Genomic DNA, 57,671 nt, shown 5'->3' on the forward strand with positions numbered 1-57,671 from the left:
TATCAGAATAAAACTCCATAATTCCAGCGTATCCCTCCGAAAAAATTGTCCGATCAAAATGGACAATTGCACCTAACGTTGCTTGTATGTTGCGTTTGCTTCCCGAAGGGAGCATATGCAATATACAACCTGTTATGTCTTTTTTATTTTATTCAAATAGTTGTTTCATCTCTTCATTCGCTGAGTTTTCAGCAAGCTTTTCGCCCAAACTCCGTATTTCATTTTCCCAATTTTTCCATTGTTCACTATTAGGGTTGTTAACGGAAATTTGAGTCTCAATATTTCTTGCAATCACATTATATTCATAAGATACTCCGTCAAGAGCTATTCCGTTATTTGCAGTAAACAATTCTAGGTCATTAACCTTCCAAACAGGATCATTAATTCCGTTAATTTGCTCCTCAAAATGAAGCTCTCTCACCTTTCCTTTTGAGTTATAAAGAAAGATACCCTGAATTAGTTTTTCAGGATTTTTAATGCCTCGGAACTCACTTTCGTTAAATTTTATGGTAATTAAACCTCCAAAACCTACAAATGACCTACTTATTTTGGCAATCCAAATGTAATCAACTTCTATTTCGTTATCTCTCCAACCTTTATCATTTCTTATTGTATGCCCTCCGCTATAAAGTCCGTTTAATCCAAATTTAAGAGCAAGAGATTTTTTTACAGTTTGGTTAAATTGAAAAGTATTTAACTCATAAGATTGTTTTGTTTCTTCTCTACTCATTTTTTGTAATTAGACATAACGTTTAATATATGTGTCGTAGCAGGGCAAAATGTTACCCAATTATCGACAAAAACTGCGCATTGGTTGCTAACTTTTACATTCTGCAAGCATTGCGCTTTACCAAAAATACAAGAACCATTCGATTGATCACTTAGCTGCTATGACCACATATATATTGTTGTAACCAGTTTTATATTACTGATTTTCTTGATATGTTCGATAGACTTGTATTTCCTTGCTTTATTAGTCTCTTAGCAACTTCTTTTCTTCCTTTTCCGTCATGTTCATCTACATATTTTGATTCTTCTATGGTCAATAGTTTTACATTCACAAATAATATTTCTTCAAGGCTCAACTTTAACCTATTTGGAACGTATTCAGATGGCAGTCCTAACAATAATCCAATTTTTTCCTTTTCTTCATTCATTTCATCTGGAAAAGGAACATTAAAGGCATCTGTAGAAATATAGGTATGGTCTTTTATTGAATAAAGAACGTTAGGATTATTTGCACAAATTTGGCTGGCTTTGTATAGCAATGAAAATTGCCATGAATTTTTAGCCTCATCTATATTATTCCATTTTTCATTGCATTCTACAAATAACTCAAGACCAAGACCATTATATTCGAAATGGTCAGGATTATTATCTCTGTCAGAATAGGGGTCACTTAATCCATCACTTGCAAATATGGTTCCACTTTCAGTTTTTATCATTAAGAATGATTGTCTCAAACCTGGCCACTGAGGACCACCTAAAAAAGCAGGATTTATAACATGCGATATCACATCCGAATTGACATCTCCAAGTTCTGACCAAAATTTTTCTCTTTCATTTAAAGATTTTTCAAAGTGTTCTTCAGTAGTCATATTTATAAATTGGTTACAACGTTTAATATATGTGTCGTAGCAGGGCAAAATGTTACCTTGTTTTTTGATATTTCTGCGCATTGGTTGCTAACTTTTCCATTCTGCAAGCATTGCGCCTTACCAAAAATACAAGAATCATTCGATTCAGCACTTAGTTGCTATGGCACATATATCGTGTTATCAGCTTTTCTTTTTTTAAGATTTGTTAGTCTTCACTTCTAAAACAGGTTATTAGTATATTTTCTTTATTAATAAACACTGTACTTATATCAAAAGTATTTTCCGTTAATGGGTTCCAACTTGATCCATTCTCATTTGACCTCCATTGATTGTTAAACCAATTTGAATAACAAAAAGAGTCATTATTAAATTTATTAAGCAGTTCCGTATGAAATTTTTTAGCTATCTCGGTTGGAGTTATTCTAGAAGAAGAATATGCAATGTCAAATTCTATTGAATCTAAAAGCAATTCAGAACATTTTAAGAATTCAATTGAGTTCCATTTTTCTCCCAGTTCATTCCAGCCTTCAATTTTGCAAATTTCGTCAAGTTTTGATATTTGATTTTTTTCGATAGATAAATCTATATCAGATATAGAGTATAGATATGCATTTCCCCAAATATATTCACTCATATTTAATTCTTCGAATATATCTTTTTTATCCATATACTTTTAATTGCTGATAACGTTTCTTGTATGTTGCGTTTGCCTGCCGAAGGCGACATATGCAATATACAAATTGTTGTACTTAGTGATTTTTTAATTTCAGCACGATTTTATTATTTCCAAGTAAAAAATAGTCAGTTTTATTATCTCGCACAAATTCGGTCAGTATTAATTCCTCGTTTTCAAATTTCCAATTGAATTGTTTACGTTCTTTACTCATGGAGTTTACCAGTGTCACAACATCCATATTTTTATGAGGATGGCTTGTACCAAAATAATTCCTCACTTCGTACTTGTCGAAGTCTTTAAAGTTTTTCAATTTTCCATTTTTTTCGAATATCACATTCGTACTACTTTTTAGGTTAGCGTATGTTCCCGCAATTAGATTTTCATTAAAGTAATTTGTTATGCTTGAACTTATTTTATGTACTCTATCTTGGTTTTCAAGAAGACTTTTTAAATCATTCCTTTTACCGAAAACATATTTTGTTGAATCAATTCTTTCCTGATTGGGGAACTGAGTTAATAATAGTTTATCTTTTTCTTTAAATAATGCATACTTTCCTCCAAAGGAATTAAATACAGCTAGAGTATCAGAGTTGTAATTCAGTTTGTAATTCAATTCTATAATAGAACCATAACTTTTTAATGAATCGTTTTTTATTTCCAAAAGAATCGCAAACCAAGTTGGTGGTTGCAATCTATATTTAGCAATTTGTTTATCAGCAAGTATATTGTCAAAATAATTGTTTAGCCCCCAAACACCATTTAATTCGGAAACATTCGATTTGGGTGTTTGTAATTCAACCCTTTCTTTTTTTTGTTTTGAATTACAGTTCAAACAAAGGAAAATTATTAATATGTAAATTGCGTTTCTCATTAAGTACAACGCCAAATATATGAATCGGAGCAAGGCAAGCAAGCCTGAACCAATCGATCTATCTGCGCATTTTTATTTCTTGATTAATTTATAAAAATCTAGCGCCATTGCAAAAAGGAAATGACCATTCGATCTAACACTAAACTTTGCTCTGATTTTATATATAATGTTGTAGGGAGTTTATTTTTTCAGGAGATTTTCAAATTTACGTGGACTATTACTTTCAAATTCCCAATCAATAATTGGTTTTGGAAATTCTATATACCAATTATCTTTTATTAATTTATGGTTTATAATCCAATCATATTTATGATCTCCAATCATTTCAAATTCCGCATGAATAGTTACGTCAAACCAAAACAATTTTGTTAAAAGTTCTTCAAATTTTTCAATCCACAAATGCCATTCATATTCCAGAGTTCTGTAACTCGCTCCAAATGTTATTATCTGATCTCTAAAAATTCCTTGTTCGTTTGGTACTGAAAACATACTTCGATTTATCCAAGGAAATTCCGAATCATTTTCCGGTAAACTATTTATTATCTCAATATTCATTCTATGCAACTTATAATAGTCTTCAGTTTTCCATGTCGCTCCGTTTATTCTTCCGTATATTATAGTATGATGTGCCATTTTGTTTAATTACCTACAACGCCAAATATATGAATCGGAGCAAGGCAAGTAAGCCAGAACCAATCGATTTATCTGCGCATTTTTGTTTCTTGTTTAATTTATAAAAATCTAGCGCCATTGCAAAAAGAAAATTACCTTTCGATCTAGCATTAAATTGCTCTGATTTCATATATAATGTTAGCAATTTTTTATTTAAGACGCCACTATTCAGTCACTTTCATTTTTAAGAGTCTTATAGTTTGACTAAATTCGGAATTCTGTTTAGGTGAAGTCTTATATGTCCAATTTCCTCGGTTTTTTAGTATTATTTTCAGAACCCAAGGGTCATTCTTAGAAAATATTTGAGCAGTTAGAGAGGTTAACATATAAAGTTTTGTCCACCAATTGTTATTTGGATCATAATGCTCTATATCTTTAATGTTTGAATATTTGAAAGTTCTAAATTCCGAATAATCAATTGCTTTAATCTCAACATGATCAGTCCAAATTTTTATTAGAGGGTATCCTTTTTCATCTAATACAAGTGCTTCATTTTCCATTAGCAATGTTTTATTCCTTTAATTCGTGCCAACCGGATTTCGCATTCATTCCATATCTTTTCAAGGTGATTTCTTTTCTTTTGAATCTCAATTCAACTAATGCTGCGATATTTTCTTTTCCATTCATCCATACCAATTCATTATCTACTAATTCCTTAATTAGTTCAATTTTTAATTCATCTGAACTAAGTTTCGTGTTGTTTTCATAACTCAAAAGACAGGATGTTCCATCCATATAAACAATGATTTGAAGTTTAAGTTTACCTCTTAGTTTTTGTTGGGCATCATTTGTTATATGTTTAGTTAGCAGCTTTATTAATTCATTTTTATCTTTTTTTGCGGTTTCAATTTCACTCTCTAAAGCAAACCTCTTGGTGTTACAACCTTCAAATTTTTCTTCATAAATATTTTGAGAGTATGAGTATAAAGAAACCAAAATAGAGAAGAGTAATAGGTTTTTTTTAATCATAATATTGAATTATTGCTAACGCCAAATATATGAATCGGAGCAAGGCAAACGAGCCAGGACCAATTGATCTATCTGCGCATTTTTATTTCTTGTTTAATTTATAAAAATCTAGCGCCATCACAAAAAGGAAATAACCTTTCGATCTAGCACTGAACTTTTGCTCTGATTTCATATATAATGTTACAGGTAGGCATTTTTTAACAAGATGTCCAATAACTGAATTTTATTAATTTTCCATTATTGATTTCAAGCACTATTCCGTCGTCTCTCTTTTCGTGATGAACACTAAATGAGCCATTTAATTGACCTTTATCTATCCGATCTTTGATTTGTTTTCCAAATATTTCCGCAAGCGTATTCAATTCCGTTTCACAATTCAATTTATGTTTTCCATAAACTAGTTCAACAGAGTTATCATTCTCAAAATCAATCTTTTCAATTAGATATTTTTCTTTTTCATTTCCGGTAAATTTCACCTTTTCATAATCAAGAGTAAAGTATTTGACTCCTTGCCATTCAGAAGATAGCCCTCCGCAATCATAGTTCGGTTCAAATTCTCGGTTTGGATTCCCAAATTTTTCGACAATTTTTGATTTCGAAGAAAAGAATTTGAGTTCATTGAATTCAAACTTATCAAAATCCAAGTTCTGTCCGAAACCTATTTGAGTTGATATTAATAATATTAAGGTATGATATATTTTCATTATTTATTCTGCTTACCTGTAACGTCTCTTGTATGTTGCGTTTGCCTGCCGAAGGCGGCATATGCAATATACAAATTGTTACCACCTTTTTTATATTTCGTTTTCAAGTAGGTAAAAATAGTTTTTGAGTCCATAAGAATATTTACTCTGATCAGAACCTAAAGTTTTGAATTCCTTTTTCAATACCTCTATTAAATCAGATTTTATATTTTTTCCTTCAATTTTTGCGCAGTTTAGTTTTACCCAATGAATTTTTGAAGAATTAGGAAAGTCTATCAATGCTTTTTCCAAATCAGGGTTATCATATTTGTTTTTATCTGCTAATCCGATAAAATAGCTTATCGCGAATTTCTCACTTTGGTATTCGTTCCATCCTTTTTTGTCTGTTTGTTCAGAAACGTGTCCAGTTGCAACTGATTCTAGGTATGCATAAATATTTAAAAGCTCTTCATCTTTATATTTGTCAGCTAAATCAATCATTTCTTGTCCTCTCTTTTCAAAGAATTCTTTTTCATCTAATAATCTATTTATAAATGAAATTCTTAGTAAATCAGAAGCTACTTTTCCATTAACGGGCATTTGGTTATTATCAAGAATCAATTTCGAATTTAGTAATGCTGTTTTAATAGAATCTTTAGGACTTGATTTTTTAGAGAGGTGTTTGATTTTGTTATATGCAGATAGTTGTAAGTATTCTTTACTGTCAGAACCAAAAGTACTTTTAATTGTATTTATATCTTTTTCTAAAAAGTATTCTTGGATATTATTATTCCACCAATCTAATTCCCAATTCATATCTAGGAAAATCAACTCGTATGCACTTTTAGAATCCTTAGATTTAGTTTTTACTATTAAATCTGACCGTTTTTTAATTTGATCGACTTGACCGTGAATGATATAAATAGCTTTGTCAATTCCAGTATGATTTTTGGGATGATTTGCTTTTTTCCAATGTTCAATTGCTTTTAAATAATTATCTATATTTAAATAGCATTCACTTAACCAAACATCAACTCTATAATCCGTGTCTTTTGTCTGTTTATAAATTTCATAATGTTTAATAGCCGTTTTATAATCTCCAATTCGATGACTTTCTATTGCATATTCTAAATTGAAATTTAATTCATTTGGATATTTCTCATAAGCAGATTTATGTAAATCATAAGAGACTTTTGAATCAATATTGTATAATGCTCCACCAATCAGATATTTTTGGTATTCATTTGTGGCTTTAGAAACTAATTCATTTATACACTCGTCACAGTCTTTATTTACTAAACAATTTGAAAAGTACTTTAAAGCAGGAGTTATTTCAGTTTGAGCTTTTTTTATTTTTTCTGCATTGTTTTCAGTATCAACTTGAGCATTACAGTTAAAGAACAAAATATTAAGGAATATGAATAATAATTTTTTTCTCATTTTTGGTAATTGGTGGTAACGCCAAATATATGAATCGGAGCAAGGCAAGTAAGCCAGAACCAATCGATTTATCTGCGCATTTTTGTTTCTTGTTTAATTTATAAAAATCTAGCGCCATTGCAAAAAGAAAATTACCTTTCGATCTAGCATTAAATTGCTCTGATTTCATATATAATGTTAGCAATTTTTTATTTAAGACGCCACTATTCAGTCACTTTCATTTTTAAGAGTCTTATAGTTTGACTAAATTCGGAATTCTGTTTAGGTGAAGTCTTATATGTCCAATTTCCTCGGTTTTTTAGTATTATTTTCAGAACCCAAGGGTCATTCTTAGAAAATATTTGAGCAGTTAGAGAGGTTAACATATAAAGTTTTGTCCACCAATTGTTATTTGGATCATAATGCTCTATATCTTTAATGTTTGAATATTTGAAAGTTCTAAATTCCGAATAATCAATTGCTTTAATCTCAACATGATCAGTCCAAATTTTTATTAGAGGGTATCCTTTTTCATCTAATACAAGTGCTTCATTTTCCATTAGCAATGTTTTATTCCTTTAATTCGTGCCAACCGGATTTCGCATTCATTCCATATCTTTTCAAGGTGATTTCTTTTCTTTTGAATCTCAATTCAACTAATGCTGCGATATTTTCTTTTCCATTCATCCATACCAATTCATTATCTACTAATTCCTTAATTAGTTCAATTTTTAATTCATCTGAACTAAGTTTCGTGTTGTTTTCATAACTCAAAAGACAGGATGTTCCATCCATATAAACAATGATTTGAAGTTTAAGTTTACCTCTTAGTTTTTGTTGGGCATCATTTGTTATATGTTTAGTTAGCAGCTTTATTAATTCATTTTTATCTTTTTTTGCGGTTTCAATTTCACTCTCTAAAGCAAACCTCTTGGTGTTACAACCTTCAAATTTTTCTTCATAAATATTTTGAGAGTATGAGTATAAAGAAACCAAAATAGAGAAGAGTAATAGGTTTTTTTTAATCATAATATTGAATTATTGCTAACAATTGTATATAGTTACAAAAGGTAACTATATATCTATTTTGTGAGGAGGCTAATTTAGTAAATCTTTTATGCCTTTGTAGGATTTTATTGCTACATGAGTATATATTTCTGTAGTTTTAGTTGATTTATGACCTAATAATGCTTGGATATATCTCAGGTCAGTGCCCTCCTCCAAAAGATGTGTAGCAAAACTGTGCCTTAGCATATGAGGAGATACTTTTTTTATAATAGATACTTTCAGAGCAGCTTCTTTTACCACCTTTAAGATACTCGAAGGACTATATGGACTCCCAGTATTTGCCCCTTCAAATAAATATACTTTCGGCTTATAGGCTTTGTAATAACTTCTTAAAAGAAGCAGTACACTCTTGTTAAGTATCGTGTATCTGTCATGATTTCCTTTAGCCTGTTTTACTTTGATTAATAATCGTTTACTATCAATATCCTCTGGTTTTAAATGTAATATCTCACTTCTGCGAAGCCCTGAAGAATATAAAAGACTAATAATACATTTATGTTTCAGATTAGTAGTGGCTTCAATCATTTTTATAATATCACCTTTTGCAAGTATATCAGGCAGTTGAATAGATTTTCTTGGTCGTTCAATACTATAAAATCGATTTGGCATTCCCATAACTACTTCATAATAAAACTTAATACTATTAATAGCCTGATTTATATAACTGTCAGATTTGTTTCTATGAACCAAAGATTGTAGATAGTTCCGTACCTCGTCTTCAGATAGCTCGATGATTTCTTTATCCGGATACGTGTTTATGAATTTTTCGAATTGAGAAATATAAGTTTTACAAGTACTTACCGAGTATCGTTTAAGCTCTAGTTTTAATAAATATGCTTCTGGAACATACTTAAAAGAATTTGTCTTAGAACGATTCCGATACCAATTAATATCCGGCAATGCATTTTCTCTAATCACCTTTTCCTTGAAAAAGAAGTTACAGTTGATGCGGGCTATCCCCCTAAATTTGTTGAAAATCAAATCTAAATTTTTCTTGGTATTCATAATATATACCATTCCGTATTGATTGCTCCACTTGGGATTAGGTAATTCTTTGATTAAAGCCTGAATTACTTTATCAGGATAGAATTGTAAACCTATCATTTTCTGTTGCTTAATCAATAAGTGCTTAAGAGTAATATGCTTATTAATAGGATTCATGTGTGTCAAAGATGTATCAATACATAATCAATTGCAATCAAAGCCGTAGAATTAAACGTTTAATAAACGTTTAATTCTACAGGTAACATTTATCATATAATAGACACATAACTATAAGATGAAGTAAAATGATAAAATGTTTGTACTGTAAGTCAATAATAACTGGAAGAAAAGATAAAAGATTTTGTAACTCTTATTGCAAATCTGCTTATCACAATATTCAGAATCGCGAAAAAGAAGACACATTTTTTAAAAAAGTAGATAAACAACTAAAAAAGAATAGAAAAATATTAAAAGGTTTTAATAAAGCTGGTTTAGTAACTGTGCGTAAAGAGAAATTAGTAAAGGAAGGTTTTGATCCAAAGTATTTTACACATTACTGGAAAAATAACAAAGGACAAGTATATCTTTTCTGCTATGAATATGGCTTTCTGGAGTTAAAAGAAAACACCAAAAAGAAATACCTTTTAGTCATTTGGCAATCATACATGGATACTACTTAGATTTTAACATATACTGTTAATAAAAGAGTGTTTTACTACTCAGATTCTTTAAAACCCACTACCATAAGTGGGGGAGGGGTACTTATACAAGTGGGGGCATACGTGTCAGAATACGGTTAGGGGTACTTGTACTAGTGGGTGTATGAGTGTTAGAACACAGTTAGGGGCACTTCTATAAGTGGGTACTCCTACCCAAAAGGTTGTCTAGGGGTACTTCAAACAGAGGCATGCCTATACCTAGACACAAGTGGCACCTGTGTTAGAGCTAAGCGTTACTTCTATTTGAAGTACCCAGTGGGTACTGTAGAGGTGGGTAGGGGGTACTTATGAAGTACCCTAAACAAATTGACAACTGTTAATTTTTTAACTAATATAGTTCCAGATATTTTTGTGTTTAGCAAGTTGTTGATAGGTAAACAACAATATCTTATTTTTCTCTAGCGCTAGAGAAGGGTCTTCTTTTAGAATTTTCATGGCGTAGTATCGGGCAGTTTTCAGGATGTCATTATCTCGTACGATATCTGCTATTTTTAGATTTAAAACACCACTTTGTTGAGTACCCATAATATCTCCTGGTCCACGTAATTTTAAGTCTACTTCTGCAATTTCGAAGCCATCATTGGTTCGAACCATAGTTTCTAGCCGAGTTTTACTATCAGATGATAGTTTATGACTAGTCATTAGGATACAGAAACTCTGTTCTGCTCCACGACCCACGCGACCTCGTAACTGGTGTAACTGCGAGAGCCCGAAACGTTCTGCACTCTCTATGATCATCACACTGGCATTGGGCACATTAACACCCACTTCTATCACCGTTGTGGCTACCATAATATTGGTTTCTCCTTTTACAAAACGCTCCATCTCATAATCCTTATCTGCTGGTTTCATTTTGCCATGTACTATGGATATTTGATAATCCGGAGTAGGGAAGGAGCGGGCAATACTTTCATATCCATCCATCAAATCTTTATAATCTAATGCTTCGGATTCCTGGATTAGAGGATATACAATATAGATTTGTCTTCCTTTTTGGATTTCATCAGCAATAAATTTAAAAACCTTTAGACGATTGCTATCATATCGATGTACCGTTTTAATAGATTTTCTTCCTGGTGGTAATTCATCAATCACTGAAATATCCAGATCTCCATACAGACTCATGGCTAATGTTCTAGGTATTGGCGTTGCTGTCATGACAAGAATATGGGGTGGATACGTGTTCTTATGCCAGAGTTTAGAGCGTTGTGCTACACCAAATCGATGTTGTTCATCTATAATTGCTAGGCCTAGATTTTTAAACTTCACTTTATCTTCTAATACAGCGTGTGTACCAATAAGAATATGTAATGTACCTTCTTCTAATTCCTGATGGATTATACGGCGTTCTTTGGTCTTAGAACTACCCATCAATAGTTTTACATTGATGTCTAGGTCTTTGGTTAATTCTACAATTCCTTGATAATGTTGATTGGCCAAAATAGCAGTTGGCGCCATCAAACATGCCTGGAAACCATTATCTAGAGCTAATAACATGGTCATTAATCCTACAATTGTTTTCCCAGATCCTACATCTCCCTGCAGCAGTCTATTCATTTGCGCACTGCTACCAATATCCTTTCGAATTTCTTTGATTACTCGTTTCTGAGCATTGGTTAACTCAAATGGTAAGTGATGATTGTAGAAATTGGTAAAATATTCTCCAACCTCGGTAAAAGGAAATCCTTTGATCTTTTGTTTACGAATTAGTTTTTTAGTAATTAATTGTAGTTGAATATAGAAAAGCTCCTCAAACTTTAATCGATATTGCGCCTTGGCTAGTAATTCTTGATTTTTTGGGAAGTGAATATTAAGAATTGCTTCACTTTTATGAATAAGTTTTAATTCATTACGTATTTCTTCAGAAAGGGTGTCATAAAACCGTGCTTTGGTATCTAGAAATAATTGCATCATCATTTTGCTAAGTACCCGATTGGTAATGCCTTTATTCGATAATTTTTCTGTGGAAGGATATACGGGTTGCATCATCACCTTTAGGTTCTTTTCATGTTCCGTAAGCAATTCCATCTCTGGATGTGGCATACTAAACCCATTATAGTATTTAGTCTTACCAAAAATTACATAAGGGGTGTTTAGTTTTATATTTTCCTTAATCCATTTATGACCTCTAAACCATACCAATTCCATTTCTCCGGTATCATCCATAAATTTGGCGACTAAACGTTTTCCACGTTTTTGTTCAACCATTTTAAGGTTTACAATTTTGCCAACCATTTGTACCTCTGCAGAAGTACGTTGCAATTCATTGATTTTATAGTAATTGGTCTTGTCGATATACCGATTCGGAAACAAATTCACCAAATCCTGATAGGTATGAATACCTAATTCTGTGCGTAATAGATCCGCACGAGAAGGCCCAACACCTTTTAGATAATCAATAGGAGTTTGTAAGATATTTGCATTCATTAGAGCGAAGATACTATTAATCAGAAAAATGTTCAAAGCAAAACGTGTCACATTACCAGACTAAAATCGTTATTTTGGCAGAACATTTGATTATTGATACATATGCGATTTATTTTATATCTAATTATACTTTCTATTTCCTTTGGTGGTGTAGCACAGCAAACTAAAGAGGTGGATTTTTTGACAGGAAAAGTGAATGTTTTTTTGGAGGCTAGTTTCAAAAAAATAGAAGGAAAAGTAACATATACTTTTAAAATTCTTCAACCAACATCATCTATTACTATTGATGCACAGAAGATGCAAATTATGGGTGTTTCATTAGATGGAACAGCAACAGATGTAGTATATGATGATAAAAAAATACAAGTTACTTCGGATTTTAAAGTGGGAGCTGAGCATACTATAGAAATTCAGTATATCGCTGTTCCTAAAAAAGCACTGTATTTCCTAAAGGACTATCAAGGGAATGACCAGATCTGGACACAAGGACAAGGAAAATATACTTCTAACTGGTTGCCGAGTTTTGATGATATGAATGAAAAGGTAGTTTTTGATATGGTTATCAATTATGATGCGGATTATGAAGTAATAACCAATGGAAAGTTAGTTGATAAACAAGCTGTAAATGATTCTATCCAGCGATGGGAGTATGATATGCAGCAACCAATGAGTAGCTATTTACTGGCATTGGCAATAGGGAAATACGACAAAGTGGTTGAAACTTCAGAAAGTGGTATTCCACTAGAAATGTACTATTATCCAGAGGATAAGGACAAGTTCGAATCAACCTATAAGCATAGCAAAAAAATGTTTGATTTCCTTGAAAAGGAGATTGGATATGCTTTTCCTTGGCAAAATTATAAACAGATTCCTGTAAAAGATTTTCTATATGCCGGGATGGAAAATACCGGAACTACTATTTTTTCTGATGCCTTTGTAGTAGATAACATAGGATTTAATGATCGTAATTATATCAATGTAAATGCTCACGAATTGGCACATCAATGGTTTGGTGACTTGGTAACAGAAACAGAAGGAAAACATCATTGGTTACAAGAAGGTTTTGCTACCTATTACGCATTGCTGGCAGAGAAAGAAATTTTTGGAGAAGAATATTTTCAGTATAAGTTGTATGAAAGTGCTGAGCAACTCACAGAACAGGCTAAGGCAACTGATGCCACTTCTTTGCTGAATCCTAAAGCAAGTTCTCTTACTTTTTATCAACGTGGAGCTTGGGCATTGCACGCACTAAAAAAAATAATCGGAGATGCTAATTTTAAGATTACTGTCAATAACTACTTAGAGAAGCATAAATTTGGTAACGTAACTACTTCTGATTTTATTACTGTAGCAGAAGAGGTAAGTGGTCAGGATTTAACCGAGTATCAGAAAATATGGTTAGAAGCCATTGAGTTTCCATCTCAGGAAGCATTGGATATATTAACAACCTCTTCGTTTATTAAGAAATATTTAAGCCTGGCAGGTGAGCGCACTCAACCCATAGCCGGAAAATGGGGGACATTAGCTACGGCTTTAGACTTTCCGATCAATGAGTATTTAGGTCAAGAAGTGATCTACCAATTAGAAGGAGATACATCAAAAGAAGCGATTGCATTGTTTACTAAAGCTTTTGAGACCAATAATATATATGTACGTCAGGCAATTGCCAATACCATGAGTAGCATACCCAAAGAGCTAAAAAAACAATATGAGTCTTTGTTAGAAGATGAATCCTATGCTACTATAGAGCCAGCATTATATCATTTATGGGCTAATTTTCCTTCAGAAAGAACTCGATATCTGGATCAAACTAAGGATGTCATTGGTTTTCATGATAAAAATGTAAGAATACTTTGGTTAGTTTTAGCACTTAGTACACAAGAATACCAGAAAGAAAAACATCAGCAGTTTTATACGGAGTTATCAGGATATTCTTCTTCAATACATCATTTTAGTACGCGAGAGAATGCTTTTACTTATTTAGAGAGTCTTAACGCTTTTTCGGATCAATCTCTTGTAGATTTGGTGGATGGAGCAGTACATTATAATTGGCGATTTAGGAACTTTTGCAGGAAAGTTTTAGATAACCTTCTGAAGAAGCCTAAATTTCAAAAGAAATATGTAGATTTAAAGGGTGATTTGCCAAAGAGGCAACAAGATTTTTTAGAAAAGAAATTAACCCCATAAATGAGAGTATGCGTGCATTAGTAATTTCCGGAGGAGGCAGTAAAGGAGCTTTTGCAGGAGGAGTTGCACAATATTTAATTCAGGATTTAGGTAGACATTATGATATGTTTATAGGCACCTCTACAGGAAGTCTTTTGGTATCTCATCTAGCATTATCTAAAATAGAAGAAATAAAAAGCTTTTATACTTCGGTTAATCAATCTTCAATATTCAGGAATTGTCCCTTTATAATAAAAAAAAAGAGAGGCTATAATAGTATTAGTATCAATCATTTTAATGTGTTAAGTAATCTAATTAGAGGCAGAAAATCCTTTGGAGATAGCAGAAATCTTAGAGAACTTATCGAAAATGCTGTTTCTAAGAAGTATTTTGAAACCTTACAATCTGGGACTAAAGATGTAATAGTAACGGTAACTAATTTATCAACGAATGAAGTAGAGTACAAGTCTATTAAAGAATGTACGTATGAAGATTTTCTGGATTGGATATGGATATCGTGTAATTATCCACCTTTTATGAGTTTAGTTCGTAAAAACTTTTGTGATTATGTAGATGGAGGCCTTGGATCAATGGTTCCAATAGAAGAGGCGATAAAAAGAGGAGCTAAAGAAATAGATGTGATCGTATTAGAAACAGAAGTTAATTATCTCAATCGCATGCCAACAAAGAATCCGTTTACCCTAATTACAAGTATGGTGGATTTTATGATGGATACTATAGAACACCAAAATATTAGAATTGGTAAATTTGCTGCATCACAAAAAGAGGTAGCCATGGATTTGTATTATACGCCTACAGTGCTAACTACAAATTCATTAATTTTTGAAAAAGAAAAAATGACACAATGGTGGACTAAAGGTTATGAGTTTGCCAAAAAAAAGAATACATCTAATAGACTATAATACATGCGAGCATTAGTAATATCAGGAGGAGGAAGTAAAGGAGCGTATGCAGGTGGCGTAGCTCAATATTTGATGCAGGAAGAAGGAAGGGAGTATGATCTTTTTCTCGGAACATCTACAGGTAGTTTGTTGATACCTCAGTTGGCTTTGGGCAATGTAGAGAAGGTATATGATATTTATACAAACGTTAATCAGAATACCATCTTTAGTGTTAATCCTTTTAGAACCAGAAAAAAAGGAAACCGTGAGTTCGTATCGATCAATTTTTTTAATACGGTAATGCAATTTCTGAAGCGCAAAAGAACCTTTGGAGAAAGTAAGAACCTACGGAAAAATATTCGTAGAAATTTTTCTGAAATAGAATTCGAGCTGGCCAAGAAGAAAGTTAAAGATGTAGTAGTAACGGTTTCTAACCTAACCAAAAATACTACAGAATATAAATCCATTAATGATTTCTCCTATGAGGATTTTTGTGATTGGATCTGGATTTCCTGTAATTATGTTCCTTTTATGAGTTTAGTGACTAAAAATGATTGTGAATATGCCGACGGCGGTTTTGGATGTATGGTGCCTATTCGAGAAGCGATCCGAAGAGGAGCTACCGAAGTAGATGCCGTTATTTTAGAATCCGAAAATATGGAGCATAATAAGGTCTTAGGTAAGAATCCATTTTCTTTAATGGTCAATCTCTTTAGTTATATGTTTGATCAGGTAGAAGGCCATGATACAGTGGTAGGTAAATTAGCGGCTAAGAATAAAGATGTGGTGCTCAATTTATATTATACACCTTCTAAATTGACAGAAAACTCCTTGGTTTTTAATAAAAAATTGATGCGTAGCTGGTGGCAACAAGGTTTCGATTATGCTGCTGACAAGGCAAAACAAGCAGAAGATAATAAGTTGAAGGATATTAATATGGCCGGATAATCTCTGTTTTGATAAGATAGGTTCGGATAACTCTATAATGAAAAATATAGCTTTTTATAACGAAGAATTTGAAATCCATGGAATTTCCATTCCAAAATTTGAATTAAAAGAAGGTGAGCTAGTTAGAATTTATAGTTCTAGAATTTACCCTGAAAATGTGCCAGTAAATTTTGATTTGACCCTTGAATTGATTCGTCGATTTCAAAATAAAAAAACTGATTTTCCTTGGGCTAGAAACTACAACCAGAATTCGATTATTGAATATATAAAGCCATTAACAATAAAAACTTATTTAATTAATAAAATGCATATTAATATTCAAAGTGCAGTCAGGATAGTTGATGAAATAGGTATTACATTGCATGAAAAATTTGAATATTTAGGTTTTACAAAGAAAAAGGCATTAATCATTAAAGCTAATTTTGAAAAGAACAAGTGTATCCTTTTCGATTACTATGGTGTGGATGCGATGGGGATTGATTTTTTAGAAAAAATCATTAATGTAGAAATTGAAAGAGGAAAGTCTGCCATTGCATTTGATAATTTATATTATGCGCACCAAACTGAACCTTACTCAAATATTACACCTATAAGAATAGCTTCAGGATTTAACCCATATCTAATTAAAACTAATCCGCCATTGCATTTTTAATGGCGTCCTGGCGGGCTATCCACTATATCTTTTTTATAAGTACCCTTCGATAATCTCAGTGCACTCATAAAATAAGATTAGACCTGTCCTGAGCCTGTCGAAGGGTTCCTATCCCTGACGCAGCTCTTAGTTAGTGTAGCGATTTGATAATGATGAATCAATAAATGATTTTTTTTATTTCTGAGTCGCCCTAAAATAATTTGATATGTTTAGGACGACTCAGCATATAATTTAACGTGAGTTAAACGATATAATAAATTTATGTCAGTTAGAGTGTTCACCTCAGGCGGATGTATCGAAAACAAATGAATTTTCAATCAAAAACCTTTTCATCCTCAGTCTGTAAAAGGGCCGCACCCTACATAGGCGAGCAAGCTAATTTTTCTTCGATTTACTATGAAAACAATTCAATTTGACGGCTTTTTCTGATTCAAAAGCTGTCAATTTAAAAATTAAGAAGAGGTTTTCAAGAACTTTTTAGACATTTGGTTGTTAATTACAAGAAAATATAGCCCTTCTTCGAGTGAGGTAGTGTCCAAAGCCGTGACCAGGTTGTCATATTTTTTTATGACTTGTCCTAGCATGTTTACGATTTTGATACTATAAATATCCATCGATTCGTCTATTCCATTAATATACAAGATTTTGTTGGTTGGATTAGGATATACTGAGATAGTATTGATCGATAAAGGAGTATCAGACACAGACAATGTGGATACAGCGATACTCTCAGAAAAAGTACTACAGTTAGCTGCATTAAATACTTCCAACGTATAAGAGCCTGTTTCTTCTGCTATAAAGCTTTGATCTGTGGCATTTGTAATAGCTTCATTGTTAAGATACCACTGGTAGGCATCGTATTCCTGATTTACCGTAATTTGACTGGTTTCTGGGTCAAAGGAAATGACTGGTTGATCAGGAGTATCAGATATTGTTACTGATATTGCTGTACGTTCTGAAGTTTCACATGCTCCTAAGGTTGTTATTTGCCAATCATACAAATAGTAATAAAACCCTTCAGGGTTACTTTCGGCGGTACTCCTTTTTATACTTACTATATCTACTATTTCATATGGATAATTGACGTCCTGGTTGTTACGGAATAAGTTCGAATTTTCAGTAAAACCTATTTCCATATTATCACCGGCAGGAATGTTTATATTAATATCAATGATGTTCTCTCCGTCTGGAATATTTATATCTTTTGATTCTAATATTTCACCAGAAGCATTTTTAAGTTGTAATGTTCTATTTCCTGAACCTTCGGCGGATACTTTGGCTTTTTTCAGAATAATAGGTTCTTTAACATCAAAAACCAGACTATACCCACCTTGATGAATATTACCTGAACTCGCACTAATTTCTTGTATTCCAACATCAGCAGAGGTAATCGGTCTTGTCGTTCCTGATACATAGTATATTTGGTTTTCGGTCAATTCTGGTGTTTCAAAAGTGCTTCCTGTAGCAATAACATTAGTACCATTCTCTTGATCATACCAAATGTATCCGTTACTTCCGGAAAGTGTTATAGATACGGATTCACCAGGACATACGACTTCATTAGTAGTATCGGGAACAGAGGCAATTTCAATGTCCAGGAAATTATCCTTAGTATTTGTGTCGTTACCAATATCATTTGTAACCGTAAGCGAAACGGTATAACTACCATTATCAGTGTAGGTATGGGTTGGGTTTTGGGAGGTAGCTGTGTTTCCATCTCCAAAATCCCATAAATAAGAAGTAACAGTGTTTATAGAAGTACTTCTAAAAGTAACCTGATTACAATCTTCGGTAGCTTCAAAATTTGCTATTGGTGGTTGGTTATTATTTCCAGGAGGGTAGGAGCCAGATATAGAATACAAACCAACAGATGAATAATCAGAATAGCCTGTTGATAGATTACCTTCTCCAACTCCATCGATTTCTATAAAATATGTGCCTCCGGCTAAAGTACTGGAGATACTCGCACTAAGATCTCGACTAGGACTGGAAATAGCAACTTCTTCTCCTGTACCTGTTAATATTTTAGCTTCAATATTTAGATTTGGATAATAGGGATCAGGTTCAAAACTAAACTCCACAGCACCTCCTGATGTAACAAAAGAAAATACATCTTTATCTTCTCTTGTGGAAATTAAACCTGTGTTTAGGGAAGCATTCACATCACCACTAGCATCTACAATCAATTCACTAGATGCTGTAAGTATATCTCCGTGATCATCTTGTTTATACCCAAACCCGTTACGATCTCCTGATATAATCGCCATATCATCCTGATCCTGATTAGCACCGTCATATTCTCCTTTACTCCAATGACCAATAGGTTCACTAGCACTCCAACCCATAATAGGGCTCCAATCTCCGTGTCCGGAATAATATACTGTTCCTGAAGTGGTTCCATCATGAGATAACCCTAGCGTATGTCCAACTTCATGTGAACCCGTTTCTCCAGCAGATCTGGTTCCAGAATTAAAAACCCAACACGGATCATCATTTCTGGTTGAAGAAAAAGAATTTAGATAAGCAACTCCTCCTGATCCTGGAGCAGCACTATCAGTAGATGTGAAAATAGCCATCATTCTTTTATTGATTGGAGTAGCTTCGTAGATAGATCTATTGGTGGTGATATTAATATCAAAAGGTCTGAAATCTTCAGCCATAATTCTCCAGATGTTGGTTATTTTTTCATCGTTATAGCCAGACGGTTGAGCGTTGATGGTGCCACCACCAACCCAGCTGGTTCCACTAACTGTTTCTCCATCAAAATCTAGATATACTGTAAACTCTGATCCTGGTAAGCTTTGCAGATCAGGAGCTATTGCTGAAGCTCTGCCAGTTTTTTCTTCTTTAGAGGAGACCTTTTTAAAATCAATACACAAGACCTTGTTAATATCTTCCTCCTGTATCAGAACATCATCACTATCACCAGAATAATAACGATATGCTTTTTTCTTACCGAATAGTATAATTTTTCCCGTTACAATACCTTTATCTTTAATAATACTAAAGGTCGAACTACTATTATTGTTAATTATTCCTATTACTGAGTAGTTTTCGGTATTTCCTTTTCTGATGTTTATGATACCTTTTACATGTTCAGTATCCGATAATTTTAGTGTAACAACATTAGATTTATTAGTCATTATACTTTGACTAAAGTTTTCTTCACTTCCTAATTCGTAAGGTTTCTGATTTTGCGCAATACCATTATAAAAAATAAATAAAGCGAATGTCAAAATAAAATATGGCTTGATGGCCAAACTTTTTTGTAGGTAATTTGTTGAAATTTGTAAAGGTTTCATGAGTTTGTTTGTGTGTGTGTAGGTTTACTTAAAAAATTAAATGCATAATTTGAATTATTAGGGTATATCAACTCATGGACATTCATGTCCATAATAGATACACCTTACTTGCTAAAGAAACGGGAGGAAAGATATCACCAATTCCAATCCAAAGATTGAAATTTAAAATAGACGGTTCTGGAGCGCATCTATTTGTGGCATTGTTTCATTGCATGTTAGGTGGATCAAACTTGTTTAATTCAAGTTAGTATCCAAGAAGAATAACACAGAATATTCTAATTTATTATCAATTATAAGGAAGCTTATAGACTTTAAGTCATTATTTGTCAGGGTAGAAGATAGCTTGAAAACAAGGTTTTAAATAATAAAATCAATATTTACAAGGGTTTAAAGGTGTTTTTTGATTGAATTCCTGTACAATGTGATTATATCTACGTAAGAGTATATTCACAAAGAAAATTAGTTTTTTAGATGAACTGTATCACAATTTAGAATTAATAAACTGTTTATAATGAGTGTTATAAACAATGTGGATGATTTTAATAGCGTCCTGGTGGGCTATCCACTATATCTTTTTTATAAGTACCCTTGGAGAGCCTCAGGGTACTTCATAAAATAAGATTAGACCTGTCCAGAGTCTGTCGAAGGGTTTCTATCCCTGACGCAAAATCGATACTATAGGTAGCTAATGTAAACCTAAGATTGTTATGTGTTATACATCGTGTTAGCCTAAGTATTAATAGGAGTTAGGCGAAATTAGTTTCTTTAATCCCCTTCGGATTAATGTATAGGTTATTACTTTTTCTGCATTGCTTTTTTCAGGTTATCTTGATACACAGAAAGATCTGGTGAGTTATCCGCAGTTGCAAGTTTTACTGCTTTTTTATAATTTCTTATAGACTCTTCATAGTTGCCAAGCATCATTAATCCTTCAGCATAACTATCAAATCCATTCGCTGATTCAGGATGTAAAACTGTGTTTGCTTTGAATATACATACTGCAATTTTCGTCTTTTTATGTTCCATCATATATTGATATCCTAGTGCATTAATTTCCCATTCCTGTATAAGCCCCTTTTCGTTACAATCTTTTAGGGTGGCTAAGATATTTTTCTCAGAATTTGTTTCATCATAGGTTTCCAGTTTTGACAGAAGATTAGTGAAAGTATTGGTGTATAATTCTTTTAATTTTTTCCTGTGTTGATCAGCTGCTTTTTTAGCCAATTCATGCGCTTTACGATACGACTCGTCATTCGTTACTTTGATTTCAGGAACTACACCTACGCCTTCCCAATTTGTTTTTGTGATCGGATTAATAGCTTTTCCGGTTGGGATAAAAACACTTAAGAATTCATTAATTGGACTAGTGCCACCTGGATTCGCTCCTCCTCCTGTAGTTTGCCCTACTAAGGTTGCACGTTTTTGTGTTTGCATATTATATGAAAATTCTTCAGCACCAGAAAATGTTTTTTCACTTGTTATAACAAATAAAGGAACGTCGATCATTTTTATTCCATCTACTTTATCCAGTGTATAAAAATCAATTGTTCTATCACCTTCTCTAAAGTATAGACTGTTTAAGTGAATACCACCTTTAAAAAAATAACTACATAAATATTGAACCATTTCCGGATCTCCACCACCATTTTTACTTAGATCTATTATAACTGCATCTGTATTTGCGATAAGTTTCATGTATGCATCTGCAATTGACTTCCCCTCTTTAAAGTAGGTAAATCCTCTTAAATCTAGATAGCCAACATTTCCTTCTAGTACCTTTATAGTATTAAAACCAGCATTGTATTCTTTTTTTCTTTTGAGATTATAAATTTTCTCTTCAATGAGTCGTTCTGGTGTCATAGAAGGAGCCTCATACGGAGGTTGGTTCATTATCCTCATATGCTTGTCATTATTGATCGATTGTACAGATTCAGTAAGTGCCGTAGCAAAACTTTCATTCGTTGTAAACTGATCAAAATGCCCTTTCTTAAACTGTTTCTTTAAATGTTCTTCAGTATCTTTTGCAATATCAGGAAAGACGTACCTGTTATTCATCAATTCTGACAAAGTGTTAATTACCTCTTCTTTATATTTCTTACTTAATTCAATATCCTGTGAATAGATAGCAGTATAACATAGAGATAGCGTGAAAAGAAGAAAAAGATATTTACGAATTACCATCATTATTTTAGGTTTTTAAAGCTAATTTAAAATATTGAACTTTCATAAAATTGTAAAAAAGTAAACGGTAAAGAAATAGTTCCAAATGTACTATGATACGATAGGATCATATTGATTGGTGAATCGTTTAGAAATGTTAAGATTTGTAATTTCGATCAGGCTTGATTTTTGAGCAAAAAACTTAAAAGGAGTTATTTTAAAAATTGAATTGAAATCTTTAATGAAATGTGCTTGATCATAAAACCCTGCCTCTAAACCAATAGAAGTGAGACTCATATCAGGAAATTCTTCCTTAAGTTGAAGGATTCTATTCATCCGCCATATTTGCGAAACCTTTTTGGGAGAAAGTCCTACTTTATTTATGAAATGTTTATGTAATGTAACTTTACTTACATTAAACTCTTCGAACAACTCGCGTATCCTGATGCTTCCATGTCTAAGCATAATGAAGTTTAACTGAGCTCTTAAGTTTTCGTCAACAGACATCGCTTTTGACAATAAGATATTTGTAAATTCATTAATAAGTTGTTCTTGTATGATGGCTTTACTTTCCATAGAAATTCTCTGGATAAGTAAATGTGTTATTTTATCAAGAGAGAAAACCTTTTCAAGGGCTACAATACTGTCATTAAAATCTATTAGTGGATTTTTAATGAGATTGGCAAATGCAAAAGGCTTAAAACGTACACCTGTAATATTAACGGCACTTTTCGATTTAAAACTTAATGAAGTGTTTGTTTGCCCTATAAAGTAAGCTCCTCGTTGTAGACGCATCCATTTGGTCTGCGAGTTGCTCCTTACAATACTTGGAGAATCAATAAAGATAATATTAAATGTACAGGTGGGTAGAAACATTTCTAAAGGATCTTTGGCCAATCGCTCATCCGAAAAGATATGCCAATAGCTTTCCACATGATGCGAAAATAAATGATCCGGTAATGTTTCTTTGTATATCATTTTATATATAACGATCTGGTATATGAAAAGTGGCAAAATAAACTATACCTGAACCAATTAATTAATACACGCTGCTTTTATATTTCTTTTTCAAGTACCGGTATTATTTTCTCTTTTATCATATTTGTTGCCTGTTCACCTATTGCTCCACCAGAAAAAGATTTTATAATAACCCCATTTTTATTTACTATATATGTTGTAGGGTATCCAAATTGAATTTTGAATTTTTTCTCGATAATTCCATCTTCATTCGCAATATGAGAAAAATCCCATGGATGTTTCTTTAGAAATTTTTCTATTTCTGTTTTTTTATTCCTTCCTACTGAAATAAAGTTAACTTTTTCTGTTCCATATTTTTTTACAATTTCATTAAAGCCAGGTATTTCCGCTACACAAGGACGGCAAGTGGTAAACCAAAAATTTATAACGCAAACTTTTCCTTTTAGCATTTGGTCGTCTATTATTTTCCCATCTATTGTTTGCGTTTTAAAATTAGGTAATCTACTACCGATCAAACAATTCGTAGTAGCAAAAAAATCCTTAGGGTTATCCTTTTTAACCTTAATACAATTTTGAATTCCTATTTCATATGAATTGCCTAATTCTTCATTTTTATTTTCTCTTTTTTTGCAACCTATAAGTGCAAAAAACACTGTAATTGTTAAAACGAAACTTTTCATTTAATTATTTTTTTGATGACTTACAATGATTAATATATGTGTCGTAGCTGAGTAAAATGTTACCTAGCTTTTCGATTTATCCCTGCCTACCTGTCGGATGGCAGGCAGGTGCGCATTTTTATTTCTTGTTCAATTTATAAAAATCCAGCGCCAATGCAAAAAGGAAATGACCTTTCGATCTAGCACTAAACTTTACTCTGGTTTCATATATAATGTTAGGCATTCGTTTTTCTACTCATTATGGATTAAATGGGCAACTTGTCCAAGGATATGCGCATTGGTTTTTTCTTTCAATCCAACCAGTATATTTGTTTTTGTTATGTGTAAAAGAAACTTTTGCCCAAAGTCCATCAGTGTCTATCAATTCTAGTTTTAAAAATTTACCTGATTTACAAACTAATTCAGAATTTAAGTCTGGTTTTTGATAAAAAGGAACTCCTAAAGAATCTGGTAAAGACATATCTGCAATGTTAATTTTTAGATTTTTAAGCTTAACCCACATATTAAATGTAGAGGCTAGTTTCTTATTAATTGAATCTTCCTTTCCAGGACCAACCATTAAATTTTGAATTTTAGCCCAACCATTTCGCGATTCTTTTATTGCGATTTTATACCATTGAGTCCTTATTTTCTTATAATCAATTTTTAAAGACATTATTGATTTTCCTTTAATATTATCATAGATTACCAATGAGTCACTAGAAGTATTGTCAAAATAACATTCCACATAATCATCATAAAAAAACTTAGTTTTCGTTTGAGAATTACACACGAATGAATAGAAAATTACTATAACTATTATTATGTTTTTCATGTTCGTTAAGATACATAGTTTACACAAGTTAAAGATTAGGTGTTTACACTAAATATACACAGACCTTTAGGTTTAGTACAAACGCCCTATGTTTTTTATACCGTGTTGTTCGTAGTTATTTTTCCATTTGCTTTAGAATCCAATCCATAAGTTCATGTTTATTTATAGCATCCCAAGTTGATTGGGTATTCTTTTTTTGTGATGGATTATCTTCAGGTTGTAAAACAATTAATTCAGTATTTTTATTTCCTGACAGTTCCAACTCAGCTAAAAAACCAACCATATCTGTCGAATTATTCTCATACAAAGTTCTTAGTTGCTTTGTTAACTTATATTTTATTGCAGGTTCTATATATGCCCTAACAGCAAAACCTTTGTAAATCTTAACATTTTTATTTTTTTCATCAAAGTAACTGTATGATGAGAAATTGTGATAACTCTCTGGATTAGTTTTGGGAGTACCTTTCAAATGTGTTTCCAATAAATAATTTATAAATTTCGGTTCCCAAAGGTCAATTCGGTTTATTCTGATATCACGTTTATGTTGATACCATTTTCTTGTAAAATCCAATGTGAAATTGCAAATGACAATACCTTTTATGTTGAGTTGAAATTCGAGATTACTCTCTTTCATAAATTTAATATATCGCATCGCTCTATGTCCAACTAAACTTGCTCCTAAAAAGAAAATGTTGTCATTTGGTAAATTATGTTTATCGAAGATTTCTTGAATTAGCTTGTGCGTAGAAATCATAGATGATTTAGAAAAGTAAAAGTCAAGAGGAATTTCGGTTGAAACTGACAATACCGCAAAGCCTTTTTCCAATGCTTGAGTATACATCTGTTTTGAGCTCCTGTTCTTCTTGTCATACCTTGAATCCTCAAGGAAAATAAGCACACCTTTAAGTTCTTTATTTTCAGGAAGCATTAGAGTATAACCTTTTTGAATAAAAGGGAAAAAGTCATTTTCTCCCGTTCCAACTCTAAGGCTATCATTTTTTGCTGGTTCGTAATATTCAACCATTTTCTGTGAAAAAGAATTTATACTTAAAAGAATAAAAAAGAGCAAAAAAAATAGCTTAAAAGTCAATTTCATTATTGGTTGTTATTAATTACGCACAATGTTTAATATATGTGTCGTAGCCGTGCAAAATGTTACCCAACTCTCGACATTTCCCTGCCTACCTGTCGGATGGCAGGCAGGTGCGCATTGATTGCTGTTTTTTCATTTTTGCAAGCATTGCGCCTTCATAAATATACAAAGACCTTTCGATTTAGGCTTAATCAACTATGATCACATATATCGTGTTGTACACAGTTATTTTATAGCTTTAATCAGATTTTCCTTGGCTAACTTTAAAATTTCATGTAATTCTTTTAGAGATATTTCTTCTGCGTTATTAAAGTCAACTAGAACATGGTCATATTTTTTAGGATATTTTTCTTGTATTGCGTCTCTAACGAAGTTTACCGCAGGTCTTAGATGGCGATACTCTCCATCAACAATAATAGATGATTTATAGAGCGCACAGAATAAACTATAAATGTTGTTAGACTCACATATTCGATTATCATTTTTATTCCAGCTTTTCTTAGAATCAATTAGTTTAATAGTCTTTTCAATAATTTTCACTTCAATTTCACTAGGTTTGAACCAATTTCCTTGTAATTGTGCGTCTTGAAAGTTAAATTCTTTAATGACCATAGGGAGTATTTTTGTCCCGTCTTCAAAGTTTCCAGCATAATAGCCATCTGTATATTGAATAAGTGTTGCTATTCGTTTAGGCATATTAGGCCAAGAAATCTCTACGAATCTTTGAACTGTATCGTTTTTGATGATGGTGAATTCCATTGGAGATTTGCCATATGGAGCTAGAATGATAGTAGTTAAAGCCTTCCCATCCTTAATTATATTATACCTTCCCTGATGCACTTTTCCATTCTCATCAGTGTAGGATCCAAACCAAAGAAGTTCTTTCTGTGCGAAAATATTACTAGAAACGAAAAATAGAAGTAGTAAAAGAAGAAGATTTGTGTAAGACGGTGATTTGATTTTTTTGATTGATGATTGCATGATTTTTATATTTAACGGTTAAATATAAGAGTCTAATTAAATCAAAATGTTACAGTTCTATAGGATAGTAAAGTATGCTCTGTAATTGGTTACAACTTTAAATATATGGTAAGTGGGGTAGAAAACAAGAGATTATTTTCGATTTAGACACAAGCCAATTTTTTTATCTTTTCAATTTTAAAGCCAAATCAAAAGATTTGGCGACTTCGCAAATAGACAACAACTTTTTGATTAATCACTAATCGCCCTATTTGCTATAGTGTTGTAAAACGTTTTAATCTTTTAATTCCAGTTTAGTTTTCTTACGGTCTGGATCAACCCAATTGATAGTCCAAAGATTTATGTTATCGATGCTAAATTTAGACAAATCGATCTCAAAAACCTCTTTGAATTCTTTGTTTAATGCTTGGGTAGCTGTCAGATTAATGGCTTTACTTTCGTTATCAGCTACAGCATTAACTTCGTAAATCAATAATGCAGAATTTTCAGATGAATTCTTTGTTTTGATAATTAGAGACTCATTTACTATATTAAGTTCAGGCTTTTCACTCATTTCAGAATAAAATACTCCTTTCTCTCCAATAGAACAGGCTCCCAGTAAACCTGCAATTAAAGCAATAAATAATAACGTTTGAAATCTGATATTTTTTAATTTTAATAGTTTCATTTATTTGATGTTAAATGTTTTAGAACAACTATATATAGTTACCTTCTGAACTATATAAAGTATCCTCCTAATTAAGAATTGTAAAGGCTATTAAAATAAATCCTCTACTTCACTTTTAATAGCGGATAAAGCAGTATCACTAGGAGAACCTTTTTCTACTATTGCGGTCAGAATCATTTCCCTCATTTTACTAGCAGAATCTACTTCTTCCTTTAAAACAGTCTGACGAACTAATGCTATAGTCCCATTCTTGGCTGCTTTCACAATATTCCAACATTCATCAGAGATGTATATCTGTTGCGTAAGATTATGATCAAATTCTTGCTCGATAGTATGCACAAGTAAAGATTCATAATTCTTTTTGTCTTCATTAAGAGGAGGAGTTCTAAGTAATAACTTACCTGGAGAAATTCGTTCTAAAAAGAGTACTATACGCTCATAAGCTTGTAGCCTTAATGGAAGTGCTTGCTTCTGATTTTCTTTGTGTAATAAAAACCTTCGTCTTTTTTCCTCGTTATCCGTATGTGTTTTGAAATAATATAACGCCAATAAGGTTATAAAAAGCGATGGTATAAGGGAGATTAATAACGGTACAATTTCTAATTTCATTTATTTTGATTTATGTATTGTCTAATTCTTTATATCGTCCTCCTAAATAAGAACAGTCTTTTAAATCCTGTGCACACGTATAGGCTACAGGTGTTTTACTGTATTTAAAAGAATCTTCGAGTGTCTTAGTTAGTTCACCATCATCGACATTTACATCAATATCTTTCATAGTAAATTGAGAAGGATGTTCATATCCAGCAGCATGAGTGATTTCTACAAGTTCTTTTCTGAAAGATTTAAAGTATTGTGCCAATCGATCAGATTTAAGAGGAACATTAATTCCCTTTTGTAACCATTTACTTTGCGTAGCAATACCGCTTGGACATCTATTGGTATGGCATATCTGCGCTTGTATACAACCAATGCTCATCATTGCTTCACGAGCAACATTGATGCAGTCTACGCCCATTGCAAATGCCATAGCAGCTTTTGCTGGGAACCCTAGCTTTCCACTTCCGATAAAAACGACTCTATCGGTTAGGTTATGCTTCTGGAATATCTTGTAAATCGCACTGAAACCATAGATCCAAGGTAACGATACATGATCAGCAAAGCTTGGTGGAGCGGCACCAGTTCCACCTTCACCACCATCGATGGTTATAAAATCAGGACCTCGATTGGATTTCACCATTAATTCTGCAAGTAATTCCCATTGTTCAGTTTTACCGATAGCAGCTTTAATACCAACTGGTAATCCCGTTTCTGATGCAATATCTTCTATTAATTGTAATAATTCCGGAACATCCTTAAAGGCTTTGTGACTAGAAGGAGATAACACATCTTTTCCTACTTCTACACCTCTTATTTTTGCTATTTGGGGAGTAATTTTGGCTCCTGGTAATACGCCTCCTTTCCCCGGTTTTGCACCTTGAGAAAGTTTAATTTCGATGGCTCTGATGAATGGATTGTTTTCAACTAAAGCTTTCATCTTTTCCATAGAAAAATTACCATCATCAGTACGAACACCAAAGTAGCCTGTTCCAAAATGAAAAACTACATCACCACCATTGCTATGATATGGAGATAATCCTCCTTCTCCCGTATTATGGTAAGCATCAGCTTTTTTTACTCCTACATTTAAGGAATCTACTGCACGAGCAGAAAGTGATCCAAAGCTCATAGCAGAAACATTAATAGCAGATGCAGGTCTATATGGTTTTCTACGCTCATTATATGCGCCCATTACTTTAGCACAAGGCAAAAACGTTTTATCAATTTTGTTTGGATGTCCTTTCTCCATTTGGAAAGGAATCATACAGTTTTTTATGAAAATATGCTGGTGCTGATAGATGTCTCTATCGGTTCCAAAGCCTTCGTAGTTATTTTCATTTTTAGAGGAAGCATATACCCATCCTCTTTCAATTCTATTAAATGGAAGTTCTTCTCGATTATTAGCTACGAAATATTGCCTCATTTCTGGCCCGATACTTTCCAAAAGATATCGTAGATGTCCAACAATAGGAAAATTATGACTTACCGTATGTTTTTTGTTAAAGAACATATCTCTTATCGCAACCAATACAAGTGCGATCAAAACCCACATCCACCAAGATATAGAGCCAAGGAAATTTAAGATAGCATCCATTATAAATTAAATTATTGAGCGTTTAAATAGTCTAATGCTAATTGCGACATTACTTTTACTCCTAGTACCAATCCACTTTCATCAATATAAAAATCAGGTGTATGATGAGAAGCTGCTTTTTCTGTTTTAGGAGATTTTCCTCCTAAAAAGAAATAGAAACCAGGAACTACTTCCTGAAAATACGAAAAATCCTCGCCTCCTGTAGTTGCTTTTGATAAAACTACATTTTCTTTTCCGGCGATTCCTTCTATAGTAGGTAGCATTTGTTTAACAAGAGCTGGATCATTATACGTAATGGAGGTGTTATTCTGAAATTCTATCGTTGCGTTTCCACCATAAGCTTTTGCCAATGCAGGAACCATTTCGTTCATACGACGGATAATCTTTTCACGCATTTTTGGATCAAGGGTTCGTACGGTTCCTATCATTTCTGCACTTTCTGGAATGATATTAAATCGTACACCACTGGTGATTTTACCAACAGTAATAACGGCAGCTTCATCTACTAATGGTGATTCTCTACTAATAATAGTTTGTAAACCATCAATTATTTTAGCAGAGATTAAAATAGGATCAACACCTGTCCATGGCGCAGATCCGTGAGTTTGCTTTCCTTTTACATTAATTACAAAACGTTCTACCGCGGCCATAGTTCCACCTGGCTTATAACGCACCATACCAACAGGAGTTCCTGAATTGATATGTAATCCAAAAATAGCATCTACATCAGGATTTTTAAGAACACCTTCTTTGATCATCAATTTTGCTCCGCCTTCTTCACCTGGTGGTGGTCCTTCTTCAGCTGGTTGAAAAATAAATTTAACTGTACCCGTTATTTTTTCTTTATTCTTGCTTAAAACTTCAGCGACTCCCATTAGAATTGCAATATGAGTATCGTGACCGCAGGCATGACTTACTCCAACTTCGGTGTCTAGAAATGTTGTTTTTACTTTTGATTTAAAAGGTACATCTGCTCGCTCTGTAACCGGAAGTGCATCAATATCTGCTCTCAGCGCAACTACTTTACCTGGTTTATTACCTTTTAAAATACCTACTACGCCTGTCTTTGCTACGTTTTCGGTTACTTCAAAACCAAGGCCTTTTAGATGTTTTGCAATTTTCTTTGCAGTTTCGAATTCACGATTAGAGAGTTCCGGATTCTGATGAAAATCTCTTCGCCATTCGATAACTTTACTCTCAATGTTTTCTGACATTGTATTTACATCAGCGTCTATTGTTTGTGCTTGTATACTACAACATAATAGGAGTAAAGCGATTAGTATATTGTTTTTCATGGAGTTAGTTGAGTTAAAAATTAATGAGTTTGTAGTTTTTGTTTTGTAGTTGTACCAAAGCTGTCATTGCTGATAACGCAATTTGTATTTTAGGGTGTACATCCGATTTAGAGATCTTTCTATGAGCAGCCGTCTGACCACATAAAATGATTTGAACTCCTTTATCAGTGAGCGCTGATATTAAAGGGGTATTGGGATTATTTACACTAAACTTTTCGTTGTATTTTTTATTGTTTAAGATATCGTTAGCAGCGTTACCATGGATAACAAGTGCTACTTTTAGATGAGCTAAAGGTACTCCGGCATCCACATGCATATTAAGATATCTAGCCGCTGTGTGTATTAGGGGATTTACTTTTGTACTATCTCCAAAAGATCGTCCAACATCAAAAACAGCTTTTAAATGATCAGTTGTATTCGTTTTGAAATCTGGATTCTTTACTTCGTAAGTTTTACCATACTCAGTAATGACAGTTCCTTTTTTAGATTCTTTTTGACAAAAAAGTATTCCTGGGAGTACAACCAGAATAAATAAAATTGTGTGTTTCAAGTTTTGATTTTTTCGCTTCTAAAGATATTCAAAAATCTATTAAAGGAAAGTTAAAATATGTTTTTGATCTCTTATAAACAAAAAAAAGCATATTTCTGATTTCTCGAAATATGCCTTTTGTTTATGCTGAAGAGGAACTATAGTTTTACAAACTTACCTACAGATTCATTATTTATGAGAAGTATATAGAGTCCACTTGATAATTTAGTTAAGTCGACTTCGGGTCCTGCAATGGACTTAACAACTATTTGCCCAGATGCGTTCACAATTCTTATATCTCTTTCATTAATAGTAAGTCCATCAATTTTAAGTATATCTGTAGTTGGGTTAGGGTAGAAGTTAAAAATACTAGTACCTTGACTTAAATTAAGTTGAGATAAATCAACTGAAAAGGCTGTAGAAATAGCATTACATCCTGTTTCATTAAATACTTCTACGCTATAGTTTCCAATTCGATCTGGTGTATATTGTACCTCATTAGCATCAGTAATTATTTCTCCGTTAAAATACCATTGATATTGTGCATAGGTGGCATCAACGGTAAGGTTTTTAGTATCTGGTATTACAATGGTCGGAGGTGCTGGATTTTCTTCTACTATTATATTAATTGCTGTTCTGGTAGTTGTTGTACAATTATCAAAAGAACCAGCTACATAATAGGTTTGACTGGATTGTAAGTTAGGTGCCTCAAAAGTTGCTCCTGTATACAATAAAGCTCCACCTGTAGGAGTGTCATACCAATTGAACTCACTATTTCCTGTTACTGTTAACGAAGTAGATTCTCCAATACATATACTTTGATCTGTTCCTGCAGGTTGCTGCGGTATGTTAATAGTAATAAAATCATCACGTTGTCTGGTATCTTCTCCGGCACTATTAGAAGTAGTAAGAGAAACACTATAAGTACCACTGTTCGCATATGTATGTGTTGGGTTTTGATCTGTAGAAGTATTTCCGTCTCCAAAATCCCATAAATATGCATTTACATTATTGATGGTTGTATTATTAAAATTCACCGTAGTACAATTGGTAGTTGCTTCGAAATTTGCTATTGGAGGTTGGTTATTATCACCAGGAGTGTATGCGCCCGAAATGTAATAATTACCTATAGATGAGTAGTCAGAATATCCATTACTTAGATTACCTTCTCCTACACCATCAATTTCTATAAAATATGTGCCGAAGGTAAGATCTAAATCTATACTGGCATTGAGACCAGAAGGATTAGAAACAGCAATTTCTTCGCCAATTCCATTTAGAATTCTAGCTTGTATATTAAGATTAGGATGATCTGGATTTGGATTAAAATTGAAGGATACATTACCTGTTTCGATCACAAATGAAAATACATCTATATCATTACGATTATGTATGAAACCATAATTTTGATTAGCACTAACATTTCCATCGGTATCCACTAGAATTGGAGTAGCTTCTGTAATAACATCTTTATGATCATCTTCTCTAAAACCAACGCCGTTTTGGGATCCAGCTATAATTTCTATATCATCTTGTTGTTCGGTAGCATTATCGTATTCACCGATACTCCAATGTCCAATCGGTTTGCTTGCACTCCATCCCATAATTGGTGACCATTGACCGTGTCCGGCATAATATTCTTCTCCAGGTCTGCCATCGTGACTAAGCCTTAGCGTATGTCCAACCTCATGAGATCCTGTTTCTCCAGCAGCTCTGGTTGATAAATTATAAACCCAACACGGATTATCAGTACGGGTCGAAGAAAATGATCCTAAATAGGCAACACCTCCAGATCCGGGAGCAGCATCGTTTGTAGGAGTAAAGATGCACATCATGCGGCGATTTTGAGGAGCAGCATCATATAGATCTCTTCGTGTAGTTACATTCAGATTAAAAGCGCTAAAATCTTCTGCCATTATTTTCCAAACAGCTATTATTTTTTGATCAGAAAAATTTGGAGATTGAGCGTTAATCGTCCCACCACTGACCCAACTGGTTCCGGATACAACTTCGCCATCAAAATCTAAATAGATAATTCCTGGGGCTCCTGGCAGACTTTCCAGTTGTGGAGCCATTTTAGAAAATCCATTATTGGTGTCTGTGTTATTTTCTTCCTTAGCCGTTTCAAGATCTATACAAACAAGAGAATTAATGTCTACTTCTTTGATATATACTTTTCTTTGATCATTCGTAAATATTTTATAACCAGTTTTTTTATCCCTAAGTAGTAAAGTACCTTCTATTTCATTTCCTGTTTTATGTAAAGTAAAAGAAGATAATTTTTGATTATTTATACTACCAATATATGTGGTTTGACCACTCTCTACTTTTTCTACATTCATAGTTAGTAGAAGAGGAGTACTTTTCTTAGAGATATTTATGGAAAGTCCTTTTGTTTTGTTTTTTGTTAGATTCTCAATAAAACTAGTTGGATTATCTGCTATTAATTGAGCTGTATTTTCCTGCGAGAACGTGATCAGAGAGTTGACCAAGAATAGGAGTAAAATGAAATTTTTGTAGTAGGATTTAGTCATTTTTTTAGATTTTTTTGGGTAAAATCAGTTTTTGAAAGATTTATTAATTTCGACTAGATAAATTGATTTTAAAAAGTAGTCAATTTATCATAACACGTTAAAAACATGTTTATTGTGTAAAAATTTCATAAATAAAAACTCTCAATACATCTTTAAGAAAATATTGAGAGCTTTCATGGCATTAACACTTAAATTTTTATGAGATACTTATTATTCTTTCTAAAGGGATAATAGTAGCTTGTTTTAGGATTACTTCCTTATCTGTGATTCCCCAGATAGTGGTTTCTACTTTTTTTAATCCTTTATTATCTACAAATACAATTTTTACCTTATGACGTTCTAAATTACCAAGAGATAATGCTCTCTGTAGTTCTAAAGTTCGATCTATTTGATCTTTTCTTTTGTTTAATACATCTTCTTTTGGAAAGGTTAGAAATTTGATTTGCTCTTTTTCTATAATTTGAACGTTCATGTTTGGGGACATAGTAAAAAAATTAGGTTATTTTGGGGTTAAATAATTTCTCTATTATCTGATTGAATGCTAAATATATGTATTTTATCTTAAATTATTGCATTTTAACGATGTTTTTGCTGAAAAAGATATTAACAACGTAAGAAATAGGGCTTTGATTATAATTATTCAAATAGGGTGTTTTGCCTTTAAAAAGGTTAATGATTTGTTTATAAGTATCACTAATAATAGTTCAATAAAAAGGATAGTTTACTTAAATTTCGAAGCTTATAAAATACTGAAGAATTGGAAGAATATTTAGCTGGATTAAATGATGCACAACGAGCTCCTGTACTACAGAAAGATGGTCCTATGATTGTGATTGCAGGTGCAGGTTCTGGAAAGACAAGAGTACTTACTTATAGGATTGCTTACTTAATGAGTCTTGGGATTGATTCTTTTAATATATTATCCCTGACATTTACAAATAAAGCAGCGCGAGAAATGAAAAAGCGTATTGCTGATATTGTAGGTTCAACGGAAGCAAAGAACTTATGGATGGGAACGTTTCATTCGATTTTTGCTAAAATCTTGAGAATAGAAGCCGATAAATTAGGGTATCCTTCTAATTTTACAATATACGACACACAAGATTCTCAGCGATTAATTGCTTCGGTAATTAAAGAAATGAGTTTAGATAAGGACATATATAAATATAAACAGGTTCAGTCTCGCATTTCTTCTTTTAAGAACAATTTGGTTACAGTCAAAGCCTATCTTCAAAACCCTGAGTTGATGGAGGCTGATGCAATGGCAAAAAAACCACGTATGGGAGAAATCTATCAACATTATGTAGATCGTTGTTTTAAAGCAGGAGCTATGGATTTTGATGATTTATTACTTAAAACGAATGAATTACTAAATCGTTTCCCTGATGTTTTGGCAAAATATCAAAATCGTTTTAGATACATCCTAGTAGATGAGTACCAAGATACAAATCACTCTCAGTATCTAATTGTAAAGGCATTATCAGATAAGTTTCAGAATATATGTGTGGTAGGAGACGATGCACAAAGTATTTATGCTTTTCGTGGAGCAAATATCAATAACATTCTTAATTTTCAAAAGGATTATGAAAATGTACAACAATATAGGTTAGAACAAAATTACAGATCTACTAAAAACATTGTAGAAGCTGCTAACTCTATTATAGATAAGAACAAAACAAAACTTGATAAGGTCGTTTGGACTGCTAATGATCCTGGTCCTAAAATCTTTGTAAATCGATTACTGACAGATGGAGATGAAGGTCGTTATGTAGCAAGCTCGATTTTTGAGAATCAAATGCAACATCAGTTGACTAATGGTCAGTTTGCTATTTTATACAGGACAAATGCACAGTCTCGGGCAATGGAAGATGCGCTGCGAAAAAGGGATATTAAATATCGAATTTATGGTGGGTTATCTTTTTACCAAAGAAAAGAGATTAAAGATGTTTTAAGTTATTTACGACTCATCATTAACCCAAAAGATGAGGAAGCGCTAAAAAGAGTTATTAATTATCCAGCCCGTGGAATTGGAAGTACAACAGTGGATAAATTAGTAGTGGCTGCTAATCATTATGATAGATCTATTTTCGAAATTATAGAAAATCTGGATCGTATTAACCTTAAAATCAATAGTGGGACAAAGACTAGGCTTGAGAACTTTATGAATATGATCAAGAGTTTTCAGGTTACTAACCAAACTTCTGATGCATTTGTATTAGCAGAAATGGTTGCCAAGAATACTGGTTTATTACAGGAGCTTAAAAAAGATGGAACACCCGAAGGGATTGCTCGTATAGAGAATATAGAAGAACTACTGAATGGTATTCGCGATTTTGTAGAAGAACAAAAGGAATTGGCTGATGAGACAGGATCTCTTGCGGAGTTTTTAGAAGATGTAGCATTGGCAACAGATTTGGATCAGGATACCGGTGATGATGATAGAGTAGCGTTAATGACCATTCATTTGGCAAAAGGACTAGAATTTCCTTACGTATATATTGTAGGTATGGAGGAAGACTTGTTTCCTTCTGGTATGAGTATGAATACGAGATCGGAGCTAGAAGAGGAGCGTAGGCTGTTTTATGTAGCGCTGACCAGAGCAGAGAAACAAGCATATCTAACATATACACAATCTCGCTATCGATGGGGAAAACTAGTAGATGCAGAAGTTAGTCGTTTTATCGAAGAAATTGATGATCAATACTTAGAATATATTACTCCAGTCGATACGTATCGTTACAAACCTTTGGTAGATACTGATATTTTTGGAGATGTAGATAAAAGTAAATTGAGACTTAAAAAACCCATTTCAGGATCACCACCGGTATCTCATAAACCTTCTGAAGAACAATTACGTAAACTTCGCAAATTGAGACCTATAACTGATGGTACGGCAAGTACTCCAAAAACAAATCTTTTTGATGGAGATCTGGTACCAGGAACTATTGTTGAACATATGCGTTTTGGAAAAGGAAAAATTCTTCAGATAGAAGGTGTGGGGCAAGACAAGAAAGCAGAGATTAACTTCGAAAATGGAGGAATCAAAAAACTTTTATTAAGATTTGCTAAGTTGAAAGTAATCGGGTAAGATTTTATTCAAGCTTTTTTTGGTAATTATTATACTTAGTAAGGGGGGCTTTTGTAGTTTGATTACACACTGTTTTTCTAGAGTATGGTAGTGTATTTTCTTTTAATAAAGATGGTTTTTAAAATAAACTAATTATCTGCCTCATTGATTAAATAACTATTAGAAAAATTTGATTTTTTTTGATAAATATTGAATACAGCTTTTCTAAATCTAGAAATAGATAATACACCAAATTATACGCTAATTTTTTAATTATTCTTCAGGTTTTTAACTTTTTTAGAGTTAAATATCAACACTCAAACGTTTTCGTATAAAATCGATTCTTCGAATATTATATTTTCCCGTTTTTTTTTAGAAATATTTATTACAACGTTTGAGGGATTTCTATAACCAAGGATATTTTCCCTCTTCGTTTTTTATTAACACACAAACAAACTTAATTATGAAAAAATTACTCTATTTAGGGTTATTATTGTGCTTATGTATGCCTAGAGTAGGTATTGCACAATCCGAACGAAATCTCCCATTTTCCTGGGATAACCTCACGGTTTATTTTCTTATTACTGACCGTTTTAATAATGGGGATACTACTAATGATTCAAACTTTGATCGTTTTCAGGATAGTGGAAACAATGAACTAGACTTTCACGGAGGAGATATTGCTGGCGTTACACAGAAACTTGAAGAAGGATATTTTGATGAATTAGGAGTTAGTGCTATTTGGGTGACACCTGTTGTAGAAAATAGGCATGGATTCAATAATCCTCCTGCAGGTGATCCTGCTTTTAGAGATTATCCTTATCATGGATATCATACAAATGATTGGACTGCTTTTGACCCTAATTTTACTAGTGCGGAAGATTTTGAAACCTTCATTGATACTGCACATGATCATGGTATACGCGTACTAGTAGATATCGTAATGAACCATTCTGGATATAGAACTTTCAAGAATGTAAATGGTCAATTAGAATTTGTTGATGAAGATTATCCTTCTGATTGGGTACGATTACAATGTGGAACTGAGAATGGAGAACTTCCTTGTGACGACTTGACAACGCCACTTTTTGGTTTACCGGATATAAGAACTGAATCTTTCAATTCTGTAAACCTTCCACAATGGTTATTAGATAAGTGGGATGCAGAAGGAAGAAAGCAACAAGAATTAGATGAATTAGATGCATATTTTGCAAGAACGGGAAAACCGAGAGCGCCAAGATACTACCTAATTAAATGGTTGACTGATTGGGTTAGAGAATATGGAATCGATGGATTTAGAGTGGATACAGAAAGACACGTTGGTGTTGATGCTTGGGCAGAGCTTAAAGATGAGGCTGTTTCAGCTCTAAAAGAATGGAAACAGAATAATCCAACAAAAAAATTGGATGACCTTGATTTTTACATGACAGGAGAACATTCTGGAGTAAATATTATTGGTAATGTTGGAGATCAATTACCTGATGATTTTACTGTAGGAAAGTTTAATAGTATGATCAATTTCCGATCACCAAAAGAAGCTTATACAGATTTAGGACAAGAAGAAATATTTAGTTCTTTTGCCGCAAAGCTGAATAATAACGATGGAGGTTTTGGTACTCCAGGAGAATACAATATGATTAGTTACCTGAGATCTCATGATTTCAGTGAATTCTATACAGGTAATATGTTTGAAGGAGCAGTAAAGTTATTACTATCTCCTGGTGGGGCACAGATATATTATGGAGACGAATCCGGACGTCAGTTTTTTGACGCTACTACATATGTAGATGCTGGATATCGCTCTGATATGAACTGGGATTCAATAGATGATGCCATGTTACTGCATTGGAGAAAACTTGGAAAATATAGAAGAGAACATATTTCAATCGGTGGAGGTTCACATCAAAAACTAAGTGATGCTCCATACATATTTAAACGAGAATATAATCGTAATGGGCAAAATGATAAAGCATTGGTGTTTCAAGGTCAGGATAATGATTTTGTTGGAGCATTAGATGTTTTTGGAATGTGGCCTGATGGAACCGTACTTAAAGATTACTTTTCTGATACTTCGGCAACAGTTTCTGGAGGAACAGTAACTTTTGGAACTACTTTCGGAATTGTTTTAGTAGGAGAGCCTTTTGATCTTTCGGATTCCGTAACCTTATCTGTAAATCCAGTTTCAGGATTTTATACAGACGCAGTCACTGTAGAAATGAATGCATCCACAACGGCAGATGGAGCTTCTGTGGATATTTTTTATACTACAGATGGTTCTAATCCTTCAGTTTCTAGTACACCTTATACGAATTCTTTTAGTGTAACTACAACTACTTCAATAAAATCAATAGCAATCGATGCTAATGGTAACGAATCTAATATAGTTTCTAGAGATTATGTAATAGGTGATGGATCTCCATTTGATGTGTATTTTAAAAAACCATCTACTTGGTCATCGGCGAATATCTATTTATTTAATCAAAATACTGGCGATGCATTACCTGGATTTCCAGCTTGGCCTGGAGCGGTTATGGATAGTGTAGAAGGGACTCCTTGGTTTACATATAATATAGATCAGGATGTACAAGTTGGTATTGTTTTTAATGATAATGGCGGAGCTCAAAGTGACGATTTAACAAGAATTACGGATGGTTGGTATGATAATCAATGGTTTGATAGCTGTCCAAGTGACTGTCCAACGGGCCCACAACCACCAGTATTGACAGTTTCTCCTGATTCTGGAACGTTTAACAGTAGTGTAAATGTGACAATGAGTGCTACCAATTCTGGAGCTATATATTATACGATAGATGGATCTGTTCCAGATGCTACAAGTACTTTGTATTCTGGATCTTTTACAATTTCTTCTATAGGAGCTACAGAATTAAATGCGGTTTCTATTAATAGTGCAGGAACTTCTGCTGTAATTAATAGAATATATACTATCCAAGATACATTAGGGTATACGGTTAATTTCAGAAAACCTGATAACTGGAGTTCAGCATATATTTATCTGTATGATAAAAATTCAAATACTGCAATTTCAGGATTTCCTGCTTGGCCAGGAGTACAAATGACGCAACTGAGCAGCTCTCCTTGGTATTCTTATGTAATAGAAGAAACTGTTGAGGTAGGAATCGTTTTTAATGATAACGGAGGAGCACAGAGCGATGATTTATTTAGAACGACAGAAGGTTGGTATAACAACAGTTGGACGAATACTTGTCCTGGAGAATGTCCGGGAGTCATTCCAGATACTTCTTTTGATGTATACTTTAAAAAACCTTCTTCCTGGAATACTGCATTCATTTATCTGTATGATAAAAATTCAAATGCGGCAATCCCTGGAGCTCCGGCTTGGCCTGGTGTACAGATGAATGCAATCACTGGTTCTCCTTGGTATTCTTACGAAATAGATGAATCCGTTGAGGTGGGAATCGTTTTTAATGATAATGGAGGATCACAAAGTGATGATGTATTCAGAACGACAGATGGATGGTATGATAACCAATGGTTTGATACCTGCCCAAGTGATTGCCCATCATTAAATGATATTAGAGGATCTTTTTCTAATAAAGTTCCTGAAAATGATGCATTGCAACTAGTAAAGGCATGGCCGAATCCTTTTGGTGAATCATTGTCATTATCTTTTACAGGAAACCTGAAAGATAATTATGTCAGAATAGAAATATTCGACCTTGCAGGCAAGAGTACTAATACAACTTTTGTAAAGGATACTAGAACAAATACAGTAACCATGAATACTGCAAACCTTCCAAAAGGAATTTATCTTCTAAAGGTCGTTTCTAATAAAAATGTGAAGGTGATGAAAATGGTTAAGTAAACCATTATTTTGCTGAAGTAAGAAACCTGTTGAGGAAGTGATTATCCTTGGCAGGTTTTTTTTAATTTATATTAAGAATGTTTTTAGAGAAGATCGTTTTTTTAAGTGTAGGATTTTTTTTTAAGATTTAAATACTTTGTTTTAAGGTGGTTAGTGTTCTGTTGCTTTTGTTTGTAAAAGTTTGGCACGCGTTTTGAAAATTACTAGGCAACTGATAGGGCAATAAAAAATATCAGTTAGAAAATGTTTATTAATTTAAAAAAGGAAATCATGACAAATTTTATTTCATTTAAGATCAACTGGAGTGTTTTAAGAAAGTTTTTACAAGAATTACCAGCGGCAAGTAGCCATGCAATTCACAGATAAACTTCTATAAACCTAAACCCCAACAAAATGCATACTAAATACTTTTAGTGACTGGATATGAATTTTATTTTATGTCCAGTTTTTTCTTTCCATGAAAAATGTATCTAGGTAATTCTTATCTAATTTATTTTAAGCTAATTCAAGTGTTTTACGGCTAACCCTTAATTTATATAGTAATGAACCATTGTTAATTGTAGTGGTTTTCAGGGGTGAGTTTCCACTGAATATCTGGTTGATTTGACACCATTAATTTTCTAAATTTGAAACAACCAATGCAGAATTATTGTTTATTCTTAGAGTCTATTTTTTTGTCATAAAATATTTAGTTAAGGAGTAACAGTTTGTTTTTGTAAATGGGTACACAAATTAATCTTAAAACTCAACAATGGCACTTCAATCTAATATTCAATTATTTATTGGTGGAGTTTCTATAAAAGCATTTAAGGAACTATCACTACAGCAAGAAATTGATGATCACCATACTTTGGAAATATTATGTCGGAGAGATGTACTAGAAAAAGTTTCAGATCTAAGCCAAGACGAAAGTAATGACTTCCTAGGACAGACTATTATTCTATCTGTTTCGTCTATAGATACTATTGATGTTTATAAAGAATTGAAATTTAATGGAGTGGTTACTGAGATCAAAGTGACTAATGGTTTTCATCAATCAATGGGAGATTCTATCTTGATTAAAGCTAAAAGTAATTCAATACTAACCGATGATGGACCACACTATGCATCATTTAATGATGAAAACTTAGAATCAATTCTCACGAATGTTTTTCAAAAATACGACCGTTCAAAACTAAATACTACGATAACTACTAGAACCAAGAATAATTTACATTATTGTGTGCAACACGAGGAAAGTAGTTTTGAATTTGCCAGTAGATTATCAGCTCAATATGGTGAGTGGTTTTATTACGATGGTGAAAATTTAGTATTTGGAAAACCATCTGAATCAGAAGAAGTTATGCTTACGTATGGAATGGATTTACAGGAGTTTTCTAGAAGCCTCAATCCGAGATCTAATAGTTATTCCTTTTTTACAAATGATTATCTAAATGGTGAGAAACATGAAGTTACGACTTCAGATATTACTAGTTCAATAAATGGACATAATGGATACGCTTCAAATAAAAGTAAAGAAATGTTTCCTCATAAAACAAACATTTTCTTAAACACTTATAATGACTCGCAAACAAAACAAAGACTCGGTAACCTAGTAAAAGAGCAGAAAAAAGCAGAGGAAATTAAACAAGTAATTATTAGTGGTAAAAGTGATAATCCGGGAGTGAGTCTAGGAAGAACTGTAAGAATAAAGGAAGATGCTAATAGTCAGGGTGTTTATAGAATTATTAAGGTAATCCATAAAGCCAATGAAAATGGAAAATATATCAATCACTTTGAAGGAATTGCAATAGATCAAGATGTGTATCCTAACACAAATATTTTTAAAACTCCTAAAAGTGAAACACAGGTAGCAACTGTTACCGCTAATGATGATCCCGATGGAATTGGGAGAATCAAAGTTCAATTGGAGTGGCAAAAGCCATTAGGAGTATATACACCTTGGCTTCGAGTAATGACGCCACATTCTGGAGGAGATAAAGGTTTCCATTTTATTCCAGAAGTAGGAGAGGAAGTACTAATAGGTTTTGAAGGAGGAAATGCAGAAAGACCTTTTGTTATGGGAGCACTTTATAATGGTTCTGCAAATCCAGCTAGTTGGAAAACGGATAAAAATAATGTAAAAGCTATTAGAACACGAAGCGGTCATACCATTGAATTAAATGATACTGATAAAGCAGAATTTATTACTATAACAGATAAGAATGAGAATATCATCCATATCGATACAGCCAATAATAATATTACAATTACGGCATTGGAGAAAATGACATTGAATGCAAAGAATTTTGAATTGAACGTTCAGGAAGATGCTAATTTTAACATAGGTAGAGATACTACGATTTATACCGAAAAGAATTTTAATACCTCTTCTTCTGACCATACAAATACTGTAGAGAATAAAATGAAGACTACTATTGGAGGAGATTTAATACAAAATAGTGGTAATGCCGAAATCCAAAGTAAGAGAAATATGAAGATTGCCTGCGGTGCCACTGCTTCTTTTCAAGGAGGCGGAAATGTAAAAATCAGTAAAGGATAACTTATTTTTTTAACACACAAGTCAATGATCCCAAGTAAATATACATTTAGAACACAAGAGATACAATTACATATCCCTAAAGAAGGGACACAAAGGTATTCGATAGAAAGTTCAAATTTTATTAATTATTCCAGTGCGATACGTTGTACACATAAGAAAGAAGTTTCTTTTTCTATTCAATACGATGAAGATCAGCCTTATATACGATTTGCGAATATTAATATAGAAAATGAAAAATTTGAATTTTCTGATGGGTCATTAGCGATGCAAGATATTATAAAAAGAACAGCTTCTGTTTATGATAAACTTTGTCTGAAACTTTCCTATACGGGCAATGTTGTAGCCATTGATAACATATGCGAACTACAGGATATCTGGAATAAAGTAAAAGTATATTTAAAAAGTAAATATAAAGGAAATCAAATACAGCGTTTTATTCTAAAAACTGATGCGATATTAGATTCTGAAGAAGAAATCATTAAAGATATTTTATTATATCACAACTTTGGTGGATTGGTAAAGTCAATATATCAGAAATATAGTTCAGATTCGTGCAGTAAAACATCACAATATTTAGCTACAAAATACGGTAAGATTATAGCAAAGGAAGAAGTTTTATTACAATCAGCTAAAGAAACAGAAGATATTCAATTACAGTTACAAGCACATTATCCAGAAAGTAAGGAGTATGTGTCTGTTAATGGAACTTATAATTTTAAAGGTATAGAAGCATCTTGGTTACAACGAGCTTTAATCTCTTACATAGAAAAATATGGAAGACAAGAATATCACAATATGCTAAGTATAAATCAATTGTAAAATCATGGCTGGACAATTTGTGAAAAATGGAGCTACTTTAAGTTGTCCGCTATGCTCTAGCAGCGGAACATTGGTAGTATCACACACCCAAGTGCAATTACAAGATACACCTTGTGCTACTAATGGAGATAGAAGTAAATCTAATCTTGTTTTTGGTGGAGTTTGCAAAAAATGGAGAAAAAGCCCACCACCATGCGCTAGTGTAATAGCACCTACTCAATGGAACGAAGTAGCCACCGATGTAGAAATCGATGGCGAGTTTATGTTGTTAGAAGATTCTACGATTACTTGTAGTACGGGAGGTGTAGATATTGCTATTGATGATACTGTCCAGATAGATGTTCCTACAGATTTACCAGATACAGAAAATGCGGTATTAAAAAAGTTTTTAGTTAATATAAGAAGGTCAGACGATTACAAAGGAGAATACGGATTTGATTGGTTACGTGATGAATATATATATCCAATTAATGCGCCTTTTCCTGTATGCCTTGATGTGGAGGCTCTAAAATTAGAATATAGGACAAAAGATATAGTAAACCCTATTACACCATACGGTGAAGATTATTACCCTGCTTGGCTTTCTATTTTTCCTAGTACAACTGATGAAGAATTTGCGCAGGGTTCCAGAATGCATAAAGATGGTGTAAATTTAGATTTAGAAATAGAAGAATTAGAACCATTGATCAATGATGCTACGGAAATTATTTTTGAATCTAATAATGAATATTTAACGATTACTCCTAATAGAATGGATTTAGCAGGACTTATAGGAGGTAAGGAGACGAAAAATTTAGGTAGTACTATACGAGAATACCATGTAGCTGCTAAAGCGATAAACATAAAATGCGAAGGAGGAGCTTTGTCTAATCACGAGGAGATCAAAATATTTGCTCAATTAGAAGGAGAAAAAGAAGAAGTAGGCAAATTAATGGTATATAAAAATGATGTTATCCCTAAAGCTGAAGTAGTAGTAGTTAATGTAATTACAGGAAGTCCAGCTGCATTAAGCGGAGATTACCAATATGCATTTAAATATCAGTCTTTTAATCAAGCATTGATAAGAGCAGAGGTTAAAGTAGATATTCGTTTTGATATCAATAGTTTACCATCAAACGATTTCGATGTAGTTCAATTTAAACTTAATTATATTAACTCTTCAGGTAATATTGGTGTACATGCAGGAGAAGCCTTTTTAAGAGATTTGCAAATGTTATATGAAAAGTATGGATCACATTCTCCAAGAAATAATGCTGCCATTGATTCAAATTTAAATAATCGAACGTATTTATTTTATACTTCTATTATCGCACAAACTAATTATGCCGATGGCACTTACCAGAGAACGGAAGGTATAGCTTCTGCTGATTTAAGTAATTTCTCAAATTGTTCATGTGTGGTTTGGGGTAATGCTTATACTATGTTCGGAACGGCACTCATTGATAATTATGTAGTAGTTCATGAAGCTGGTCACTCTCTTTCTTTACCCCACTCTTTTGATGAAGGTTTTCCAAAACCTCATGTGTTTCATATAGGTTTTACAGATAATTATATGGATTATATTCAACAAGCAGACGGAACTGCCAATCCATTTACAGGAAAGATGACTTCTTTTTTTAAATGGCAATGGGATATTATGAGGGCGGACAGAAGTTTAATTTTTAACTATTAAAGATGAATAACATGATTCATAGAACTATAATTTTAATAACATTGTTATTCCTCAATTCATGCTCAAGTCAGAAAAGTAAGAAAGCTGATAGTCAGAGTGTTCAAGATGAAAATGAACTTGAAATTATTTGTTTCCATAAAACATTGAAAGGAGAAAAAGAAATATATAAAATCTCTGAAGATATACTTTATTCATTTGGAAAAGAAGAAAAAATAAAATCAAAACAATACAATAATGTTCGAAATATACCTGAACAAATACTAGAAAAAAATCAAAAATTAGGTTGTGGTACTTGTGTTGATGGAATGGATTATAAATTCGTTTTTAAGAATAGAAATGCAGAAGTTATATGGGAAATTCAGGCGGGATATGATATTCCCGAGCAGTATGAGCAGTATTTCAATTTGTTAATTAGTATTTCTGATACACAAGTAGGATCTAATAGGGATTGATGTGAATTTATAATATCAATACATAAACTTAAAATAAATACAATTAGATTTTGACAATACGATAATCACCAGTTCCTAAATAACCAAGATATATATTAAAAAAAATATTATATGAGTGGACATAATCAGGAAGTAACTAATGTTGCAAGACAATTAATGGAGGCTCGTTCTAAAAGAATTGAGGAAGTTAATAGAAATTGGGCGGATAATGCAAATCAAACAACTTTTGCTACCAATGAAGCAGAGGAAGGGCTACTTGATTCATATTTTGCAGAACAAATAAAAAGACAATTCGGAATACCAGATGGAACTTATACATATTCATTCGGAGGAGCTAATAATACCGATACTATAGCTCGTAAAAAAAGTACAGCTCAGATAATTTTTGATAGAGTTTCTCCAGAATTATCTGAGAGTAAGCAACACACGGCTATTGAATTGATTGTTGCTGCATTGGTAAACGATAGTTATGATGGAGCTAATGGAGATACTGTGACGTTTGAGATTTTTAAAACAGAAGAAAGGATTTCTTATCAAAAAATAAATAATGGTGTTCTAGGCGGAGAAGCTTATATCGTAGTAAAGGGTTTTGCATTAAAAGATAAAGAAGCAGTCATAGAAATTTTCGAGAAGAGTCCATTCTTACTTATGGAAAGCGAAACAGCTCTTACAGTTATCCAATATGATTCTTTAGATGCAGAAGAACCGAATGAAAAAGTAAATAAAACACAGTTAAAAGCTAAGTTTAATGATAATGGAGAAGCAGTGACTAAAATCAAGTTTCGTCCAAAAGTAGAAGATCCTGATACAGTCTATCAAAATTGGCAAGAAAAATTCAAACCTACCGTTGAAAGAACTGAAAACGAATCTGGTTTAGTTGAAACTAGCATTCGTCCTGTGCCAAGGCCTGATGATCTTAATACTGCGGTAACACCAACCAATTACCAGCCAATTCAAATTGTGGATTTACTATATTTAAAGGTTAATGTGCAAGGACAAAAAATGTATGATGAGGAGTTTTTAAATGAGAATTCTAATTCGTATTTTAAACTAACAAAGAATACCTCTTGGGCACATAGTGCGTTTGGTAATTTAATTGCACAATTTGAATCAGGAGATGATTATAACATATGTAATAGAACTTTCCCACCACCGTTAAGAGTTGTGCGCAGTTTAAATGTAGTTGAAACCCCTATCAGTGAAATTCAAAGACAACAGAGCAGGGAATTCCGTACAATATTTGCCGTTGGACGATATCAAGTAATTCCAATAACAATGAATGAAGCTGTAGCTGCCTTAAATCTTGATGTAAGTGGAAATTTTGATGAAGAAACACAAGATAGAGTATTTGATGAATACTTAATAGATATTAAAAGACCTCCAATTATTGCTTATCTTGAAGGAGATGGTGATCTTGGAGATGCAATGTGGGAAGCTGCGAGAGAATGGGCAAGTATTGGTGTGGAGAGAGGAAGACCAATTAGTAGAGGAAGAATTGCAACTGGAGGAGAATCGTATTATGCGGGAGATGGTTTTAATCGTGCGCACATAACTCCAGAAGAAATTAGAGAAGCACTAATAAATTCAAAAAATGGGCAATAGTATTTTTCCAACTCAGTATAAATTAATGTTCATAACCGTTTTATGGTTTACTATAGTAGGTTGTAGTAATATAGTTATACAGGAGAATCCGAACTCTCAAATAAGTGAAATAAGACAAACTAACAAAAAGAAAACCAATTCTTTTACCCATAGTTGTGGCTCTGGGTGTGCTATGACTTATGAAGAAATTGAAGTGATTACAAAAGGAACATTTCATAAAGCGAAATTTAAAGTTACTACGTATATAAATGAAAAAATAGTAGAAGAGGATACATTAAATTATAATATTAATTGCAAAAGTGATTTGGCCATATCAATAATATATGAAAACGATAAGGAAAATATTCTTAACAGCTCTAATGTCTTGGAACAAGTGAAATATGTTTTTAAGAGATATGCAGATCAAATTTGTTCGAATACAAAGTAAACTTAAAAGTTTTGATCTAGCATAGAATAATATTATCACAATACTAATTACTATTCAAGGTCTGTACATTTAGATTCAGAAATTTTAATAAATGAAAGCGATGCCTATCAATCAAGGACTGAATTGCTTTGACCAGCAATTTCTTGAACTTTAAAAAAATCTAATAATTCTTTAGTCTACTAACCCTAACCTGATCGCATGTTTTGCTAAACCTACTACATTTTTTACATTGAGTTTAGAAATCAAACTAGTCCGATATCCTTCTATGGTGTATTTGCTTAAAAAAAGCTTGTCTGCGATCTCCTGCGTAGTATATTCTTTCGCGATTAATTGTAATATTTCTTTTTCTCGTTTACTTAAGTTTACTTCATTATTTTGCTTCCGCTCAAAAATACTTTTTGTGTATACTTCTTTGATACTATCAGAAAAATAATTAGAACCATTTAGGATTGTTTCGATGGCTTCTAAAAGCTCTTCTTTTTTAGCATTTTTTGGGATGTACCCGTTTACATTAGCTTGTGTTAACTCATATATCTTTTGTGGATCTGATAACATGCTGACTATAAGTGTTTTTATGGTTGGGTGATGCTCTTTAATATGTTGGTTAAGAGCAACTCCATCCATTTTGGGCATATTAATATCTAATATTGCCAGATCAATTTGATCAGATATATTAATGTCCAAGTATTTTTTAAGTTCCATACCATTGCTCGCTGTGTAAACAATTTCATAATCGGATTCGTGCGATATGATACTTAGGAGACCATCTAAAAACATTTTATGATCATCGGCAACAACTAACTTATATTTGTTTTTTTTTGTCATTTAGTATTGTAGGTATTTCAATCCGTATAGCTGTTCCTCTGTTAATTGCAGAATCAATATCAATTTTTGCTTTTAATAACGTTAGACGTTTTTTAATATTTTGTAATCCAATACCATTCGTTTCTTTTTTCGCATCAAAGCCAATACCATCATCTTCAAAAATAATTTCTATTGAATCACTATAAGCGTTAAGACAAACCTCGATTACTTTTGCTTTGGCGTGCTTTAAGGCATTTGTCATTAATTCCTGAATAATTTTAAAAATTTCTACTTTCTGGTTATCATCAATGATATTAATTTTTTCTACAGGATGAGGTATGAATGTGATTTCGGGATCTGTAACTTTTTCTATAGTATTAATATAATCAGTTATGTAGTTTGTAAAAGCTGTTTGATTAATCTTTTTTGGAATAAGGTTGTGAGATATCTCACGTACTTGTTCATAGGTGTCATCAAGCTGATTGATGATAGTATCCTGAATACCCTTGTCTTTCTGTATATCTATCATTTGCAACTTTATCGCAGCTAGATTCCCACCAATGCTATCGTGTAATTCTCTAGCAATTCTATTTCGCTCTTCGTTTTGAGCAATTACATAAGTGTTAGCTAGTTTTAGTTCTTGCTCTTTTAAAAAAGATGTGATTTTCTGTTTATTAATTTCTTCTTTTTGAGCATTGTATTTGTTTTTTACTTGTAATTTCTGGTAGTAAACTAATAACAAACCAATAATTGGTATAAGTACAATGATAAAACCAATAATGTAAAACCGTTTTAATAAACGCTGGCGTTTAATTTCAGCTTCTTTTAATAACTGATCTTCTTTTAGGACTAGAATTTCTTTCTCTTTCGTTGCCGTTTCATATTTTACTTCTAATTCGGTAATTTCTTTTCGTTGTTTTCTATTATTTAAAGAATCTCTAAGTATGTGGAACTGAACAAGGGCATCATTTGCAGATTCATGATTATCAGCATCTTTATAAACTGTTACCAGGTTTTCATAAATATTGGTCTGTATTTCTAGATTAGAAATATCCTTGGCTTTTATCATGGCATTAGTAAGCATTTGTACAGCTTCAGAATGATCACCAAGAATCCCTATTATTACTGCTTTATGTATAATTGCATTTAAGCTTTTATCTACAAAACCGTGAGCATCTGCAATCTGTTTACTTTTTTCATAATATTCAATTGCCTGATTGTATTTTTTATTCTCATAAAGAACCGATCCTAGGTTAAGAGCTATTGTAGCGGAAACCTTTGGATCTTTATCGGGAGGCATCATTTCAAATGCTCTTAAAAAATATTTTTCGGCATTTTTAAAATCTTTTTTAAAAAAATATATAGTACCGATATTCACGTAGTTACCATAGACCGCTTGGTCACTTACTGCACTATCGATACTTTCTTGTAAAAATCGTATAGCTTTATCAAATTCCTTTTTATTCGCATATAAAAGTCCTAGATCAGATTTTACTTTAGAAATCATATCTTGATAGCTTATTTCTTCAGAAATTTTAAGACTTTTATACAAAAGCTCTATGGCATTGTCAATTTGCCCTTTTCTGCGGTGACTCGAACCCAACAAGCGATATGCTTTAGCCTTATATTTTTTATCCCTAAGATGGATTAAGGAGGCTCTGGTATAGTACATTGATGAATCTACAACACCAATAGAATTGAAATAGCTTCCTAAATAAAGTTTAGCCTTTGCTTTTATGGAATCTAGGTGTTTTTTATTCTTAGAAATTTGAGACAAAACCATATAAGAGTAGGCAGGATTTGTGTCTAACGAATCAATTGCGCTATCTAGTTTTATGGTAACTGATTTTTGCCCAAAACAAAGAAAAGAACCGCAAAACGATATAAGTATGAATATTTTTCTAATATATACTATATTCATTAAGCTTGTGTAAAATAATAAATTGGTCTATGTACGAAGGTAAAGATTCCGAAGTAAAGAGTTATTAAAGTTATGAGTATTTAATAAAACTTAACAGAATTAATCAAAATTTAGTATTTTTCTTTCTTTCTTAAGAGCCTGTATTATAGATAAATAAATCAAATATTTGTTTTTGGAATTATTATTTTGTGTTTTTTTATTGACGTTTTTATTGACGTTTTTTGGCAAAAAAATAACAGTAAAAAAAAGTAAAAGACTAGTTGTTTTTCTTCTTAAAATCAGCTTTGCATCGTATCTTTATAGAGTAATTAGAATAACTCTCTTTCTCTAAATTTTTTCTATGGAAAACCTTGATGCGGCAAGACTCCAGATGGCATTCACTTTAATATTTCATATTGTTTTTGCTTGTATTGGTATGGTGATGCCTTTTTTTATGGTAGTATCACATTATAAGTGGCTTAAAACTAAAGATCAACTCTATTTAACCTTAACTAAAGCCTGGCAAAAAGGGGTTGCAATTTTCTTTGTAACTGGTGCTGTTTCTGGTACTGCTTTATCTTTTGAATTGGGATTATTATGGCCTGAATTCATGAAACACGCAGGCCCTATTATCGGAATGCCTTTTTCATTAGAGGGAGCAGCATTTTTTGTAGAAGCAATAGCATTAGGGTTTTATCTATATGGATGGAATAAATTACCGGAAAAATTTCATTGGTTTACAGGAGTCATTATCGGATTATCCGGAGTAGCTTCAGGGATTTTGGTGGTAGCGGCTAATGGATGGATGAATTCTCCTAGTGGATTCGATTACATTGATGGGCAGTTTCTCAATATTGATCCAGTGCAAGCTATGTTAAATCCAGCATGGTTTACACAAGCACTACATATGACCTTAGCAGCTTTTACTGCTACTGGATTTGCCGTTGCAGGAATTCATGCGTATCAAGTGTATAAAGGTAGAAGAGTAGCACTGCATACAAAAGCATTTAAAATAGCAATAACCTTTGGAGCGATAGCAGCAATACTACAGCCTATTAGTGGAGATATATCAGCAAAAGATATCGCAGAGCGACAACCTGTTAAACTTGCTGCAATGGAAGCTCATTATAATACAGAGAAAGGGGCGCCTTTATATATTGGAGGTATAGTAAACCCTGAAACCCAGGAAGTGAAATATAAAATTGCCATTCCAGGGATGCTATCTTTTCTTGCGTTTGGAGACTTTAATGCTGAGGTCAAAGGATTAAATGATTTTCCTGAAGATGAACGACCAAATGTACCTATAGTACATTATGCCTTTCAAACAATGATCGGTATTGGAAGTTTATTGATGTTAGCAGGTTTGTTATATTTTATCTCTTTAAAAAAGAAAAAATGGTTAACAAAGAATAAGTATTGGTTGTTTTTTGTGTTGTTAGCACCTCTTGGATTCATAGCATTAGAGGCAGGTTGGATTGTTACAGAAGTAGGAAGGCAACCTTGGATTATTCATAAAATAATGAGGACTAAAGATGCAGTTACACCAATGCCAGGAATTGTCTTTAGTTTCTATACGTATATTGTAGTGTATCTAACCTTATCTGTAGCAGTTACCTGGTTAATGATACGTCAAATCAGAGTTCTTAATGCTAATAAATAATTAATTTATGCTATATGTTGTTTTATTCTTTTTGATATTCTCTCTGTACCTATATGTGGTTTTAGGAGGCGCAGACTATGGAGCTGGAATTGTAGAACTATTCTCATCAGAAGAGAATCAGAAAATCACTAAAAAAACAATTTATCGAGTAATGGGGCCTGTATGGGAAGCAAATCATATTTGGATTATTATTTTAATCGTGATTTTATGGATCGCTTTTCCAGCCTATTACAACATATTGGTGGTTAACTTACATATTCCGCTTACTATAGTATTATTGGGAGTTACACTTAGAGGAGTCGCTTTCGTTTTTAGACACTACGATGCAGTGATTGATAATTCCCAAAAATTGTATGATGCGATGTTTAAAATATCAAGCTTGATTACACCGATATTTTTAGGTATGGTTTTCGGAGGATTGATTAGTGGGGAAATTAAACTTACTGAAGATGTAAGTAGTTTAACATTTTATGAAGTTTTTGTACAACCTTGGTTTAATATTTTTAGCATATTGGTAGGATTGTTTTTTGCAGCATTATGTGCATTTTTATCTTCTGTTTTATTAATAGGTGAGTCTGAAGAAGGAAAAGAAAACATTTATATTAGAAAAGCTGCTATTGCAACTATTGTAGTTTTTGTAACTGGTTTGATCACCTTTATTTATGGGTATAGTAATGATTATATTTTTGTAGAAGATTTTATAAAAGATGCTTATGCTATTGTAGCGATGTTAATTTCCGGGTTATTATTAATCCCTCTTTGGTTAGCTATAAAAAAGGGAAGGAGAGTGTTGAGTAGATTTTTTGCAGGATTACAGGTGTTTTTAATTTTACTAGCAGCCTTAATATCTCATTTTCCCAATATTATTATTACAGAAACTCATAGCGTTAGTTTATTGGAGAATATAGCACCAGATAGTGTCATTAATGCTTTAGGAATATCCTTGATTATTGGAGGTGCTGTTATTCTTCCCGGATTATTTCATTTATTGAAATCTTTTAAGATGATCAAGATTTTGGATCGGAACAACAACCCTTCAACATAACAAAAGTATTTTTATATTTGTTTGTCAAATTCAGGATGTGGCTCTTCGTCTCCGCTCAGGAAAGACTGCCCACTTAACTTTTTTTATAAGAGTAATTTAAGTGAAAAATAACGTATTGAGCATAAAATAATATTTTCGGGATGTGGCGCAGTCCGGTTAGCGTACACGGCTGGGGGCCGTGTGGTCGCAGGTTCAAATCCTGTCATCCCGACAAGCAGAAAGCCTGAAAATCGTAAGATTTTCAGGTTTGTTTGTTTTTGAATGTTGGCAGCCACAAGCTGCCATAAATTATAAAAGCAAATAAGACATAGAAAGGTGAAACCTTTTTGGCTTTCTATTTCCAGCGGAAAGTGTAATTAGGATTCTTTAAATCCTGTCATCCCGGCCAAGAAAATCCAATTGTGAAAACAGTTGGATTTTCTATTCTACATAAAGTATATAAAACTTTATTTATAACTCATAAAAAAATTGATCCAAATATTTCTTGATATCCTAAGAATAATCGGAAGAGAAAAGAGCATAACTACAACAATTATACAATATGTAGCTATAAGACCGATACCTAATATAAGGTTAGATATAATGAATGCAGCACCGGCGAACATTATACCTACTGGATAACTTACATACATGGCTCCATAAAAAAAAGAAGGTTCAATCTTATATTTTGTTTGGCAAGAACTACATCGTTCCTTCATTTTTAATGTTTCTTTTAATCGGTATGGGTTTTTCTTAGAGTACATACTTTCATTCTGACAAACTGGGCAACTCCCCTCTAGAATACTGTTGATTTTTGTTCCTTTTAGAAATCTCATATGATTTTTTATTTGTAAATTAAAGACTTTGGTTTTTCAAGTAAACATTATGTATGTGTATGTATGAAATATGTAGTAACATTGTTTTAAATACAAAATTAGTTATACTTAGGTTTAGAATGTTCAGAAAATTATCGCCTTTTTTTGTACTTTTAGGACATATTTTATTTATTCTTGAAAACAATACCAATATTAAATATAACTCAGTTTGAAAGAGAGGAATCGCTTGTAGATTTTTATAGTAATGATTTGAAAAATCATTTAATAAAAAATGAACATATCTTTGATAAACCACATAAACATGATTTTTTTCTATGTGTTTTTTTTTCAAAAGGTTCAGGGATACACGAGGTTGATTTTAACTCTTATGATGTAGCACCAGGAAGCGTGTTTTTTCTAATGCCTGGTCAGACCCATTATTGGAAGTTTGAGGAACAACCAGAAGGTTATATATTTTTTCATTCCCAAGATTTTTACGAATTTCATTTTTCAAATAAAAAACTTCAGCAATTTCCATTTTATTATTCATATAAGAACCCTCCATATATAAATTTGACAATAGATAGGGTTTCTGTATTAGAATCTTATTTTAAAGAGATAAATTCAGAATTTCGTAAAAGTTTACCTTTTAATAAACAAAAGATTATCAGTTTAGTTGACCTTATTTATATTGATTTATCTCGTTTATATGTTGAAGAAGAAACTATACAATTGTCTTCAACTCCGGTTTATTTAAAAACGCTATCCTCCATAGAAGCAACAATACAACAGTTTTATAAAACTGAAAAATCAGCAAAATTTTATGCAGATAAACTCAGTATTACCCCGAAGCATTTAAATAGAATCACTAAAACGACGTTGAATAAAACTACTACTGATCTGATAACTGAACGTGTGATATTGGAGGCAAAACGTCTAATTGTACATTCGGATAATCCTTTATCTATAATTGGACAAAGTTTAGGTTATGAGGATTACGCTTATTTCTCTAGAGTATTTAAGTTGAAAACAAATAAAACGCCTTTGGAATTTAGAAAAGAATACGAGTAATACTCTTAGAATAAATAATATAATAAAACCCGAATACTTAATGTACTCGGGTTTTATTATATTATTTCGGAGATGATGTACTACTATCCGTGATAATAACGCTCTCTAAAAATTTTTCCATCTTTCCATTCTGTAGCTACCGTTTGTTCAGAAAGCATTGTACTTCCATCTTTAAGTTTTAATTCCATTACTGCATCATAAAAAGAATGATTCCCGTTAACGGCATAATTTTTTACTTCATATCTAATAAATTCTGCAAGTTGATTGTCAATAAAATCCTGCTCAAATTTCAGATTAAATGCTTTCCCTTTTTTAGGTTCGTCATTACTTTCTCTAAGTTCTACATCTTCGTGTAAATAAGTGTCCATAGCTTCAATAAAAGCTCCTTTAGATAATAATTCGTGAACGTGTTTCAAGTTGTTTTCGATTGTAGTTTCCATATGTGTTTTGTTTTAGATTAATTATATGTGCAAATTTAGATCAGAAGTAAGGGCTGTGAAATGTAAATTATTCCTTAAGACTGATAGATTTTTCTTATTTGATAAAATTTATTTGTTTATTTGGGTATGAGATTAGACTATTCAAGTATAAAAGATGAGAGTTCATTTATTCTTACTGATTTTAATTGTTCCCCAGCATTAGATTTACTAAGAAATAAAGGACTTTACAAGATCATATGGAGTAAAGATCATGGAGTAAGTTTTCGTGTAGATGGATCTCTTATAGAGTTAGAAAAAGATCAAATTATTTTTTGTACTCCTATTAATGTACTGGAGATTGAAAAAAATACAGATGGTATTATTTCATTAGTCTTTAATAGAGAGTTTTATTGTATTCGAGATCATGATCAGGAGGTTTCTTGTAATGGGTTTTTGTTTTTTGGATCTTCTGTTCCGCAGATATTAACACTCAATGAAAAAGAAAAAATAAGCTTCTCGGCGATGTTTGATTCTTTTAGAGAAGAATTTGAAAACAAGGATCAAATACAAGGAGAAATGCTTCAGACACTTCTAAAAAGATTTCTTATTAAATCGAGAAGACTTATAAAAGAAGATTTGCCAGAACCTGGTTTACCCAATAATCAATTAGATATCATAAGAAGATTTAATGTGTTAATTGAACAGCATTTTCGTGAGAAACATCAGGTAGCGGATTATGCCGAACTATTGTTTAAATCACCAAAGACATTATCAAATCTTTTTCATAAGTATAGTGATAAGTCTCCTTTGGCTACAATAAATGAACGTATTATATTAGAAGCAAAACGATTATTATTATATTCTGATAAGACCTCAGAAGAAATAGCCTATGAGCTAGGATATAAAGAAGCAGGACATTTTTCTAAGTTTTTTAAGAAGCATACAGGTCTGAACCCTACAGAATTTAAAAGTAAAAAACTTACGAATTCTTAGATAAGATATTCTGAGACAATATGAAAGATTGAATTTGTAATATAAAAAAAGACCAACTATTTATAGTCGGTCTTTTAAGTATAAAATATGTTCTATTAAATCCTTTTATGATTAGTTCTTCATATTGTCTTTTACCAAATTGTAAAATTTATCAAACTTCGGATCAATTATAATTCTTGTTACTGTTTCAATACCTTCTGTAGCATATTCACTTTTTCCTAAAGCTTCCATTCTTTTAGGATCTACCTTGTAATCCAATTGAAGTACTCTCACAACAGAAGCAGCCTGTCTAGAACTTAAATCCCAATTATCAATAAGCTTCTTTCCATCTAGTTTCAGAGCATTACTATTTCCTTCTACCAATATAGTAAGATTTGGATTGGCGTTCAATGCAGAAGCAATCTTTTCTAAAGTAGGTTTTGCTTTTTCATCTACCACATAATTTTTGTCGCTTTCTCCGAAAAGGGTAGTGTTTGGTAAAACTATATATATAGTATTGTTACTGATTTTTATATTATCGCCACCAATAGCATTTTTAAACTGACTGAATATAGCAAGATTGGTAGAGTCATTAGCAGT

51 protein-coding genes and 1 tRNA gene (1 of these 52 running past the window's edge) are annotated in these 57,671 nt (G+C 32.5%); 19 read left to right on the forward strand and 33 right to left on the reverse strand.

Going from position 1 to position 57,671, the window contains the following annotated elements; all coding sequences use genetic code 11:
• Positions 1-148: 148 nt before the first annotated feature.
• From Q0975_RS26140 to Q0975_RS26200, 13 genes are all read right to left on the reverse strand, one after another.
• A complete protein-coding gene (locus Q0975_RS26140) occupies positions 149-730 on the reverse strand; it encodes a hypothetical protein (RefSeq protein WP_299443147.1) in 582 nt (193 codons plus the stop codon).
• A 190-nt stretch (positions 731-920) separates the two neighbouring features.
• On the reverse strand, positions 921-1,598 hold the full coding sequence (locus tag Q0975_RS26145) for a suppressor of fused domain protein (protein ID WP_299443150.1): 678 nt from the start codon (positions 1,596-1,598) through the stop codon (positions 921-923).
• A 205-nt stretch (positions 1,599-1,803) separates the two neighbouring features.
• Positions 1,804-2,265 carry a hypothetical protein gene (locus Q0975_RS26150; protein ID WP_299443153.1) on the reverse strand — a complete coding sequence of 154 codons (462 nt, stop codon included), beginning with the start codon at positions 2,263-2,265 and terminating at the stop codon, positions 1,804-1,806.
• A gap of 82 nt (positions 2,266-2,347) precedes the next feature.
• Entirely contained in the window at positions 2,348-3,106 is a 759-nt protein-coding gene (locus Q0975_RS26155) for a hypothetical protein (protein WP_299443156.1), read from the reverse strand.
• Positions 3,107-3,325: 219 nt separating this feature from the next.
• On the reverse strand, positions 3,326-3,778 hold the full coding sequence (locus Q0975_RS26160; RefSeq protein ID WP_299443159.1) for a hypothetical protein: 453 nt from the start codon (positions 3,776-3,778) through the stop codon (positions 3,326-3,328).
• Positions 3,779-3,981: 203 nt separating this feature from the next.
• Positions 3,982-4,317 carry a hypothetical protein gene (locus Q0975_RS26165; RefSeq protein ID WP_299443161.1) on the reverse strand — a complete coding sequence of 112 codons (336 nt, stop codon included), beginning with the start codon at positions 4,315-4,317 and terminating at the stop codon, positions 3,982-3,984.
• A gap of 10 nt (positions 4,318-4,327) precedes the next feature.
• Complete coding sequence (locus Q0975_RS26170; protein ID WP_299443164.1) at positions 4,328-4,786, reverse strand: hypothetical protein; 459 nt, start codon at positions 4,784-4,786, stop codon at positions 4,328-4,330.
• Between the two features lie 197 nt (positions 4,787-4,983).
• Entirely contained in the window at positions 4,984-5,490 is a 507-nt protein-coding gene (locus Q0975_RS26175; protein WP_299443167.1) for a hypothetical protein, read from the reverse strand.
• Between the two features lie 90 nt (positions 5,491-5,580).
• The gene (locus Q0975_RS26180; RefSeq protein ID WP_299443170.1) at positions 5,581-6,909 is read right to left on the reverse strand and encodes a hypothetical protein; all 1,329 of its coding nucleotides are present in this window, start codon (positions 6,907-6,909) and stop codon (positions 5,581-5,583) included.
• Complete coding sequence (locus Q0975_RS26185; protein WP_299443173.1) at positions 6,878-7,078, reverse strand: hypothetical protein; 201 nt, start codon at positions 7,076-7,078, stop codon at positions 6,878-6,880. Before Q0975_RS26185 ends, Q0975_RS26180 begins: the two co-directional genes overlap by 32 nt.
• 34 nt (positions 7,079-7,112) lie before the next feature.
• Positions 7,113-7,448 (reverse strand): hypothetical protein, encoded by a 336-nt coding sequence (locus tag Q0975_RS26190; protein ID WP_299443161.1) that lies wholly within the window; start codon positions 7,446-7,448, stop codon positions 7,113-7,115.
• Positions 7,449-7,458: 10 nt separating this feature from the next.
• The gene (locus Q0975_RS26195; protein ID WP_299443164.1) at positions 7,459-7,917 is read right to left on the reverse strand and encodes a hypothetical protein; all 459 of its coding nucleotides are present in this window, start codon (positions 7,915-7,917) and stop codon (positions 7,459-7,461) included.
• A gap of 69 nt (positions 7,918-7,986) precedes the next feature.
• The gene (locus Q0975_RS26200) at positions 7,987-9,117 is read right to left on the reverse strand and encodes a tyrosine-type recombinase/integrase (protein ID WP_299443176.1); all 1,131 of its coding nucleotides are present in this window, start codon (positions 9,115-9,117) and stop codon (positions 7,987-7,989) included.
• 128 nt (positions 9,118-9,245) lie between these two features.
• Between Q0975_RS26200 and Q0975_RS26205 the strand changes: the two genes are divergently transcribed.
• Positions 9,246-9,620 carry a hypothetical protein gene (locus tag Q0975_RS26205; RefSeq protein WP_299443179.1) on the forward strand — a complete coding sequence of 125 codons (375 nt, stop codon included), beginning with the start codon at positions 9,246-9,248 and terminating at the stop codon, positions 9,618-9,620.
• Positions 9,621-9,983: 363 nt separating this feature from the next.
• Here the strand turns inward: Q0975_RS26205 and recG are convergent, their stop codons facing one another.
• Entirely contained in the window at positions 9,984-12,086 is a 2,103-nt protein-coding gene (gene recG / locus Q0975_RS26210) for an ATP-dependent DNA helicase RecG (RefSeq protein WP_299443182.1), read from the reverse strand.
• 102 nt (positions 12,087-12,188) lie between these two features.
• Here recG and Q0975_RS26215 point away from each other — a divergent pair, with 102 nt between their 5' ends.
• Genes Q0975_RS26215 through Q0975_RS26230 form a run of 4 tightly spaced genes read left to right on the forward strand, consistent with a single transcriptional unit; the run spans position 12,189 to position 16,754 of the window.
• Entirely contained in the window at positions 12,189-14,273 is a 2,085-nt protein-coding gene (locus Q0975_RS26215; protein ID WP_299443185.1) for a M1 family metallopeptidase, read from the forward strand.
• An 8-nt stretch (positions 14,274-14,281) separates the two neighbouring features.
• A complete protein-coding gene (locus tag Q0975_RS26220) occupies positions 14,282-15,175 on the forward strand; it encodes a patatin-like phospholipase family protein (protein WP_299443188.1) in 894 nt (297 codons plus the stop codon).
• Between the two features lie 3 nt (positions 15,176-15,178).
• On the forward strand, positions 15,179-16,102 hold the full coding sequence (locus Q0975_RS26225) for a patatin-like phospholipase family protein (RefSeq protein WP_299443191.1): 924 nt from the start codon (positions 15,179-15,181) through the stop codon (positions 16,100-16,102).
• A 37-nt stretch (positions 16,103-16,139) separates the two neighbouring features.
• Positions 16,140-16,754 carry a hypothetical protein gene (locus Q0975_RS26230; RefSeq protein ID WP_299443194.1) on the forward strand — a complete coding sequence of 205 codons (615 nt, stop codon included), beginning with the start codon at positions 16,140-16,142 and terminating at the stop codon, positions 16,752-16,754.
• A gap of 452 nt (positions 16,755-17,206) precedes the next feature.
• Here Q0975_RS26230 and Q0975_RS26235 read toward each other — a convergent pair whose 3' ends face one another.
• Complete coding sequence (locus Q0975_RS26235; RefSeq protein WP_299443197.1) at positions 17,207-20,056, reverse strand: PKD domain-containing protein; 2,850 nt, start codon at positions 20,054-20,056, stop codon at positions 17,207-17,209.
• Positions 20,057-20,130: 74 nt separating this feature from the next.
• Between Q0975_RS26235 and Q0975_RS26240 the strand changes: the two genes are divergently transcribed.
• Positions 20,131-20,304: a hypothetical protein gene (locus Q0975_RS26240; RefSeq protein ID WP_299443200.1), complete on the forward strand. Its 174-nt coding sequence runs from the start codon at positions 20,131-20,133 to the stop codon at positions 20,302-20,304.
• Between the two features lie 547 nt (positions 20,305-20,851).
• Here Q0975_RS26240 and Q0975_RS26245 read toward each other — a convergent pair.
• The 13 genes from Q0975_RS26245 to Q0975_RS26305 form a co-directional block, all read right to left on the reverse strand.
• On the reverse strand, positions 20,852-22,240 hold the full coding sequence (locus Q0975_RS26245) for a S41 family peptidase (protein ID WP_299443203.1): 1,389 nt from the start codon (positions 22,238-22,240) through the stop codon (positions 20,852-20,854).
• Between the two features lie 87 nt (positions 22,241-22,327).
• Entirely contained in the window at positions 22,328-23,194 is an 867-nt protein-coding gene (locus Q0975_RS26250; protein ID WP_299443206.1) for a helix-turn-helix domain-containing protein, read from the reverse strand.
• A 77-nt stretch (positions 23,195-23,271) separates the two neighbouring features.
• On the reverse strand, positions 23,272-23,847 hold the full coding sequence (locus tag Q0975_RS26255; protein WP_299443209.1) for a TlpA disulfide reductase family protein: 576 nt from the start codon (positions 23,845-23,847) through the stop codon (positions 23,272-23,274).
• A 265-nt stretch (positions 23,848-24,112) separates the two neighbouring features.
• Entirely contained in the window at positions 24,113-24,688 is a 576-nt protein-coding gene (locus Q0975_RS26260) for a hypothetical protein (protein ID WP_299443212.1), read from the reverse strand.
• 115 nt (positions 24,689-24,803) lie between these two features.
• Positions 24,804-25,784, reverse strand: a complete 981-nt coding sequence (locus Q0975_RS26265; protein ID WP_299443215.1) for a hypothetical protein — start codon at positions 25,782-25,784, stop codon at positions 24,804-24,806.
• 222 nt (positions 25,785-26,006) lie between these two features.
• Complete coding sequence (locus Q0975_RS26270) at positions 26,007-26,762, reverse strand: hypothetical protein (RefSeq protein ID WP_299443218.1); 756 nt, start codon at positions 26,760-26,762, stop codon at positions 26,007-26,009.
• A gap of 274 nt (positions 26,763-27,036) precedes the next feature.
• The gene (locus tag Q0975_RS26275) at positions 27,037-27,429 is read right to left on the reverse strand and encodes a hypothetical protein (RefSeq protein WP_299443221.1); all 393 of its coding nucleotides are present in this window, start codon (positions 27,427-27,429) and stop codon (positions 27,037-27,039) included.
• Between the two features lie 90 nt (positions 27,430-27,519).
• Complete coding sequence (locus Q0975_RS26280; protein ID WP_299443223.1) at positions 27,520-28,038, reverse strand: hypothetical protein; 519 nt, start codon at positions 28,036-28,038, stop codon at positions 27,520-27,522.
• A 10-nt stretch (positions 28,039-28,048) separates the two neighbouring features.
• On the reverse strand, positions 28,049-29,623 hold the full coding sequence (locus tag Q0975_RS26285) for an FMN-binding glutamate synthase family protein (RefSeq protein WP_299443226.1): 1,575 nt from the start codon (positions 29,621-29,623) through the stop codon (positions 28,049-28,051).
• Between the two features lie 11 nt (positions 29,624-29,634).
• Positions 29,635-30,918 carry an amidohydrolase gene (locus tag Q0975_RS26290; protein ID WP_299443229.1) on the reverse strand — a complete coding sequence of 428 codons (1,284 nt, stop codon included), beginning with the start codon at positions 30,916-30,918 and terminating at the stop codon, positions 29,635-29,637.
• Between the two features lie 13 nt (positions 30,919-30,931).
• Positions 30,932-31,468 carry a DsrE family protein gene (locus tag Q0975_RS26295; protein ID WP_299443232.1) on the reverse strand — a complete coding sequence of 179 codons (537 nt, stop codon included), beginning with the start codon at positions 31,466-31,468 and terminating at the stop codon, positions 30,932-30,934.
• A 137-nt stretch (positions 31,469-31,605) separates the two neighbouring features.
• Entirely contained in the window at positions 31,606-33,981 is a 2,376-nt protein-coding gene (locus Q0975_RS26300) for a PKD domain-containing protein (protein WP_299443234.1), read from the reverse strand.
• A gap of 196 nt (positions 33,982-34,177) precedes the next feature.
• On the reverse strand, positions 34,178-34,453 hold the full coding sequence (locus Q0975_RS26305) for a hypothetical protein (RefSeq protein ID WP_299443236.1): 276 nt from the start codon (positions 34,451-34,453) through the stop codon (positions 34,178-34,180).
• Positions 34,454-34,738: 285 nt separating this feature from the next.
• Between Q0975_RS26305 and Q0975_RS26310 the strand changes: the two genes are divergently transcribed.
• The 8 genes from Q0975_RS26310 to Q0975_RS26345 all read left to right on the forward strand — a co-directional run bounded on the left by Q0975_RS26310 (position 34,739) and on the right by Q0975_RS26345 (position 48,406).
• Positions 34,739-37,069, forward strand: a complete 2,331-nt coding sequence (locus Q0975_RS26310) for an ATP-dependent helicase (RefSeq protein WP_299443238.1) — start codon at positions 34,739-34,741, stop codon at positions 37,067-37,069.
• Between the two features lie 442 nt (positions 37,070-37,511).
• Entirely contained in the window at positions 37,512-40,892 is a 3,381-nt protein-coding gene (locus Q0975_RS26315) for a starch-binding protein (protein ID WP_299443240.1), read from the forward strand.
• A 751-nt stretch (positions 40,893-41,643) separates the two neighbouring features.
• Positions 41,644-43,434 carry a type VI secretion system Vgr family protein gene (gene vgrG, locus Q0975_RS26320; protein ID WP_299443243.1) on the forward strand — a complete coding sequence of 597 codons (1,791 nt, stop codon included), beginning with the start codon at positions 41,644-41,646 and terminating at the stop codon, positions 43,432-43,434.
• Positions 43,435-43,458: 24 nt separating this feature from the next.
• A complete protein-coding gene (locus Q0975_RS26325; protein WP_299443246.1) occupies positions 43,459-44,253 on the forward strand; it encodes a hypothetical protein in 795 nt (264 codons plus the stop codon).
• A gap of 4 nt (positions 44,254-44,257) precedes the next feature.
• Positions 44,258-45,925 carry a DUF4280 domain-containing protein gene (locus tag Q0975_RS26330; RefSeq protein ID WP_299443249.1) on the forward strand — a complete coding sequence of 556 codons (1,668 nt, stop codon included), beginning with the start codon at positions 44,258-44,260 and terminating at the stop codon, positions 45,923-45,925.
• Between the two features lie 11 nt (positions 45,926-45,936).
• Positions 45,937-46,377 (forward strand): hypothetical protein, encoded by a 441-nt coding sequence (locus Q0975_RS26335; protein ID WP_299443252.1) that lies wholly within the window; start codon positions 45,937-45,939, stop codon positions 46,375-46,377.
• A gap of 111 nt (positions 46,378-46,488) precedes the next feature.
• Positions 46,489-47,979: a hypothetical protein gene (locus Q0975_RS26340; RefSeq protein ID WP_299443255.1), complete on the forward strand. Its 1,491-nt coding sequence runs from the start codon at positions 46,489-46,491 to the stop codon at positions 47,977-47,979.
• Entirely contained in the window at positions 47,969-48,406 is a 438-nt protein-coding gene (locus Q0975_RS26345) for a hypothetical protein (protein WP_299443258.1), read from the forward strand. The genes Q0975_RS26340 and Q0975_RS26345 overlap by 11 nt, the downstream gene beginning before the upstream one ends.
• Positions 48,407-48,577: 171 nt before the next feature.
• Here the strand turns inward: Q0975_RS26345 and Q0975_RS26350 are convergent, their stop codons facing one another.
• Both Q0975_RS26350 and Q0975_RS26355 read right to left on the reverse strand, forming a co-directional pair.
• Complete coding sequence (locus Q0975_RS26350) at positions 48,578-49,231, reverse strand: response regulator transcription factor (protein ID WP_299443261.1); 654 nt, start codon at positions 49,229-49,231, stop codon at positions 48,578-48,580.
• Positions 49,209-51,131 (reverse strand): tetratricopeptide repeat protein, encoded by a 1,923-nt coding sequence (locus Q0975_RS26355; protein WP_299443264.1) that lies wholly within the window; start codon positions 51,129-51,131, stop codon positions 49,209-49,211. Before Q0975_RS26355 ends, Q0975_RS26350 begins: the two co-directional genes overlap by 23 nt.
• A gap of 340 nt (positions 51,132-51,471) precedes the next feature.
• Here Q0975_RS26355 and Q0975_RS26360 point away from each other — a divergent pair, with 340 nt between their 5' ends.
• The 3 genes from Q0975_RS26360 to Q0975_RS26370 all read left to right on the forward strand — a co-directional run bounded on the left by Q0975_RS26360 (position 51,472) and on the right by Q0975_RS26370 (position 54,026).
• Complete coding sequence (locus Q0975_RS26360) at positions 51,472-52,770, forward strand: cytochrome ubiquinol oxidase subunit I (RefSeq protein ID WP_299443267.1); 1,299 nt, start codon at positions 51,472-51,474, stop codon at positions 52,768-52,770.
• A 7-nt stretch (positions 52,771-52,777) separates the two neighbouring features.
• Complete coding sequence (locus Q0975_RS26365) at positions 52,778-53,815, forward strand: cytochrome d ubiquinol oxidase subunit II (RefSeq protein WP_299443269.1); 1,038 nt, start codon at positions 52,778-52,780, stop codon at positions 53,813-53,815.
• A 136-nt stretch (positions 53,816-53,951) separates the two neighbouring features.
• Positions 53,952-54,026: transfer RNA gene (locus Q0975_RS26370), tRNA-Pro, on the forward strand.
• Between the two features lie 235 nt (positions 54,027-54,261).
• Here Q0975_RS26370 and Q0975_RS26375 read toward each other — a convergent pair.
• Positions 54,262-54,630, reverse strand: coding sequence for a DUF983 domain-containing protein (locus Q0975_RS26375; RefSeq protein WP_299443272.1), 369 nt, complete (start codon positions 54,628-54,630; stop codon positions 54,262-54,264).
• A gap of 174 nt (positions 54,631-54,804) precedes the next feature.
• On the opposite strand from Q0975_RS26375, the gene Q0975_RS26380 reads away from it, so the two are divergent.
• Positions 54,805-55,680 carry an AraC family transcriptional regulator gene (locus tag Q0975_RS26380; protein WP_299443275.1) on the forward strand — a complete coding sequence of 292 codons (876 nt, stop codon included), beginning with the start codon at positions 54,805-54,807 and terminating at the stop codon, positions 55,678-55,680.
• Positions 55,681-55,763: 83 nt separating this feature from the next.
• Here Q0975_RS26380 and Q0975_RS26385 read toward each other — a convergent pair whose 3' ends face one another.
• Positions 55,764-56,120 carry a hypothetical protein gene (locus Q0975_RS26385; protein WP_299443278.1) on the reverse strand — a complete coding sequence of 119 codons (357 nt, stop codon included), beginning with the start codon at positions 56,118-56,120 and terminating at the stop codon, positions 55,764-55,766.
• A 126-nt stretch (positions 56,121-56,246) separates the two neighbouring features.
• Between Q0975_RS26385 and Q0975_RS26390 the strand changes: the two genes are divergently transcribed.
• On the forward strand, positions 56,247-57,092 hold the full coding sequence (locus Q0975_RS26390) for an AraC family transcriptional regulator (protein WP_299443281.1): 846 nt from the start codon (positions 56,247-56,249) through the stop codon (positions 57,090-57,092).
• 111 nt (positions 57,093-57,203) lie between these two features.
• Here Q0975_RS26390 and Q0975_RS26395 read toward each other — a convergent pair whose 3' ends face one another.
• Positions 57,204-57,671: the 3' portion of an OmpA family protein gene (locus tag Q0975_RS26395; protein WP_299443284.1), read on the reverse strand. Its footprint extends 342 nt past the window's final position; the window shows 468 of its 810 coding nt (coding positions 343-810); its start codon lies beyond the right edge, outside the window; the stop codon is at positions 57,204-57,206.

The organism is uncultured Aquimarina sp. (genome assembly GCF_947500065.1).
Classification (GTDB): Bacteria; Bacteroidota; Bacteroidia; order Flavobacteriales; family Flavobacteriaceae; genus Aquimarina.

What these genes read in the sequence shown, in the direction of transcription:
- Q0975_RS26140 (WP_299443147.1), bottom strand. Translation starts at nt 730, where the DNA reads ATGAGTAGAGAAGAAACAAAACAATCTTATGAGTTAAATACTTTTCAA.
- Q0975_RS26145 (WP_299443150.1), bottom strand. Translation starts at nt 1,598, where the DNA reads ATGACTACTGAAGAACACTTTGAAAAATCTTTAAATGAAAGAGAAAAA.
- Q0975_RS26150 (WP_299443153.1), bottom strand. Translation starts at nt 2,265, where the DNA reads ATGGATAAAAAAGATATATTCGAAGAATTAAATATGAGTGAATATATT.
- Q0975_RS26160 (WP_299443159.1), bottom strand. Translation starts at nt 3,778, where the DNA reads ATGGCACATCATACTATAATATACGGAAGAATAAACGGAGCGACATGG.
- Q0975_RS26165 (WP_299443161.1), bottom strand. Translation starts at nt 4,317, where the DNA reads ATGGAAAATGAAGCACTTGTATTAGATGAAAAAGGATACCCTCTAATA.
- Q0975_RS26170 (WP_299443164.1), bottom strand. Translation starts at nt 4,786, where the DNA reads ATGATTAAAAAAAACCTATTACTCTTCTCTATTTTGGTTTCTTTATAC.
- Q0975_RS26175 (WP_299443167.1), bottom strand. Translation starts at nt 5,490, where the DNA reads ATGAAAATATATCATACCTTAATATTATTAATATCAACTCAAATAGGT.
- Q0975_RS26180 (WP_299443170.1), bottom strand. Translation starts at nt 6,909, where the DNA reads ATGAGAAAAAAATTATTATTCATATTCCTTAATATTTTGTTCTTTAAC.
- Q0975_RS26185 (WP_299443173.1), bottom strand. Translation starts at nt 7,078, where the DNA reads ATGAAATCAGAGCAATTTAATGCTAGATCGAAAGGTAATTTTCTTTTT.
- Q0975_RS26190 (WP_299443161.1), bottom strand. Translation starts at nt 7,448, where the DNA reads ATGGAAAATGAAGCACTTGTATTAGATGAAAAAGGATACCCTCTAATA.
- Q0975_RS26195 (WP_299443164.1), bottom strand. Translation starts at nt 7,917, where the DNA reads ATGATTAAAAAAAACCTATTACTCTTCTCTATTTTGGTTTCTTTATAC.
- Q0975_RS26200 (WP_299443176.1), bottom strand. Translation starts at nt 9,117, where the DNA reads ATGAATCCTATTAATAAGCATATTACTCTTAAGCACTTATTGATTAAG.
- Q0975_RS26205 (WP_299443179.1), top strand. Translation starts at nt 9,246, where the DNA reads ATGATAAAATGTTTGTACTGTAAGTCAATAATAACTGGAAGAAAAGAT.
- recG (WP_299443182.1), bottom strand. Translation starts at nt 12,086, where the DNA reads ATGAATGCAAATATCTTACAAACTCCTATTGATTATCTAAAAGGTGTT.
- Q0975_RS26215 (WP_299443185.1), top strand. Translation starts at nt 12,189, where the DNA reads ATGCGATTTATTTTATATCTAATTATACTTTCTATTTCCTTTGGTGGT.
- Q0975_RS26220 (WP_299443188.1), top strand. Translation starts at nt 14,282, where the DNA reads ATGCGTGCATTAGTAATTTCCGGAGGAGGCAGTAAAGGAGCTTTTGCA.
- Q0975_RS26225 (WP_299443191.1), top strand. Translation starts at nt 15,179, where the DNA reads ATGCGAGCATTAGTAATATCAGGAGGAGGAAGTAAAGGAGCGTATGCA.
- Q0975_RS26230 (WP_299443194.1), top strand. Translation starts at nt 16,140, where the DNA reads ATGAAAAATATAGCTTTTTATAACGAAGAATTTGAAATCCATGGAATT.
- Q0975_RS26235 (WP_299443197.1), bottom strand. Translation starts at nt 20,056, where the DNA reads ATGAAACCTTTACAAATTTCAACAAATTACCTACAAAAAAGTTTGGCC.
- Q0975_RS26240 (WP_299443200.1), top strand. Translation starts at nt 20,131, where the DNA reads ATGGACATTCATGTCCATAATAGATACACCTTACTTGCTAAAGAAACG.
- Q0975_RS26245 (WP_299443203.1), bottom strand. Translation starts at nt 22,240, where the DNA reads ATGATGGTAATTCGTAAATATCTTTTTCTTCTTTTCACGCTATCTCTA.
- Q0975_RS26250 (WP_299443206.1), bottom strand. Translation starts at nt 23,194, where the DNA reads ATGATATACAAAGAAACATTACCGGATCATTTATTTTCGCATCATGTG.
- Q0975_RS26260 (WP_299443212.1), bottom strand. Translation starts at nt 24,688, where the DNA reads ATGAAAAACATAATAATAGTTATAGTAATTTTCTATTCATTCGTGTGT.
- Q0975_RS26265 (WP_299443215.1), bottom strand. Translation starts at nt 25,784, where the DNA reads ATGAAATTGACTTTTAAGCTATTTTTTTTGCTCTTTTTTATTCTTTTA.
- Q0975_RS26270 (WP_299443218.1), bottom strand. Translation starts at nt 26,762, where the DNA reads ATGCAATCATCAATCAAAAAAATCAAATCACCGTCTTACACAAATCTT.
- Q0975_RS26275 (WP_299443221.1), bottom strand. Translation starts at nt 27,429, where the DNA reads ATGAAACTATTAAAATTAAAAAATATCAGATTTCAAACGTTATTATTT.
- Q0975_RS26280 (WP_299443223.1), bottom strand. Translation starts at nt 28,038, where the DNA reads ATGAAATTAGAAATTGTACCGTTATTAATCTCCCTTATACCATCGCTT.
- Q0975_RS26285 (WP_299443226.1), bottom strand. Translation starts at nt 29,623, where the DNA reads ATGGATGCTATCTTAAATTTCCTTGGCTCTATATCTTGGTGGATGTGG.
- Q0975_RS26290 (WP_299443229.1), bottom strand. Translation starts at nt 30,918, where the DNA reads ATGAAAAACAATATACTAATCGCTTTACTCCTATTATGTTGTAGTATA.
- Q0975_RS26300 (WP_299443234.1), bottom strand. Translation starts at nt 33,981, where the DNA reads ATGACTAAATCCTACTACAAAAATTTCATTTTACTCCTATTCTTGGTC.
- Q0975_RS26305 (WP_299443236.1), bottom strand. Translation starts at nt 34,453, where the DNA reads ATGAACGTTCAAATTATAGAAAAAGAGCAAATCAAATTTCTAACCTTT.
- Q0975_RS26315 (WP_299443240.1), top strand. Translation starts at nt 37,512, where the DNA reads ATGAAAAAATTACTCTATTTAGGGTTATTATTGTGCTTATGTATGCCT.
- vgrG (WP_299443243.1), top strand. Translation starts at nt 41,644, where the DNA reads ATGGCACTTCAATCTAATATTCAATTATTTATTGGTGGAGTTTCTATA.
- Q0975_RS26325 (WP_299443246.1), top strand. Translation starts at nt 43,459, where the DNA reads ATGATCCCAAGTAAATATACATTTAGAACACAAGAGATACAATTACAT.
- Q0975_RS26330 (WP_299443249.1), top strand. Translation starts at nt 44,258, where the DNA reads ATGGCTGGACAATTTGTGAAAAATGGAGCTACTTTAAGTTGTCCGCTA.
- Q0975_RS26335 (WP_299443252.1), top strand. Translation starts at nt 45,937, where the DNA reads ATGATTCATAGAACTATAATTTTAATAACATTGTTATTCCTCAATTCA.
- Q0975_RS26340 (WP_299443255.1), top strand. Translation starts at nt 46,489, where the DNA reads ATGAGTGGACATAATCAGGAAGTAACTAATGTTGCAAGACAATTAATG.
- Q0975_RS26345 (WP_299443258.1), top strand. Translation starts at nt 47,969, where the DNA reads ATGGGCAATAGTATTTTTCCAACTCAGTATAAATTAATGTTCATAACC.
- Q0975_RS26350 (WP_299443261.1), bottom strand. Translation starts at nt 49,231, where the DNA reads ATGACAAAAAAAAACAAATATAAGTTAGTTGTTGCCGATGATCATAAA.
- Q0975_RS26355 (WP_299443264.1), bottom strand. Translation starts at nt 51,131, where the DNA reads ATGAATATAGTATATATTAGAAAAATATTCATACTTATATCGTTTTGC.
- Q0975_RS26360 (WP_299443267.1), top strand. Translation starts at nt 51,472, where the DNA reads ATGGAAAACCTTGATGCGGCAAGACTCCAGATGGCATTCACTTTAATA.
- Q0975_RS26365 (WP_299443269.1), top strand. Translation starts at nt 52,778, where the DNA reads ATGCTATATGTTGTTTTATTCTTTTTGATATTCTCTCTGTACCTATAT.
- Q0975_RS26375 (WP_299443272.1), bottom strand. Translation starts at nt 54,630, where the DNA reads ATGAGATTTCTAAAAGGAACAAAAATCAACAGTATTCTAGAGGGGAGT.
- Q0975_RS26385 (WP_299443278.1), bottom strand. Translation starts at nt 56,120, where the DNA reads ATGGAAACTACAATCGAAAACAACTTGAAACACGTTCACGAATTATTA.
- Q0975_RS26390 (WP_299443281.1), top strand. Translation starts at nt 56,247, where the DNA reads ATGAGATTAGACTATTCAAGTATAAAAGATGAGAGTTCATTTATTCTT.